Origin of the sequence: Candidatus Pelagibacter communis (genome assembly GCF_012932795.1) — a bacterium.
GTDB lineage: Bacteria > Pseudomonadota > Alphaproteobacteria > Pelagibacterales > Pelagibacteraceae > Pelagibacter > Pelagibacter ubique_S.
On record NZ_LANA01000001.1, the window covers coordinates 179734 to 237404 of the forward strand.

The 57671-nt window shown below is 25.9% G+C and carries 51 protein-coding genes, 2 tRNA genes and 2 rRNA genes (2 of these 55 only partly in view); 12 read left to right on the forward strand and 43 right to left on the reverse strand.

Annotated elements, in window-relative coordinates:
* The 3 genes in view from VP91_RS00985 to VP91_RS00995 are tightly spaced (at most 30 nt apart) and all read left to right on the forward strand, a layout consistent with a single transcriptional unit that may run on beyond the window.
* Window positions 1–769, forward strand: the 3' portion of a protein-coding gene (locus tag VP91_RS00985) for a glycosyltransferase (RefSeq protein WP_169035583.1). It extends 338 nt beyond the left edge of the window; only the last 769 of its 1107 coding nucleotides appear in the window; its start codon lies beyond the left edge, outside the window; its stop codon occupies window positions 767–769.
* A complete protein-coding gene (locus tag VP91_RS00990) occupies window positions 770–1774 on the forward strand; it encodes a hypothetical protein (RefSeq protein WP_169035584.1) in 1005 nt (334 codons plus the stop codon).
* 30 nt (window positions 1775–1804) lie between these two features.
* Window positions 1805–2824 carry a hypothetical protein gene (locus tag VP91_RS00995; RefSeq protein WP_169035585.1) on the forward strand — a complete coding sequence of 340 codons (1020 nt, stop codon included), beginning with the start codon at window positions 1805–1807 and terminating at the stop codon, window positions 2822–2824.
* A gap of 41 nt (window positions 2825–2865) precedes the next feature.
* Here VP91_RS00995 and VP91_RS01000 read toward each other — a convergent pair whose 3' ends face one another.
* The 9 genes from VP91_RS01000 to VP91_RS01040 form a co-directional block, all read right to left on the reverse strand.
* Window positions 2866–4032 (reverse strand): glycosyltransferase, encoded by a 1167-nt coding sequence (locus VP91_RS01000; protein WP_169035586.1) that lies wholly within the window; start codon window positions 4030–4032, stop codon window positions 2866–2868.
* Between the two features lie 13 nt (window positions 4033–4045).
* Entirely contained in the window at window positions 4046–4732 is a 687-nt protein-coding gene (locus tag VP91_RS01005; protein ID WP_169035587.1) for a NeuD/PglB/VioB family sugar acetyltransferase, read from the reverse strand.
* Window positions 4733–5872 (reverse strand): DegT/DnrJ/EryC1/StrS family aminotransferase, encoded by a 1140-nt coding sequence (locus tag VP91_RS01010; RefSeq protein WP_169035588.1) that lies wholly within the window; start codon window positions 5870–5872, stop codon window positions 4733–4735.
* Window positions 5873–5889: 17 nt separating this feature from the next.
* Window positions 5890–6846 carry an NAD-dependent epimerase/dehydratase family protein gene (locus VP91_RS01015; protein ID WP_169035589.1) on the reverse strand — a complete coding sequence of 319 codons (957 nt, stop codon included), beginning with the start codon at window positions 6844–6846 and terminating at the stop codon, window positions 5890–5892.
* Complete coding sequence (locus VP91_RS01020) at window positions 6843–7661, reverse strand: glycosyltransferase (RefSeq protein ID WP_211181491.1); 819 nt, start codon at window positions 7659–7661, stop codon at window positions 6843–6845. Before VP91_RS01020 ends, VP91_RS01015 begins: the two co-directional genes overlap by 4 nt.
* 2 nt (window positions 7662–7663) lie before the next feature.
* Window positions 7664–8611: a GDP-mannose 4,6-dehydratase gene (locus VP91_RS01025; RefSeq protein WP_169035590.1), complete on the reverse strand. Its 948-nt coding sequence runs from the start codon at window positions 8609–8611 to the stop codon at window positions 7664–7666.
* Window positions 8612–8628: 17 nt separating this feature from the next.
* The gene (locus VP91_RS01030; RefSeq protein ID WP_169035591.1) at window positions 8629–9768 is read right to left on the reverse strand and encodes an aminotransferase class I/II-fold pyridoxal phosphate-dependent enzyme; all 1140 of its coding nucleotides are present in this window, start codon (window positions 9766–9768) and stop codon (window positions 8629–8631) included.
* A 15-nt stretch (window positions 9769–9783) separates the two neighbouring features.
* Complete coding sequence (gene pseB / locus VP91_RS01035) at window positions 9784–10752, reverse strand: UDP-N-acetylglucosamine 4,6-dehydratase (inverting) (protein WP_169035592.1); 969 nt, start codon at window positions 10750–10752, stop codon at window positions 9784–9786.
* 204 nt (window positions 10753–10956) lie between these two features.
* Window positions 10957–11688 carry a TSUP family transporter gene (locus VP91_RS01040; protein ID WP_169035593.1) on the reverse strand — a complete coding sequence of 244 codons (732 nt, stop codon included), beginning with the start codon at window positions 11686–11688 and terminating at the stop codon, window positions 10957–10959.
* Between the two features lie 694 nt (window positions 11689–12382).
* On the opposite strand from VP91_RS01040, the gene VP91_RS01045 reads away from it, so the two are divergent.
* The 3 genes from VP91_RS01045 to VP91_RS01055 are packed head-to-tail and all read left to right on the forward strand — an operon-like array spanning window position 12383 to window position 15870.
* Window positions 12383–13369, forward strand: a complete 987-nt coding sequence (locus VP91_RS01045; RefSeq protein WP_169035594.1) for a hypothetical protein — start codon at window positions 12383–12385, stop codon at window positions 13367–13369.
* Window positions 13366–14691, forward strand: coding sequence for a pyruvate kinase (locus VP91_RS01050; RefSeq protein ID WP_169035595.1), 1326 nt, complete (start codon window positions 13366–13368; stop codon window positions 14689–14691). The genes VP91_RS01045 and VP91_RS01050 overlap by 4 nt, the downstream gene beginning before the upstream one ends.
* A gap of 3 nt (window positions 14692–14694) precedes the next feature.
* Window positions 14695–15870 (forward strand): CDP-glycerol glycerophosphotransferase family protein, encoded by a 1176-nt coding sequence (locus VP91_RS01055; RefSeq protein WP_169035596.1) that lies wholly within the window; start codon window positions 14695–14697, stop codon window positions 15868–15870.
* A 33-nt stretch (window positions 15871–15903) separates the two neighbouring features.
* Here VP91_RS01055 and VP91_RS01060 read toward each other — a convergent pair whose 3' ends face one another.
* Genes VP91_RS01060 through VP91_RS01120 form a run of 13 tightly spaced genes read right to left on the reverse strand, consistent with a single transcriptional unit; the run spans window position 15904 to window position 28839 of the window.
* A complete protein-coding gene (locus VP91_RS01060; RefSeq protein WP_169035597.1) occupies window positions 15904–16992 on the reverse strand; it encodes a glycosyltransferase family 4 protein in 1089 nt (362 codons plus the stop codon).
* Window positions 16993–17048: 56 nt separating this feature from the next.
* On the reverse strand, window positions 17049–17870 hold the full coding sequence (locus VP91_RS01065; protein ID WP_169035598.1) for a shikimate dehydrogenase family protein: 822 nt from the start codon (window positions 17868–17870) through the stop codon (window positions 17049–17051).
* Window positions 17867–19681, reverse strand: coding sequence for a carbamoyltransferase C-terminal domain-containing protein (locus VP91_RS06980; protein WP_169035599.1), 1815 nt, complete (start codon window positions 19679–19681; stop codon window positions 17867–17869). The genes VP91_RS01065 and VP91_RS06980 overlap by 4 nt, the downstream gene beginning before the upstream one ends.
* On the reverse strand, window positions 19681–20574 hold the full coding sequence (aroF, locus tag VP91_RS01075) for a 3-deoxy-7-phosphoheptulonate synthase (protein ID WP_169035600.1): 894 nt from the start codon (window positions 20572–20574) through the stop codon (window positions 19681–19683). Before aroF ends, VP91_RS06980 begins: the two co-directional genes overlap by 1 nt.
* Complete coding sequence (locus tag VP91_RS01080; protein WP_169035601.1) at window positions 20574–21641, reverse strand: Gfo/Idh/MocA family protein; 1068 nt, start codon at window positions 21639–21641, stop codon at window positions 20574–20576. Before VP91_RS01080 ends, aroF begins: the two co-directional genes overlap by 1 nt.
* 3 nt (window positions 21642–21644) lie before the next feature.
* Complete coding sequence (locus VP91_RS01085) at window positions 21645–22988, reverse strand: glycosyltransferase family 2 protein (RefSeq protein WP_169035602.1); 1344 nt, start codon at window positions 22986–22988, stop codon at window positions 21645–21647.
* Window positions 22975–23691: a cytidylyltransferase domain-containing protein gene (locus tag VP91_RS01090; protein ID WP_169035603.1), complete on the reverse strand. Its 717-nt coding sequence runs from the start codon at window positions 23689–23691 to the stop codon at window positions 22975–22977. The genes VP91_RS01085 and VP91_RS01090 overlap by 14 nt, the downstream gene beginning before the upstream one ends.
* A gap of 15 nt (window positions 23692–23706) precedes the next feature.
* A complete protein-coding gene (locus tag VP91_RS01095; protein ID WP_169035604.1) occupies window positions 23707–24648 on the reverse strand; it encodes an NAD(P)-dependent oxidoreductase in 942 nt (313 codons plus the stop codon).
* Window positions 24649–24660: 12 nt separating this feature from the next.
* Window positions 24661–25320 carry a 6-phosphogluconolactonase gene (locus VP91_RS01100; protein WP_169035605.1) on the reverse strand — a complete coding sequence of 220 codons (660 nt, stop codon included), beginning with the start codon at window positions 25318–25320 and terminating at the stop codon, window positions 24661–24663.
* A 19-nt stretch (window positions 25321–25339) separates the two neighbouring features.
* Window positions 25340–26086 carry a 3-deoxy-manno-octulosonate cytidylyltransferase gene (locus tag VP91_RS01105; protein ID WP_169035606.1) on the reverse strand — a complete coding sequence of 249 codons (747 nt, stop codon included), beginning with the start codon at window positions 26084–26086 and terminating at the stop codon, window positions 25340–25342.
* The gene (locus VP91_RS01110) at window positions 26083–26835 is read right to left on the reverse strand and encodes an HpcH/HpaI aldolase family protein (protein ID WP_169035607.1); all 753 of its coding nucleotides are present in this window, start codon (window positions 26833–26835) and stop codon (window positions 26083–26085) included. Before VP91_RS01110 ends, VP91_RS01105 begins: the two co-directional genes overlap by 4 nt.
* On the reverse strand, window positions 26825–27712 hold the full coding sequence (locus VP91_RS01115; protein ID WP_169035608.1) for an NAD-dependent epimerase/dehydratase family protein: 888 nt from the start codon (window positions 27710–27712) through the stop codon (window positions 26825–26827). Before VP91_RS01115 ends, VP91_RS01110 begins: the two co-directional genes overlap by 11 nt.
* A 14-nt stretch (window positions 27713–27726) precedes the next feature.
* Window positions 27727–28839, reverse strand: a complete 1113-nt coding sequence (locus VP91_RS01120; RefSeq protein WP_169035609.1) for a hypothetical protein — start codon at window positions 28837–28839, stop codon at window positions 27727–27729.
* A 150-nt stretch (window positions 28840–28989) separates the two neighbouring features.
* On the opposite strand from VP91_RS01120, the gene VP91_RS01125 reads away from it, so the two are divergent.
* Window positions 28990–30375 (forward strand): PQQ-dependent sugar dehydrogenase, encoded by a 1386-nt coding sequence (locus VP91_RS01125; RefSeq protein ID WP_169035610.1) that lies wholly within the window; start codon window positions 28990–28992, stop codon window positions 30373–30375.
* A gap of 4 nt (window positions 30376–30379) precedes the next feature.
* Here the strand turns inward: VP91_RS01125 and VP91_RS01130 are convergent, their stop codons facing one another.
* Genes VP91_RS01130 through VP91_RS01175 form a run of 10 tightly spaced genes read right to left on the reverse strand, consistent with a single transcriptional unit; the run spans window position 30380 to window position 41213 of the window.
* The gene (locus VP91_RS01130; protein WP_169035611.1) at window positions 30380–31549 is read right to left on the reverse strand and encodes a hypothetical protein; all 1170 of its coding nucleotides are present in this window, start codon (window positions 31547–31549) and stop codon (window positions 30380–30382) included.
* Window positions 31542–33371 (reverse strand): asparagine synthase (glutamine-hydrolyzing), encoded by a 1830-nt coding sequence (gene asnB / locus VP91_RS01135; RefSeq protein WP_169035612.1) that lies wholly within the window; start codon window positions 33369–33371, stop codon window positions 31542–31544. Before asnB ends, VP91_RS01130 begins: the two co-directional genes overlap by 8 nt.
* Window positions 33372–33386: 15 nt before the next feature.
* A complete protein-coding gene (locus VP91_RS01140) occupies window positions 33387–35066 on the reverse strand; it encodes an ATP-binding cassette domain-containing protein (RefSeq protein WP_169035613.1) in 1680 nt (559 codons plus the stop codon).
* Window positions 35067–35081: 15 nt separating this feature from the next.
* Window positions 35082–36686 carry a hypothetical protein gene (locus tag VP91_RS01145; RefSeq protein ID WP_169035614.1) on the reverse strand — a complete coding sequence of 535 codons (1605 nt, stop codon included), beginning with the start codon at window positions 36684–36686 and terminating at the stop codon, window positions 35082–35084.
* Window positions 36687–36702: 16 nt separating this feature from the next.
* Window positions 36703–37362, reverse strand: coding sequence for a class I SAM-dependent methyltransferase (locus VP91_RS01150; RefSeq protein ID WP_169035615.1), 660 nt, complete (start codon window positions 37360–37362; stop codon window positions 36703–36705).
* 10 nt (window positions 37363–37372) lie between these two features.
* Entirely contained in the window at window positions 37373–38059 is a 687-nt protein-coding gene (pseF, locus tag VP91_RS01155) for a pseudaminic acid cytidylyltransferase (protein ID WP_169035616.1), read from the reverse strand.
* A gap of 3 nt (window positions 38060–38062) precedes the next feature.
* Complete coding sequence (locus VP91_RS01160) at window positions 38063–38908, reverse strand: phytanoyl-CoA dioxygenase family protein (protein WP_169035617.1); 846 nt, start codon at window positions 38906–38908, stop codon at window positions 38063–38065.
* Window positions 38905–39486 carry a GNAT family N-acetyltransferase gene (locus tag VP91_RS01165; RefSeq protein WP_169035618.1) on the reverse strand — a complete coding sequence of 194 codons (582 nt, stop codon included), beginning with the start codon at window positions 39484–39486 and terminating at the stop codon, window positions 38905–38907. The genes VP91_RS01160 and VP91_RS01165 overlap by 4 nt, the downstream gene beginning before the upstream one ends.
* Window positions 39470–40390 (reverse strand): SDR family oxidoreductase, encoded by a 921-nt coding sequence (locus tag VP91_RS01170; protein WP_169035619.1) that lies wholly within the window; start codon window positions 40388–40390, stop codon window positions 39470–39472. The genes VP91_RS01165 and VP91_RS01170 overlap by 17 nt, the downstream gene beginning before the upstream one ends.
* Window positions 40380–41213, reverse strand: coding sequence for an SDR family oxidoreductase (locus VP91_RS01175; RefSeq protein WP_169035620.1), 834 nt, complete (start codon window positions 41211–41213; stop codon window positions 40380–40382). The genes VP91_RS01170 and VP91_RS01175 overlap by 11 nt, the downstream gene beginning before the upstream one ends.
* A gap of 29 nt (window positions 41214–41242) precedes the next feature.
* Between VP91_RS01175 and VP91_RS01180 the strand changes: the two genes are divergently transcribed.
* The gene (locus tag VP91_RS01180) at window positions 41243–42214 is read left to right on the forward strand and encodes a hypothetical protein (RefSeq protein WP_169035621.1); all 972 of its coding nucleotides are present in this window, start codon (window positions 41243–41245) and stop codon (window positions 42212–42214) included.
* Window positions 42204–43235 carry a pseudaminic acid synthase gene (pseI, locus tag VP91_RS01185; protein WP_169035622.1) on the forward strand — a complete coding sequence of 344 codons (1032 nt, stop codon included), beginning with the start codon at window positions 42204–42206 and terminating at the stop codon, window positions 43233–43235. The genes VP91_RS01180 and pseI overlap by 11 nt, the downstream gene beginning before the upstream one ends.
* 38 nt (window positions 43236–43273) lie before the next feature.
* Here pseI and VP91_RS01190 read toward each other — a convergent pair.
* From VP91_RS01190 to VP91_RS01205, 4 genes are all read right to left on the reverse strand, one after another.
* Window positions 43274–46027 (reverse strand): 23S ribosomal RNA (locus VP91_RS01190).
* Between the two features lie 149 nt (window positions 46028–46176).
* Window positions 46177–46252 (reverse strand) — tRNA-Ala (locus tag VP91_RS01195).
* Window positions 46253–46263: 11 nt separating this feature from the next.
* Window positions 46264–46340, reverse strand: a tRNA-Ile gene (locus VP91_RS01200).
* A gap of 98 nt (window positions 46341–46438) precedes the next feature.
* Window positions 46439–47913: ribosomal RNA gene (locus tag VP91_RS01205) — 16S ribosomal RNA — on the reverse strand.
* Together the 16S and 23S rRNA genes with 2 tRNA genes alongside form the textbook arrangement of a ribosomal RNA operon.
* A 329-nt stretch (window positions 47914–48242) precedes the next feature.
* Between VP91_RS01205 and VP91_RS01210 the strand changes: the two genes are divergently transcribed.
* Entirely contained in the window at window positions 48243–49547 is a 1305-nt protein-coding gene (locus tag VP91_RS01210; protein WP_169035623.1) for a M23 family metallopeptidase, read from the forward strand.
* Here VP91_RS01210 and VP91_RS01215 read toward each other — a convergent pair.
* Genes VP91_RS01215 through VP91_RS01235 form a run of 5 tightly spaced genes read right to left on the reverse strand, consistent with a single transcriptional unit; the run spans window position 49544 to window position 54235 of the window.
* Complete coding sequence (locus VP91_RS01215) at window positions 49544–49987, reverse strand: DUF4167 domain-containing protein (protein ID WP_169035624.1); 444 nt, start codon at window positions 49985–49987, stop codon at window positions 49544–49546. The two genes, VP91_RS01210 and VP91_RS01215, sit on opposite strands and share 4 nt — an antisense overlap.
* A 16-nt stretch (window positions 49988–50003) precedes the next feature.
* A complete protein-coding gene (gene prmC / locus VP91_RS01220) occupies window positions 50004–50846 on the reverse strand; it encodes a peptide chain release factor N(5)-glutamine methyltransferase (protein ID WP_169035625.1) in 843 nt (280 codons plus the stop codon).
* Window positions 50847–51920, reverse strand: a complete 1074-nt coding sequence (prfA, locus tag VP91_RS01225) for a peptide chain release factor 1 (protein ID WP_169035626.1) — start codon at window positions 51918–51920, stop codon at window positions 50847–50849.
* Window positions 51920–53020 carry a flavodoxin-dependent (E)-4-hydroxy-3-methylbut-2-enyl-diphosphate synthase gene (ispG, locus tag VP91_RS01230; protein WP_169035627.1) on the reverse strand — a complete coding sequence of 367 codons (1101 nt, stop codon included), beginning with the start codon at window positions 53018–53020 and terminating at the stop codon, window positions 51920–51922. The genes prfA and ispG overlap by 1 nt, the downstream gene beginning before the upstream one ends.
* A gap of 3 nt (window positions 53021–53023) precedes the next feature.
* Window positions 53024–54235 (reverse strand): aspartate kinase, encoded by a 1212-nt coding sequence (locus VP91_RS01235; protein ID WP_169035628.1) that lies wholly within the window; start codon window positions 54233–54235, stop codon window positions 53024–53026.
* A gap of 66 nt (window positions 54236–54301) precedes the next feature.
* On the opposite strand from VP91_RS01235, the gene ubiG reads away from it, so the two are divergent.
* Entirely contained in the window at window positions 54302–55024 is a 723-nt protein-coding gene (gene ubiG, locus VP91_RS01240) for a bifunctional 2-polyprenyl-6-hydroxyphenol methylase/3-demethylubiquinol 3-O-methyltransferase UbiG (protein ID WP_169035629.1), read from the forward strand.
* Here the strand turns inward: ubiG and VP91_RS01245 are convergent.
* Together VP91_RS01245 and argJ are read right to left on the reverse strand one after the other, a co-directional pair.
* The gene (locus VP91_RS01245; protein ID WP_169035630.1) at window positions 55021–55449 is read right to left on the reverse strand and encodes a DUF1178 family protein; all 429 of its coding nucleotides are present in this window, start codon (window positions 55447–55449) and stop codon (window positions 55021–55023) included. The two genes, ubiG and VP91_RS01245, sit on opposite strands and share 4 nt — an antisense overlap.
* Window positions 55450–55483: 34 nt before the next feature.
* Window positions 55484–56788, reverse strand: a complete 1305-nt coding sequence (gene argJ / locus VP91_RS01250; RefSeq protein WP_169035631.1) for a bifunctional glutamate N-acetyltransferase/amino-acid acetyltransferase ArgJ — start codon at window positions 56786–56788, stop codon at window positions 55484–55486.
* 66 nt (window positions 56789–56854) lie between these two features.
* Between argJ and secA the strand changes: the two genes are divergently transcribed.
* Window positions 56855–57671 carry the start of a preprotein translocase subunit SecA gene (secA, locus tag VP91_RS01255; RefSeq protein WP_169035632.1) on the forward strand. It continues 1754 nt past the right edge of the window, so 817 of the gene's 2571 nt are visible here — the first part of the coding sequence; it begins with the start codon at window positions 56855–56857; its stop codon lies off the right edge, out of view.

The window sequence follows — 57671 nt, forward strand, 5'->3', positions numbered from 1 at the left end:
AATAATAAGATCAAATGCATCACCTTCTGGATGGACAAATAGTTTTTTTAAAAACTTTTTATTTAAAACATTTTTTAGATTTCCTAAATCTATAATTGTAAATAGTTTAGATTTTAAAAAAGAGATAGATAAAAAATTTAAGATAAAGTCTACTTTAATTTATAATCCTTTAAATAAAAACGAAATACTTAAAAAAAGTAAAGAAAAACTAAACTTTAAAATATTTAAAAAAAAAAAATCACTAAAATTAATAAATATCTCAAGGTTTACAGACCAAAAAGATCATATAACATTATTAAAAGCTTTTAATAATATTCATAAAAAAATTAATATTGAACTGTTAATTATGGGCTATGGTGCAAACAAGGACATGATCAATAAATATATCTTTAAAAATAAACTGAATGATAAAATTAAAATTTTAGGTTTTCAGGATAACCCCTACAAATTTTTAAAAAAAAGTGATATTTTTATATTAACTTCAAAGTTTGAAGGTTTACCGAATGTACTACTCGAGTCACTCGTTTTAAAAAAATTTATAATATCGACTGATTGTCGTACAGGTCCAAGAGAAATATTAAAAAATGGTAGATTTGGTTTTTTGTTCAAACCTCTAAATTATAAAAAATTATCAAAATTTATTTTAGAATATTCAATAAATAAAAAAAAATATAAAAATAAAGTATTACTAGGCTATAAAAGTTTAGATAGATTTGATTTAGATAAGAATAATAAAAAATATTTAATTGAAATTTTAAAAATATTATAAATGAAAATTTTACATTTAATTAAAGAAATTTTGTTTGATAATGTTGCAAAGCCAATCTTGAAAGAAAAAAAAATTTTATACAAAAGGCCACATTATGACTTTATTTCATATGGAAAAAAAAATCCTAAATTAATCTTTTACGTTATACGAAGATCTCCTGGAGCTGGATTATTTTCAAATTTAATATATGTCCTTAATCATTTAAAAATTGCTGAAAAGCACAACTTTATTCCAATAATCGATATGGAAAACTTCCCTACAATTTATAATGAGAAAAGGGCTATCAATGGTACAAAAAATTCATGGTTATACTATTTTAAACCAGTTTCCAAATATTCTCTTGCAGAAGTTTATAAAAGTAAAAATATAATTTTATCAAAAAATAGATTTTATGATGTATTTACTCATAAAATATATAATGAAAAATCTTTACTAAAACTATCCAAAAAAATAATTATAAAAAAAAATATTAAAGAAAAAGCTAATAATTTTTTAAATAAAATTTTTATTAACAAGCATAAAATTTTAGGCGTTCATTATAGAGGAACAAGCTATAAAGATGCAGCAAATCATCCATTTCCGCCAACATACAGTCAGTTAGTCAAAAAAATTGACAATTTAATTAAAATAAAAAGGTTTGATAAAATTTTTTTTGCAACTGAGGATGAGGGAATGTTTAACCAAATTAAACAAAAATATAAAAGTAAATTAATTTTTTATCATTCATTTAGATCTGTAAAAGATGATGCCTTTAAAAAATATACTCGTCCAAATCATCGTTTTAAACTAGGTGAGGAAATACTAATTGAAAGTTTAATATTATCTAAATGTAATACATTTTTATTTGTTGAAACAAATGTTAGTGCTTTTGTCAGATTCTTAAAGATTAAAAATCAAACTTTAATCCCATTTAATAATGGAATAAATTCATCTAATGCATTTATTGCAAAATGGCTATGGTATATAAAAAAAATGCTTCCAACAAAACTTGGGGGGTTTAGTTGATAGCCAAAATTTACTATATCTTTTAAAAATATGCTAAAAAATTTTCTAAAAAAAATTTTAACCAATTTAGGTCCTCAAACATATTTGAAAAAATATAAAAAAATAAAGATGCCTATTTTGAATAATATCAAACTGGATTCATTAGGTAATAAAAATAAACATAAGAAATTTTACATTATAAGAAGGTCTCCTGGTGCTGGTTTTTTTTCGAATCTTACCTATGTGCTTGGTCATTTAGAAATAGCAGAAAAGTATAGATTTACTCCTGTCGTAGATATGAAAAACTTTCCCACTATTTATAATGAGAAAAAATCTATAAATAATTCTACTAATTCTTGGGAGTATTATTTTAAAAAAGTTTCAAAGTATGATTTGAAAGAAGTTTACAAAAGTAAAAATTTAATTTTTACTAGCAATTTCTTTGAGAGTCATATGGCAACTGACATGGCTTCAAAAAAAAATTTTTATAAATTGCTTAAAAAATATATCCATATCAAGTTGAATATAAAAAGAGAAATAGATATTTTAAAAAAAAAAATTATGACGAATGATAAAGTTTTGGGTGTTCATTTTAGAGGAACCACTTATAAAACTGCAAGAGGACATGCTTTTCCTATACCTCTTGATTTAATGATTAAAAACTTAGATTTTTTAATTAAGAAATTTAAATATGATAAAATATTTATTGTTACAGAAGAGGAAAAATATTTAGATTATTTAAAAAAATATTACAAGAAAAAATTAATTTTTTTAAATGTTTTCAGAACAAATAAACTTGATGCATTTAAACACTACCCAAGATCTAAACATAGATATAAACTTGGTAAAGAAATATTAATTGAAACTATACTTTTATCTTATTGTTCAGGGTTAACATTTGTAAAATCAAATGTTAGTTCTGCTGCTATACTTTTTTCACGGAAAAAAATTAAACTTCATCCTTTATTTATTGGTTATAATTCTAGAAATAAATACATATCAAAATGGTATTGGTATTTCAAAAAAATATTACCTGAATGGATGGGTGGTTTTAGATTAAAATTTAAATAAATTTGTCAATAAGATGGAATTTATTTTATTATTTAATAAAATTAATGTGATATTTTAATTATGAAGTTTTGGTAATTTTCAGCATATTTTTTTCTTTTTAATTTACTATCATTATAAGCTTTTAAAATATGCATTTTTTCTGCCTTCTGTTTTATTTTTAATGAACTTACTTTGATGAGTTTAGAAGCTAAATCCTTATGATTATGCTTTTTAAAATAAACTCCTCTAAATGGTTTTTGTTCCTTATGAACTTTAATATCTGAAAGTATTATTTTTCTTCCATAACAATTAGCTTGATCAACAGTGTTACTCCATCCCTCACTCAATGAAGGATTTATTACACCAACACTATATTTCATTAAACATAATACATCTTCAAAAGGAACAACACCCAAAATTCTAAAATAGTTTTCTAATTTTTTTTCTTTTATATAATTTTTAAGATATTCAAAATGATTTGGAAATCTATAATCTGTAATGTTTCCACTTGATATTATATCAAAATTTAATTTTTTTTTTATCTGGTTAAGTGCTTTTAAAACAACAATATGATTTTTGTGTTTCCAGAAATGATTTGGTAAAAAAAAATATTTTTTTTTTAACGAATATTTTTTTTTTAAGTAATGGTAGTTTTTTAACTTTTCAGGTTTAATAATTTCATTAACATGCTTAAAAATTAATCCTTTTTCATAAGCTTGATTATTAATTTTTTTTAGATCATTTTTGACTGAAGTACTACTTATAATAATTTTTGTTGAGTGTTTTGCAGCCATTTTAATATCATAGGATCTAGCTAATATTTGCTTTGAGTTAAACAATTCTGGTAAATGGATTTCTTGAAAATCTGGAAACCACTTTAAGCTAATGATATTACTATTTTTTCCTAGATAGCTTGTATGTGATATAATATTTATATTATTTTTTTTTAAAAAATTATCTAAAAAAATATTTCTTCCAAAAATGCTAATTAATAAATTATTTATAATTTTTTTTCCTCTACTTTTTCGATCTACTAAATGAGTTTTTATTATTTTTACACCTTTAAAAAATAACTTTTCATTTTTTGTAAAATGATAATCTGTAATTATAATTGGTTTTATTTTCGAGTTTTTTATATTATTTATTGAATTTAAAAAATTTTTATAATAATTGCTAACTCCTAACCACCCACTTAATCTATAATTGATAATGAAACCTACATTTATCATAACTAAAGCTAGCTTAAATATTCTTGAATATGTCTATTCTATAACCTGGGTTATTTTTTTTTAAAAATTTTGCTGGATTTCCTACAACTATTTCATTTTGTTTTACATCTTTAGTAACCACAGCACCAGCTCCAACAATTGCATTCTTACCAATATTGATATCTGGTAAAATTGTTGCATTAGCACCTATAGTTGCATAATCACCAACAGTTACCCTGCCCGCAACATATGCTGATCCCATAATATGAACACCTTCTCCAATATTTGACTCATGGTCTACACAACTATTTGAATTTAAAATGCAATATTTACCAATTTTAACTTTTTTATGTACTATGCATGCTGGCATAGCTAACAATCCTTCTCCAATTTTAGAAGAATTGTCAATTATTGCGGATTTGCTTATTAGGCTGATGGGCTTTAATCCATAGGTTTCTAATTTTTGTGAAATTTTTACCCTTGCTAAACCATGTTCTCGAGCAATACCTACTGCAAAAAAATTAGATTTTTTTATCATATTTTTTAAATCTTTTTTTTTATTAGAAAAAATAGCTTTTGTTTCAAACTCTACATTTTTCATAAATGGATCAAAGATAAATTTTACTTTATATTTTTTTTTATCAATCATTTCAGTAATAATAAAACTTGTAGATTTTCCACCATAAATAATTATTGATTTCTGTAAAACTTTTTTTATCATTTATTTTTTGGGTATATTTTTTTCAATTTCTTTTTTGAACTTTATTATATCTTTATATTTTAAGTTGACATTTGAGGGCAAAACTAAAGTTTTTTCAAATAATTCTTTACTAATTTTTTCCTTATCTTTAACATAAATTGATTTAAACCCCTTAAGATCCGACATGGGCCAAAATCCTGACCTTATTTCAATACCTTTTTTTTCCAATAAATGAGCAAGTTTAATTACTTCTTTTTTATTAAGATTTTTAAAAAATAAACTATTCAGCCAAAAAACTGGAGATGAATTTTTTATTATTTTTTGAGTTAGTGAATAATCCTTATTTTTAAAAATTTTTTTATAAAAATTTCCAACCTGTTTTTTCCTTATCAGCATATCTTTAGAAAACCTCTCGATCTGTGCTCTACCAACAGCACCTAAAAGATGGGGCAACAAATAATTATATCCTTCACCTAAATGAAAATACTTCTTCCAGTAAGGATGTTTTTTTTTTCTATAAGGTGCATTTCTAGATGCCAAGAGAGAAATTTTTTGATAAATCTTATTATTATTTGTTGAAATCATTCCACCTTCACCTACTCCAATCATCTTTTCTGACCTTATTGAAAAAACACTTATTTCACCAAAACTGCCAATTTTTTTTTTATTAAGAGTTGCGCCAAGTGCTTCACTAGCATCTTCTATAACTTTAACACCTTTCGTTTTACAAAGTTTTATAATTTTAACTGTATCCTTTGCTGGGTGTCCATAAACATGAACTAGTTGCAATATTTTTGGCTTGTACTTATCAATAGCTTTTTTAACTAAATTATAATCTAGTCCTAATGTTTCTTTTTCAACTTCTACTATAATTGGAATGGCATTACATTGGGCGACTGAGGATATATTTGATACGCACGTGTAGTTTGGAATTATTACTTTGTCATTTGGTTTACAATTTAAACTTTTTAGAGCCAAATGAAGGGCTGCAGTTCCATTCTGCACAGCGAGAGAGTGTTTTCTATTTATTAATCTTGAAAATTTTTTTTCAAATATTTGTGTATGTGTTCCATTACTTGAAAGCCATCCAGTTTTTATAACATCTAAAACATATTTTTTTTCTAAATTTGAAAGAGACGGTAAATTAAGTGAGTATTTCATTTTTAAATTTTTAATTTTTATTTAATATTATAAATCTTATTTTTTTTATACCATTCAAATGTTTTAGAAAAATATGTATTAAAATTTGAAAACTTTTTATATTTCAAGAATTTCTTAATTTTGTTATTGTTACCATGCGTTTTTAAAACATCGGCTTTATGTATCTTTGTCATTTTAATGTCAATCTTATTATTATTTCTAAATTTATTCACTATATCTAAAATATTCTGAGGCTTATTTGAACATATATTAAAAATGTGATTACCGTTAATTTTTTTATTAATTAATTTTTCCATAATATTAATAACATCACCAATATAGGTGAAGTCTCTTAAATGATTTCCATAATTATTTAAATAAAAAATTTTTTTTAAAAAAAAGGATTTAAATAACTTAAACATGAACATATCAGGCCTTCCCCATTCTCCATAAATAGTAAAAAATCTTAAACCAATAAAATTAATTCCACTTATCTTATGATACATTTCTGCTGTTTCTTCATTTAATTTTTTACTTACAGCATAAATACTTTTAGGATTTAAATCTTCTTTTTCCTTTAAAGGAAAATTTATACTATCTCCATAAACAGAGCTTGAAGAAGCATATATAATATTTTTTACTTTATTTTTTTTAGCTTCATCTATTAAATTTAAAAAACCAAATATATTAGAGTCTATGTATTTACTTGGATTTTCAAAGGAATACCTAACACCTGCTTGAGCTGCTAAATGTATTATTTTATCAAATTTTTTTTTTTTAAAAAAATTATTCAATTTTTTTTTATTCACAATATCAACTTTTTTAAAAGTAAAATTTAAATTTTTATTTAAAATATTTAATCTTTTTTTTTTCAGTGATATTGAATAATAAGAGTCAAAATTATCAATTCCAAAAACCTTATGTTTTTTTTTCAATAAATGTTGTGCTATACTAAAACCAATAAATCCAACAACACCTGTAATTAAAACTTTCATATCTTTGATATATTTTTTAGATATTTATAAATAAAAATTATTAGTACTAAAAATCTATTTTGCCCATTATCTAATCTAATTCCAATTTCTTCCATAAAATGGTCCTTAAACTTAATAGTACTTGAGTAGCCACCTCTTCTAAAAGTTCCAAATATTTCATTTTTTTCGGTGCCGATCCCTTTTAGTTTTTCTTTTACTATCATTCTAAAAAAATAATCATAGTCAGCTGAATATTTGTATTTTAAATTATACAATCCAACTTTTTTTGCTGAATCTGTTTTTATAAAAAAACCTGTCGAGTGACTTGAATAAAATCCCCAGCTCCAATAAATCTTATAAGGTTTAAAACCATATAAAACTCCCCAGTGTTTTTTCACTGCACCAAAGAAAAAATCTTTTTCTGGATATTTTTTTATATACTTGGTTAATATTTCAAATGTCTGGTCTGAATAATTATCATCTGAATTCAAAAAACCTAAATACTCTCCCCTAGCTAACATCATACCCTTATTAAAAGCATCATAGATACCCATATCTTTTTCCGAACACCAATAATCTATTTTATTTTCATACTTTTTTATTATGTCAATTGTCTTATCAGTTGAGCCTCCATCTACAATTATATGTTCGTAGTTATGGTATTTTTGCTTATGAAGACTTAATATGCTTTCTTCTAAAAATTTTTCATTATTAAATACGGCAGTAATAATAGTTAATAAAGGTTTACCTTCTTTACTTTCTTTAAATATGTTTTTTTTTCTTAATCCACCTTCTTCTTTATTATTATTAGTTATTTTGTAAGTATTTTGATTCACTTTTAAATTTCTTTATTTATTAATTTTTTGATAACATTAAAATAATCATTTTTAGCTTTCCATTTAATATTTTTTTTAATTTTTTCTGGATTGGCGTAGTTTTCCTGGATTTCAAAGTTTCTAAAAAAATTTTTGTTAACAATAGTATATTCTTTCCAATTCAGATTATAGTTTTTAAAAAATAACTGAATTATTTTTTTGAGTTGGACAGTTTTTTTGGTAGCTACTATATAATCGGTGATTTGATTTGAATTCATTATTTTATAGCATGCCTCCATATAATCAGGTGCCCAACCCCAATCTCTTTTAATATCAATATTCCCTACTTTTAACCTGTTTTTCTTATTTTTTTTTATTTCATTTAAACTATTAATAATTTTTTTAAAAATAAATTCTTTGGGTCTTAAAGAAGATTCGTGGTTGAAAAAGTGTGCTGTGCACACTGGTATTTTGTACATTCGCCTATACGATTTGACTATTTCGTAACCTATTAATTTTGATAAACCATAAGGACTGACGGGTTTTTTTTTACTTTCTTCATTTATTCTCTTTTTTTTATTTATATTTCCAAAAATTTCAGCACTACCTGCGTATAAAAATTTAGTTTTATTTTTTTTTTGCTTAACTATAAAATCTAATATTGACTTTAAAGGTTCTATTTGACTTTTATATGTCTCTAAACTTTTTGTAAAAGATTTGGTTACACTCGATTGTCCACTTAAAAAATATATTTCATTAAAGTTTTGACTAAGTATTTTGTTAATTTTTTTATTATCTAATTTTGTTAATAATTGTAATTTTATTTTCTTTAATAAATCTAATTTTTTTAGATTAACAAATTTTTTTCTTCTATAAATCCCAGTTACACTGTATTTTTTTTCTACTAAGTATTTAGCTAAATATGAACCATCTTGACCTGTGATACCAAAAATTAATGCTTTTTTTTTCATTTAATTAATTTAATTTTTCAAATATTAAATATTTTTTTACAAATTTTCTGGACATGATTTAGATCTTTATTTGTTAGATCATAATAAATGGGCAATGAAATAACTCTATCAAAAAAAAATAAAGAATTTTTAAAATTATTTTTTTTTATTCCATATTTTTTTATATAATATGGTTGCAAATTGACAGGTATATAATGTACTTGAAGTTTAATACCGTGCCTATAAAATTCTTTAATTACTTTATCTTTAGTTTTTTTGATTTTATTAAAATTAACCAATAATGGATATAAATGATATGAGCTAGTTTTATTATTATTTTTTTTTGGAATTATAAATTTCTCTTTGTCTTTAAAAAAATTATCATAAATTCTTGATACCTCTTTTCTTTTTTTAACAAATTTATCTATTTTTTTTAATTGACTAATTCCTAAAGCGCAATTTAAGTCTGGTAATCTAAAATTATAGCCTAAACTAGAAACGGTATATTTCCAAAAAATGTCTTTTTTTCTTGATATTCCATGTGATCTTAATAGTTTAATTTCATTATCATGCTTTTTGTTGTTTAAAAGTATTGCTCCACCTTCACCTGTAGTTATTGCTTTAACAGGATGAAAACTCAGTGAGACAAAATCTGCAAATTTTGATGCATATCCTTCATTTTTTTTAATGGCCGAACCCATTGAATGACAACAATCATTTATAAGTTTAATATTATATTTATTTCTTAATATAACGAATTTTTCCCATTCTGCTGGTTGCCCTCCATAATCAGTTACAATTGCTGCTTTAATCTTTTTTTTTTTATCTTTTTTTAATGCTTCCTCAAGCTTTATTGGGTCCATACAATAGTTTCTCAAACTAATATCAACAAAAAGTGGGCTGGCTCCACAATGTTCAATTGAATTCACAGAAGAAATAAATGTAATTGGTGGAACGGCAACTAAATCCCCTTTTTTCCATTTTAATATTTTGCCAATTAAAAAAAGTGCAGCAGATCCATTGGATACAACTGAAGCATATTTGCTCTTAAATTTTTTACTTAATTCTTTTTCAAATTTTTTTACTAAAGGTCCTTGTGTTAAATAATCACTTTTTAGAACCTTAGTTACTTCTTTAATATCAGTATTATCTATGTACTGTCTCCCATAATTTATCATAAATAAAAAAAAATTTTAATTTTCACTTTGAAAACTTGAAATCAATAATTGTAGCTTTTTTATAGATAAAAAGTTTTTATTATTCCTACTATTGTAGGAAAATATTTTTCTTTTAAGTTGTGTTTTTTTATACGAGGGCAAAATTACATAATGATCTCTTTTATCAATAGTGTTCAAAGAATCGCTTTCACAAACTAATTCTTCATGTAGTTTTTCACCTGCTCTTATACCTATATATTTTATCTTCAGATTTTTATTTATAGCCTTAATTAAATCTAATATTTTGTAAGAAGGCATTTTAGGTATAAATATTTCTCCTCCTTCCATTTGATCTATACACTTAAGTACAAATTTCACAGACTCATCTAAGGTTATATTAAATCTTGTCATATCTTTATCTGTAACTGTAACATAATCCTGTATTCGATTTTGTTTTAAAAATAGTGGTATTACCGAGCCTCGGCTACCCATTACGTTTCCATATCTTACAACTGAAAATTTGCATCTTTTTTTGCCCTTAAAAATATTAGCTGAAGTAAACAGTTTATCTGATACTAGTTTAGTCGCACCGTAAAGGTTTATTGGGGCAGCTGCCTTATCCGTGCTTAATGCTATTACTTTAGAAATATTTTTTTCTAAACATACTTCAATTACATTTTGTGCACCCATTATATTAGTTTTTACAGTTTCAAATGGATTATATTCTGTGGCTGGTACTTGCTTTAATGCTGCTGTATGCACAACAATATCTACCTCCTCATTTATTGCTGCTCTTAGTCTATCTTTATCTCTCACATCACCAATAAAAAATCTAAATAATTTTAAGTTTTCTTGAATAAGTTTTAAATTTTTCAATTCGAACTGTTTAAATTCATCTCTACTAAAAATAATAATTTTTTTTGCAATTTTTTTTTTAAGTAAAATTTCAATAAAGTTTTTTGAAAATGACCCTGTTCCACCAGTTATAAAATAAGTTTTTTTCATTTTTTTTCAATACTCTTATCACAGATTTATTTTGTATTTACAAAATATAATCACATTTTGAAAGGTTACTTTTATTGTGAGAAACAATTATCATTGTTTTGTCCTTGTTTGTTTCATATAACGTACCTATAATTAATTTTTCATTTGTTTCATCATGTTTATTAGTAATCTCATCAAATATCATAATATCAGCAATTATAAAGGTTAAAATAAAAGTAGAAATATTGAAGACAGTATAGCTAAGAAATTAATTAACAATTTATATTTATTCTCACTTAAAAAATTTATAAATAAATTTCCTAATATAATACCAATAAACAAAACGGTGATTAAATTAACATAATCTGAAAAAAAAATTGAACCTTTAAAAATAAAATTTATTAAACCGTATTGAATCAAAGCTAAAAGCAAATAAAAAATGGTAATGCTGTATCTGGCATGAATTTTTTGTTTGTCAGTTGATAAAATCAGGGACATTAAGGTTCCACCTGAATTTGTTAGTCCATGTATAACTCCTACTATTGAAAGAATAGATATTCTAAAAAAATTAATTTTATAAGAGATTTTATCTTTTAACATAACTAATAAAATTGAGCATATTATTATAATAGAAACTAAAAATTTAAAGTTTATATATTCTTGAAAAAACTTAAGAATAAATAAACCAACAATTATAGATGGCACGCAAGCTATAAAAAACTTAAATAACTCTTTCAAAGATACTGGCTCAATTTTTTTAATTGTTAATTTCATTATTATCATATTTATGAAGCTAGTTAATATCGATAAAGGTAATAATAAAAAAAAAATATCTACAATATTGTACCCAATTAATAACAAAAAAGGTGTTCCGAGAACTAATATCCCTACTCCCGCTGATGATTGAAGCGCTATTATTAAACACAAATAACTTAAAACAAAATAATTATCTAACATTTTTTTATTATTAAATGAGTTTAATATAAGATGTTCTTATTTCACTTAAAATATAATTTAAATTTTAATTTATATTACTAGAAGTTGAGTATTTTTTATATAATTTAATGTGTTGTTTGAAGGACAAATAATTAAATATAATTTTAAACGTCTTTTCTAAAGTAATTTTCTAAAAAACCAAGTCATGGGAGAACTGAGATTCTTAAAATGTATTTAGTTTTAAAATTGATAGATAATAAAAGTATTAATGGCAATAAAGTAATAAGATGAATCATTATAAAATCTAGCTTATCTTTTTTTAATATTTTAAAAAATAAAAAGAGACCCAACAAAAAAATTGTAATAAATGAAAATCTACTTTTAATTTTACCCTCATAAGGCAGAAATTTTCCAAAAAAATTAAAGATGAAACTTTGATAATTTTTCTAATATTATATTAGAGAATTAACTGAATTAATCACAACCTTGCAAGTGGCTACTGAAGATAAAAAGGGAGACCGATAATATATTTTTTTTCTCAAAATATTTTTAAGTTTTATTTTTGATAAATTAGTAATATAAAAATATATTTTATACTAAGAAAAATTAAATAAAATATGAAGAAAAATAAAATAAATTTAGCTTATAAAAATTTAGATAGATTTGACTACGAATTCAATTGCAAGAAATATTTAACGATTGTAAAAAAACATATATGAATTTGAATTTTTCTGACCCACAAATAAGATATTTAATAGATTATGCAAATCTTAAACACGGACTAATTAAATATCAAAACGATTTTTTAAACGAATACCAATTTAAAGAATTTGAAAAAAAACCACACTATGGTTTTCCATTAATTTTACCTGTTGGAATAAAATATTTTAACTATAAAAAAAAATATATTTTTAAACTTGATAAAAAAAAAACTTTAAAAAATATTTTTAAAAGTAACAATAAAAATTACGTTGGAGCAAAAATTTTTTTTCAATTTAGTAATGAGTTTGCATATAATGTTAAAATTAAAAAAAAATATATGGGCTATCTTGATAAAATTAATCAAATTAATCAAAAATTAATAAATAAAATTAAATTTTTTAAAAAAAACTCATACGTAAGTGCTTTCCAAACAAGAAATATTCCACATTTCGGTCATGAAGTGATTATAAAAAAATTAATGGAAAAAAAAGGTATAGTGATAATCAATCCACTTGTTGGAATGAAAAAAAAAGGAGACTTTAAAAATGAGATACTTCTTAAAATTTACAAAAACCTTCTCTCTATTAAAGAGTACAAAAACAAAGTTTTTTTTAAACCATTGATTGCTAATATGCATTATGCTGGCCCTAGAGAAGCAATACATCACATTAATTTAAGAGAAATGGTTGGATTTAATAGATTTACTGTTGGTAGAGATCATGCTGGTGCACAAAATAATTACCAGCCTTTGGATGCATATAAAGCTGCTGCCAAAAACAAAAAAAAATTTAAAATTGATGTTTTCTTACATAAAGGATCTTATTTTTGCAAAGATTGCAAAAGAGTCATGCTGAGGTCTGATTGTAATCATAAAAATTATTCAGAAATTTCTGGAAGTCAATTTAGATCAAAATTATTAACAAAAAAATATTTTAAGTATGCTAGAAGATCAATCCAAATGTATATATTTAAATTTAAAAATAAACTATTTTACAAATGAAAATTTTACCAACTATTGGTCCTGAAACTGTTAAAAAACAAAATTTAAAATTTTTGTTGAATAGAACAGATATGGTAAGAATTAACAGTTCTCACAATTCAATAGAGTGGCATAAAGCAACAATTAAAAAAATAAAAAGCATCAATCCACAAAGTGTAATTTTGGTCGACTTTCCAGGTATAAAACCTAGGACAAATAATGCAATCTCAAAAAATATAAAAAAAAATGAAATTATTACTTTTCGATATGGAAATAAAATTACAAATAATGATATTCTATTAACTAAACCTCTACCAATAAACATTAAAGCAAAATATTTTTCTTTAGATGATGGAAAGTTTTATTTTAAATTAATTTCAAAAAATAATAATTCAATAAAAGGAAAATCATTACAAAATTGTATTATAAAATCTAAAAAAGGTCTAAATATTCCAGGCTCAATTTATAACGATAAACTTCAAGAAAAAATTTATATGAAATATTTTAAACTTTTCTCAAATTCAAAAATTGATGCAGTTGGGCTTAGCTTTGTTCAAAATAAAAAAACTATTCAAAAAATTAAAAAAAAATTTCCAGAACTTATTTTAATATCCAAAGTTGAGAATAGTGAAGGTTTAAAAAATGTTGAAGAAATTTCGAAGTTTTCTGATGCTATAATGATAGACAGGGGAGATTTATCAGCTGAAATAGGCAATAATAACTTATACAATGGTATTAATAGAATTTCAAAATACTGCAAGAAATTTGGGAAGCCATTAATCATGGCAACTGATAATTTGGAATCACTATACAATCAAAACACTCCATCAAAAAATGATATTGTTTCCTTGGGACATTCAATGGATGTAAATTCGGATATGATCATGCTTAGTGAAGAAACTGCAATATCTTCTAGATGGAAAAAAATTTTTACTTGGCTAGAAAAATTTATTAATTCAACAAAAAAAAATGAAAATATTTCTTTTTCAAAAGAAATTTTTTGGAATATTACAGAACTCACAAAAAATTATACATTAATTGTATTTACTAGATATGGATTAATGTTTGATAAAATATTTCAAAACAATATTAATAATAAAGTAATTGTATTTACAGATAGAGTTAAAACATTCAATTTATCAAAATATTATAAAAACACAGAATGCATATTTACAAAAAAATTCAATAACAAGAATATCAGTAAATTTTATTTTGATAACATTAAAAAATATAAAAATAAAATTTTTGAGAAAAATAATTATGCATTTCTAATTACTATTTCTTTTCCTAAAAAAGGTACAACTGCTAATTCAATTTCATTATTAAAAAAAGAAGATATTTAGTTTGTGATAAATGGATTATTAAAATTAATTTTATTTTTTTTTATCAATATATTTCCTAAAAATGATAAAATTTTAGTTTTTGGAGATAGAGCAGGATTAAGATTTGCAGATAACTCGCGACATCTATTTCTTTATATAAATAAATATCATAAAGAATTTAGGCCCATTTGGATTACTAAAAATAAGGAAGTTTACTCATACTTAAAAAAAAACAACTTTGAAGTATATTATTCTAATTCTTTAAGAGGAATATATTTTTGTTTAATAGCAAATTGGCATTTATTTAATTTTGTGGAAGATGATATAAGCAAAAATATCACAACTTATTCTAAATGTATTTTATTATGGCATGGTGTTTTACCCAAAAAAGTTAATAAAATTGAGCATAAGTTAAATCATATTAATAATTTTATTTTTAAGAAAATTAAGAAATTTTTTTTGTATCCAAACAAAAAACTTTCTCAGAATTTACTCAATCGTTTTCCAAAATATAAATATGAGTTACTAATTTCTAATTTACCAAGAAATATTATTTTAAAGAATGAAAAAGATTTATATCATACTCAAAATGAATTAGATTTAATTCACCAAATAAATAAATCAAAAAAGAAAATTTATGGATATTTTCCTACCTGGAGGCAAGATGGTTTGGAAATGTTTAGAGATGTTACAGATTTAAGTCAGCTTGATAATTTAAATTTAATTCTAGAAAAAAATCACGCTTCAATTTTACTTAAAAAACATATGAATTCAGAAAAGAAAGATGGGGACAGGAGATATAATCCCAGTATTGAAAATCTAATGCAAAAATTGAAATCTTTAAATAATTTTATTTTTGTGGATTATGAAACTGATTTAAATTCAATACTTTTTAAATGTGATTATTTAATTACAGACTATTCAGGGGTTGTTTTTGATTTTTTGTTACTTGATAGACCTATAATTTTTTATATACCTGACTATGAATCTTTCAGAAAAAATAATGGTTTTGAATTAAATATAATTGAAAAAAAAATTGGTTCAACCGCAATAAATCTACATGAATTGAAAAATTTAATTGTTAAAAATGAGTCAATAGATAATTCAGAAATGATAAAAAATAGAAATAATTTATTAAATGAAATTTTTAGTAAAAATAATAATGGTATTAAGAATATCCTCGATATCTTAAATAAATAAATTTAAAAAAATGAAAGTTTTTTTATTTTCATTTTAAATTAAACTTTTATAAACTTTTAACGTGTCTTGTGTACATTTTTCCCATGTGAAATTTTTAGCATGTTTTAGTCCTTTTTTAGAAAGTTCTTCTCTTGTACTATCCGCAGATGTTATTTTGTTAAGGGATTTTCTAAGTTCTTCTACTGAATAAGGAGAAAATGTTAATGCAGCATCACCATAAACCTCTGGTAAACTACTTGTGTTACTTGAAAGCACAGGACAACCTTGTTGCATTGCCTCTAGTAACGTCAAACCAAAACCTTCATAAAACGAAGTACAAACATATGCTGTTGCAGATCTATATAAGCTTATCAAAATTTCATCTTTACCCTCAATTTGATGAATTTTATTTAGATCTAAATTATGATCTTTAAATAATTCGAGTTCTTCTTTGTTAAATTTTCCACCACCAAAACAAATTAAGTCAAAATTACTATTTATAAAATTTTCTGAACTGTATGCTTTTATTAACAAGGAAAAATTTTTATATCTATTTCTTGTGCCTACGAAAAGCAGAAAAGGTTTGGAATGCTGATGTTTTATAGAAAATTTTTTGCTCGAGTCAAAGCCAGATAAATAAATAACAGATGTTTTTTTTTCATCAACCCCATAGTAATTAATTAAATCTTTTTGTGTATTTTTTGAGATACAAATAAAGTGGTCTACTTTTTCAATTATATTTTTCTTTGGTCTATAATAATTTTTAAAGGCAAAGTCTTTAGAATAAATCTCATGAATTAAATCATATACAGTTAAAACTACAGGTTTTTTTTGACTGACCAAGTCGTGATCATAATAAGTAGTGTGAATTAAGTCAGGTCTCAATCTTGAAAAAATTATTTTAGAAATTTTTTTATTAAAATATGTATAAAATTTTCCGCCAAATCTTCTTGAATAAATTTTTTTTCCATAAATGTTTTCTTTAAAATTTGACTGATCTAAATAATTATTTATGTAAAAAGGACTAACAATATATGCTTTTTTTTTATTTGTATTTAGATTTTCAAATAATTGTGAAAAATATCTTGAAGGGCCTCCAAATTTTTGTTGAAGAAAAATTTTATAATCAAAATAAATTTTCATTTAATTGTTTTTATAAATTCATGTGAATAAAATAAGTCGATTTTTTGACCAAAAGCTTATTTTACCATAATTTTCATTAATTCTTTAATCTTTTTAGTTTTAGAACTCTTAATTGTGTAATTGAATGCAATAGCTGCTTGTCTTAAATTCATATCAAGTCCATTTAAAGTTTTAAAATTTTTTTTTTCACACATTCTTAAAAATTCAGTTTTTTTTGGATTATAAATTATATCAAAAATATTACATTTTGGTTTTAATTTTAATATTTTTGTTTCAGATAAGGGTGACAATCTTTTTTTGTCATCAAAACCGATAGAAGTTGCATTTATAATAATATCATATTTATTTAACTTCACACTTTCATAATTAAAAAAAGTATAATTAAATTTATATTTTTTTGTATTTTTAACTAATATATTTAAATTTTTTTTATTGCTTACATCGGAACTTAAGTAAGCTGCTATTGCTTTGCCAGCACCACCAAAACCGATCAATAAAATTTTTTTATCTTCTATTGATCCAAATTTTTTTTTCAAGCTATCTAATGCCGCTTCTCCGTCAGTGTTGGTTCCATAAAGAACACCTTTTTTTTTAAATAAACAATTAACTGCTTTTATTTTTTTTGCTTGGTACGTCAAATTATTTTTAAGCAATTTCGCAATATCTTCTTTATATGGAGTTGTGATTGCTCCACCTAGAAAAAATTTGTCATTTTTAAGTTCATGAAATTTCTTTTTAAGTATTTTATTATTAGACACATCCAGTGGAAACATTTCACAATTTATTTTTTTTTTTTTAAAAACCCTATTCCATAAAATAGGGGATCTTGCCCCCTTAGATGGTGACCTTCCAATAATTAATACATAGTTTTTTTTCATGAACTTTTTTTTTCGACCCAAAAATTTTCTATTGCAAGAAAATCAACTGCATTTCTTTCAAGAGCTTTTAAAGCATCAATTGGTGTGCAAACAATTGGTTCCTCATGTAAATTAAAACTTGTATTTATAAGAACAGGAATTTCTGTCAACTTTTTATATTCCTTTAACAAAATATAGAGAGATTCATTAATTTTTTTTTTAACACATTGGGGTCTTGCCGTATTGTCTACATGAACTACGGCAGGAATCTTTTGAATTTTTTCATTTTTAACTTTAAGGGTCATTGTCATGAACTCAAAACATTTAAATTTATTGTAATTTTCAAAATAATCTTCAGCATCTTCCTCAAGGATTATTGGTGCGAACGGCATAAACTCAGTTCTAGAGAGTCTTTTATTCAAAGTTGTATTAATTTCTTTATTTTTTGGATTTGCAAAAATACTTCTATTTCCTAAAGCTCTTGGCCCCCATTCCATTCGTCCATTAAATCTTCCAACTATATTTCCTGCAGCTAACTCTTCCGCAATCTTCTTTTCAATAAAATCAATCTTTTTAAATTTGAATCCAGAATTATTTAATATTACTCTAATATGTTGTTCATCATAACTTGGGCCATAATAAATATTTTCGAAATTTTCAACAATTGGTTTGTTTAATTTTTTTTCAAAAATGTAAAGTCCAGCACCTATCGATAAGCCACCATCGTCCATTCCTGGCATGACATATATTTCTTTTTTTGTAATTTCATAAATTTTTTGATTTAATTTTACATTCGCAAAAACTCCACCTGACAGACATATTTTTGATGCTTTGACAATTTTTAATGTGTTTTGAATGAGTTCTTTAAGAGTATTTTCTAAAACTATTTGAGCATACTTTGCTACGTTAGTTTTATCTTCTTTTAGAAATTTATTAGAAATAAATTTTTTTAAAACTAACTGCGAGAACCTTCCTTCAATTGCTGCGTTATTGAATAAAACTTTGAAGAATAGTTTATAATCAAAAATTAAAAATTTAAAAAATAGTAAAAATTTTGATTTTTTAATTTTTTCATTAATTAAATTATTATTCAAAGATAGTCCATCTAAAGATAATTCAATTGGAAATTTATCTTTTTCATAATCTTTTTTACCAAAAGCTGCTAGGCCAGTAATTTTGCCCTCGTGTCTCATTCTTTTAAATCCTAAGAATTCAGTGATTGTTGAGTAAAAAAAACCAATCGAGTCAATGGGATCAGACTTTGCAATTAATTTTAAGTCACTCAAACCATTTTCATCTTTTTTTCCTTCAAAGGATTTATGACAAGAATCATCACCTTTTCCGTCACATGTAACAATTAAAGCTTCTTCAAAATTTGAAGCATAAAACGCACCTACTGCATGGCAAAAATGATGGTCTAAAAAAAATATCTTATCTTCGTTTATGCCTAATTTGAAAATTTTTTTTTTTACAAAATTAATAGTAATTTTTTTTCTTATTTTTAGAAAAGAAAAAATGTTATCAAAAGGATTGATTATCTTCGAATATATTTTGGTAAATAAGTTTGTTTGTTCATCAAATTTTTTATAAATATTTTCTATAGAACCACCAGAAGTTTCCTCTTGTTTTGAGCTTCCAACTACAGCAACTGCAGCTATATTTTCAGAATTAAGATTAAATTTTTTAAAGATATAATTAATGCTCTCTTTTGGCCATCTATTGTCAAATTTGACTCTTGTTAATCTTTCCTCTGATATAGCAAATACACATTTTCCATTTTCAATTAAAGAAACATTGCTATCATGACCGTAATGGATACCTATTGTGTACACTAATCAATTTTTCTATTTATAGATTTGGCTACAGCTTTCATTTCTTTGTGCAGTTTTTTGAATGAGCTGAAATCAATTGGTTGTAGCGGGTCAACTGCTGCCTTAGTTGGATTTGGATGAACTTCTAACATTATCCCATCAGCACCTGCGGCTATCGAAGCAAGTGTCATTGAAGGAACCCATGGTCTCCAAAAAGTAGCGTGGGATGGATCAACAACAATTGGTAAATGAGTTATTTCTTTTGCTGCGGGTACTACTTGTAAATCAATTAAAAATCTTGATGTGTTTCTGTGTGTATGGGGGACAGAAACACCCCTCTCGCACAATAAAATTTTTTTATTTCCTTCTACCATTAAATATTCTGCAGCACCTAACCAATCCCTTAAAGAGGACCCATAATGCCTCTTTAGCATAATAGGTTTCTTTGTTCTTGCACAGGCTGTTAATAAAGGAAAATTTTGCATGTTTCTTGATCCGATTTGTAAAATGTCGGAAGTTTCACATATTATTGGTAGAAACCTTTCTTCCATCACTTCTGTAATCACAGGAATTTTATATTTTTTTCTTGCCTCTTTTAACCATTTCAGACCCTCTTCACGGGTTTCATTATATTTTTTACTTCTATAAGGAAATGTTAGAGGTTTAAAAGCTCCACCTCTAAGGAATTGCGCTCCAATTTTTTTTACATTTTTTGCAGTACTTAAAATTAAAGATCTCGACTCTACCATATTTGGACCTGCAAATATTGGAATTAATTTTCCACCAAATTCGATTCCAGCAATTTTAAACTTTGAGTGATGATTTTTATTTTTTTTTGCAACTAAAGGAAATTTAGTCTTTATATCCTCAATTGTTACATCTTTTCCAGGAAATTTATTTTCTAAATTTGACATCAATTATTTAATCCAAGTTTTTTTGATAATAACCTTTTATTTAATAAAACTAATTTTTTATTTTCACAACTATTATATATAGAATGGATCAATCTACTGGTATTTTCGGCCTGATCAGCACTTACTAGAGCATTAAAATTATTGCTAATCAATCTCTTGAGAGTTTTGTTGAGAACGATGCTGTGACTATTGCCATAACCAGAATCAACTGTTTCGGAGTATTTTTTTTTAATTTGAGTGTCATTCTTCTTTTTTGATAAAAAATTCCAAACTAGAATTTTATTCAATGCTATTCCTCCTATTTGAACATATCCTTTCTCTCCAAAAACTTTTATTGAAGCCTCATAATCAGTTGGCCTTGCCGCTGTAGTAGCTTGAATGGTGCCCAGAACACCATCAATATTTTCGAAGGCAACTATTATTGTATCCTCTGCCTGAAGTTTATTTAATCTCTTAGTTGATTTAGCAAAAACTGAATGAATTGGTCCAAATAACCAATTTAAAACGTCCACATGATGGATCGCTTGTTGATTTAAAACTCCACCGTCATTTTTCCATGTTCCATGCCACCCATCATTGTAATAATCTTGATATCTGCACCAAAAAATATTTACTGAAATATTTACAATTTTTCCAAATCGTTTTTGTTTCAATGCTTTTTTAAGTGCTTGAATAGCTAAATTTTCTCTGTTTTGAAAAACAACTCCATACATTAACTTATTTTTTTTTGCTATTTTATTTAATTTATTAATATTTTCTGGCAACATAGTCATTGGTTTTTCAGTCAAAACATTAATATTATTTTCAAGTGCATGTTTTGAATGCATATAATGATAGCCAGAGGGACTTAAAACCAATGTTAATTTAGGTTTTTCTAAAAGCTGCATTTTTTTAAAATCTTTGTAATATTTGCATTTAAAAAATTTAGAGAAATTTAAAGCTTTTTTTTTATCAAGATCACATACACCAACTATTAATAAATTCTTAATTTTATATTTTTTTATTATTTTTTTGTAATGCTCTGCAACTCTTCCACATCCTATTATTGTTGTTTTTACCTTTTTCATACCTTATTTTTGATCAAGAAATTTTTTGAAACTTTTAATATTTTGAATTTCAAAAAAACTATTGTGATCATCTATCTCATAAAAATAAATTTTTCCATTTAGAATATCATTTTCTCTAATTTTAGTTGGTCTTGTGACACAAGCATATCCTGTATTTGCAATTAAAGTTTTTTGATTTTTAATTTTTGAGGGTATTAAATTATTTACAAGATTGACTGTTTTGAGTTTATTTTTTTGCCAAATACTTCCTTTTTCTGTTTTGCATGCAATTACTGTATCATAATTTCCTAAGATTAATTTACTTATCATTTTGTCAAATAAACCTTTTTTTCTTAAAGGATAATTCTCACTTGCGATTACTATAATATCAAAAAATTTACGGTTTCCCTCTAATTTGTTTAAAGTAAACTTAAGCACCGAATTTAAATCTACATAACTTTCTGAAAGATTTTTTGGTCTCAAGAAAGGAACATAAGCTCTAAGATTTTCTGAAATTTTTTTTGTTTTAGTATCGTTTGTTGATACTACAATTTCCTTAATTTTTTTTGATTGTTTTAATTCATTAATAGTAAATGAAATTAAATTTTGATTTTTATAAATTTTTGTTTTATCACGTTGAGGTATAATCGCTAAAATTTTATTTTTTGTATTTTCTTTAATTTGAGAAGATTTAAATTCACCTCCAAAAGACTCGAGAATACTTACTATTTGTTTACATCTAACTGGGTCTAAATCTTGATGAATTCCATGATAATGGAATACACTTGCATCAGGATTGTAAAAAATATTATAACCAGCTTTGATAACAACATTTCCCCAAATTCGGTCTTCTATATTTGTAATATTTTCATCAAACGGAAATTTTTTCCAAATATTTTTTGTAAACGCGCTATTTGCATTATGAAAAAATGAGTCTTTTTTCTGAATTTTTTTATCTAGCCCAAATGTATTTAATAAATCTCTTTTATCAAAGTCACTTGAAAATGAGTATGGTTCTTGTCTACCATAAGATCCTGCTATTTGTATATTTTTTAAAGGTTTAATTAAATTTTTCAACCAACTGTTGTTGACTGGAATACAGTGTGCAGACAAACATACAATTATATCTCCTTTTGATTTTTTAATTCCAAGATTAATTGCTTTTCCAGGTAAAAATTTTTTTATTTTTACAATTCTAACATTATATTCTAAAGCTCTTTTTACTGTCTTATCAGTTGAGTTATTATCAACAATTATTACTTCAAAATTTTTATAATTTTGTTTAAAAATTTTATCTAAACAAACAGAGATCCAGTTCTCCTCATTTTTTGTTCTAATAATTATTGAAACTAATTTATTTTTTTTCATTAAATATTTTCATAGCCAAATTAGCTAATCTTAAATCTTTTAAATTGTGGATATCTATACCGCTAAAAGTGTCATCATTTAGAATTACCTCAACTTTATCTCCAATTCTTCTACCTTTTCTCCATAATTCAGCTCTAGAAGCACAAAAAAGACCCGTATCTTCTCTTATTATGTAATCTCTTACTTGTCTAGAAGAATAGGTTTTCATTCTATTTTTCAATCTTTTCCAACCTGACTTTTTCGTTCTTTCCCAAAAATTTTTATGAGTTTTATTTCCTACAAATACACTGTCTATTTTTCTATTTTTTTTAAGAATTAAAATACCTTTTTTCATCCACTCTTTTTGTCTAAAAATATCAGTACATGTTAAAAAAATACAAATTTTAAATTTTTTTTTTGTTAAGTTTTCATAAGTTAATAAAGCATGCTTTAATGTTTCTTCTGTAGTTGTAAAATCGCCACTAATATTTTTTGGTCTTAAAAATGGTACTAAAGCTCCAGCTTTTTTTGCTATATTGGCTATATTTCTGTCATCAGTAGAAACTAAAATAGTTCCTACAAGTTTTGATTTTAAAGCATACTCGATAGGATATTGAATCAATTTTTTATTATGAACTTTTTGTAAATTTTTTCTTTTTAAACCTTTAGATCCTCCTCTCGCTGGAATTATGCAAATAATTTCAGACTTTTTTATTTTGACCATAAAATTTATAGGTTTTTAATTTGCAAGATTTTTAAATTTTTTTTTACTTATTAATCTTATTGCTTCTTCAGTTGCCTCAGTTTCCATTCTAATGCGACAATCTTTTGACATAGAAGCATTATGAGGAGTTAATAAACAATTTCTTAATGTTCTTAATCTTCCTTTATATGGTTCTCTAGCAAAAACATCCATTGCTGCAGAAAATAGTTTCTTTCTTTTTAATGCTGAATAAAGTGCATTTTCATTAACAATTCCTCCTCTTGAAGTATTTATCAATATGCTATTTTTTTTGAAAAGTTTAAATTCCCTATAAGAAATTAAATTTGAGGTCTTATTCGTAAGTGGAATATGTAATGAAATTATATCAGCTTCTTTATAGATTTTTTGTTTTGATGCTTTAAAAATATTTTTCTTAAATTTTTTATATTTATAATTTATGTCATTAATCAAAATCTTCTTGACACCTAAATTTTTCAATAAATTTGCAACTCTACTACCTGTTCTACCTACACCTATAATTCCTATTACGCTATTTTCAATTCTAAAACCTGTATTCCTTTTCCACTTAGAATTTAAAATATTAACATACGATGTATGTATTAATCTTAATGCTGAAAAAATTAAACCAATGGTGAATTCTACAACAGCCATTGTTGGGCCATCGGGGGTATGAGTTACTGAAATATTATATTTTCTTGCGGCTTTTAAATCTACATTATCTAACCCAATACCAACTCGAGAAATAAGCTTTAATTTTTTAGACTCCTTCAAAACTTTTTCTGAATAACGTTCAAGACCGGCAACAACAATTTCTTTATCTTTTAATAATTTAATTAGTTTTGACTCAGAACTAATATTTTTATTATAAATAGTGAAATTTAAATTATGTTTTTTCAATATTTTTATAGATTTTTGGCTATCTTCACAAAACGGCGTAGCTGTAACAAGTATATTCAATTTAATAAACTTTTAATTTGTTAATTTTTTTTTATATGCAATATATGCTTTTTTATCAAATATCCAAAAATTTTTAGAAAAATATGAAATTATCATTTCTTTTTTACTTTGATTGATAATTGACTCTGCGGCAAGCCTACCTTTTTTTGTACCTTCAAACATTATGATTAAAAATTTTGTTTTTTTAATATATTTTAAGCTTAATGATATTCTTTTCCTAGGTTTATTGCTAGAGGAACTAAATATTATTTTTTTGTTTGATTTAATAGACTCTTTATTATTTGAAAATATTGATGCTATGTGCCCATCACTTCCTGATGAAAGTATGCCAATATCAAAATATTTGGGTAATGAATTTTTGTATTTTTTAATTTGAGCTTTATATTTTTTTATATCATTAAAAAAACTCAAAAAGTTATAATTAATCGAGATTTTATCAAAAAATAAGTTTTTTTTAATTAAATTATAATTGCTACTTTTTTTATTTGTAGGCACCAATCTTTCATCAGATAAAAAGAAATTAATGTTCTTATTTTTTAAAAAATCATTATTTTTTTGCCAATACTTGTAAAGACCTTTTGCTGTTTCACCACCAGTTATAAGAAAATTAATTTTTTTTTTTTTTATCTTTTTAGATAAAAGTAAATTAATTTTTTTATAAAATATTGTCATTTAATAAGATAAAATAATTCTATTTTTTCAATTTTTTTATTAAATACTTTCTTACTTTTAAAATATCTTCTTTTCTATCAACGGGTATTGAAACTTCTTTTGTTTCTACTAATTTTACATTATACCCATTTTCTAATATTCTTAACATATCAATTGACTCTAGCTTTTCTAAAAAAGTTGGTTTTAAATTAATATATCTTTTTAAAAAATCTCTTCTAAAAGGGATTATACATATTTGTTTTAAATAAAATCCTCCGTTTTGAATTCCTGAAGGAATTAAAGTTCTTGTAAAATATAAAGCATCATTAAATTTATTTTTGACTACTTTGATACAATCTTTATTGATAGCTTCTTTTTTATCTATTTTGCCAACCAAATTAACAACATTTACTTTTTTGTTGTTTTTGAAAGGTTTTAAAGATTGTTCTATCATTTTCGAATTAACCAAAGGTTCATCTCCTTGAACCATTAAAACAACATCATATTTTATTTTTTTTTCTCTTTCTATTTTATGTAAAGCTTCAGCACATCGATCACTTGCTCTTTGATGTAATTTTGAGGTCATTATTGCTTTACCGTTATTTAAAGTAACATGATCAAAAATTTCTTTGTCACAAGTAGCAACAAATATATCTTTAAGTAACTTACACTTTGATACGTTTTTATAAACTTCTAAAATCATAGAATGTTTAAATATTTTTTTTAATGGTTTTCTTGGAAACCTTGAGCTATTTAATCTTGCAGGAATTAGAGTTAAAATTTTCACTTCAATTTAATTTTTTTCAAAAAACTAGAGTCCATTGCATAAGCTATAAAAGTAAAGCCTTTTTTCAAATTTTCTTTTAAATCATCTTTTTTTGGTTCAGTCATGTGAATTCCACATGCGATTTTATTTTTTTTACAAATATTTATTACATTTAATATAGTTTTTTGAAATTTTTTATTTTGAAATTGTCCTGGTATACCTAATGATAAACTTAAATCATATGGTCCTATAAAAATTGCATCAAGCCCTTTTACTTTTACTATTCTGTTTATATTTTTAAGGCCTTTTACAGTTTCTATCATTGCAACAATTAAAGGTTTAAACTTCAATGTTTCACTCATATCTTGTAATCCAAAATCATTAGAAATAGAAAATCCATACCCTCTATCTCCCTCAGGAGGAAAATTTGATTTATCAATTACTTCTTTTATTTTTTTTGGATCTTCAACTTTTGATAAAATAAAACCCTCAACTCCTAAATCTAAAAATCTTCCCACGCTTTTAAAATTTTCATCAGAAATTCGCACAATAAAAGCAGATTTTGAGTCTCCAATTACAAAACTTAGTTTTGGAATATCATTAATAGAACCTGATCCATGCTCTAAATCCAACGCTATCCAATCAAAATTATTATTTGTTAGAATTTTTGCAATATCTGCATGAGGAATTTGCATCCAAGTTCCAAATGATGGTTTGTTGGTTTTTAATTTCTTTCTAATTTGATTAATTTTAATGAAATTATTTTTCATTCTTATTTTTTATATTTAATACTAGTTTTTCAATACTTTTAGTAAAATTAATTTTTTTTTCATACTTTAATTCTTTTCCAACATCAATTTTATAAGGATCGGGGTTAGTCACATAGTGCCCTAATTGTTGTTTTTTTTCATTAAAATAAATTTTCTTTTTATCAATTATTAATATTTTGGATAATTTTTTCAATAAATCCAATACTTTTATTGAATCTCTTCCTTTTAAAATTAAAGTTTTATTATGAAATTTTTTATTTAAAATTTTTACGCTCAAAAAAGATGCATCTTCAACACTGATATAATTTCTTCTGGTCAATCTACTGCCTTCGTATAGTAATTTGTTATTTTTTATTGCGTAATTTATTATTTTAAATATTCCATTTGTTTTGTCTGCTCTAGGACCATATAAAGATCCATATCTCAAAATTGTATAATTCAAATTATATTTTTTTTTGTATTCTCTAATATAATCTTCAGCAGCTCTTTTACTACAGCTGTAAAAACCTCCATCGTTGCTTAATGAATAAATTGAACTAGCTTGAATAAATTGTTTTACCTTATTAAGCCTACATGCTTCCAATATATTTAATAATCCTAAAATATTAAATTCAGCTGTCATTGAAGGTTTGTTTAAAGCAAGATCTAATTGAGAAATGCCTGAAAAATTAAAAACAAAATCTTGATTTTTGAGTGTTTTTTTTAGTAATTTGAAATTCATGATATTTCCAATAATCATTTTCTGCTTTTTATTTAAAAATTTAGATTTATTTATATCAAATACGGTAACTCTATAATCTTTATTTTTACTAAGTTCATCACATACATGTGAGCCCAAAAAACCACTACCTCCAATTATACAAATATTTTTTTTCATATAGAATTTTTAAATTATTTAAAGTTTTTATAAATAAATTGTTTAATTAAAAAAATTAATACTTTTAAACTTTTATTTTTACAATTAAAAATAAAGTTTTTTATTCCATGTTTTTGAATATAAAAAAAATTTTTTATTGAATTATCTATAATAAAATCATCATCATTTATTTTATCTAAATATTTTTTTTTATCCATTTTAGATCCTTCATAATATAGATCTTTTAGTGATTTATGATTTTTAATACCTAGCCATTGAGTTATGTCTTTTATTGTTTTTGGATTTTTATATATAAAGTCTTCTGACTTAACTATTTTTAATTTTTTTTTATTAATTTTTTCTAGTTGAAAAATTTTTTTTTCTTGACTTAAAACCGACTTATAAAAATTAGCGTATAAAATATTTTCAATTTTTTTATTTATTTTTTTTTGAACTAATCGTTTATCTGTGATGTTTTCTTCATTTACTATTTGTCTTATAGCTCTTGACAAAACTATATTTTCTGAGTTCCTTAAAAGATATATTACTTTTATATTAAATTTCTCTTTCATCAAAAAATCGATCGATTCATAATTATTTGGTGCCATAAAAAGAATATTTTTTTTTAATTTCTTATTTTGAGAATAAATAAAAGACTCTAAAAATATATCGTATAAAAATTCTGGAGAAAAATTAGTAATTTTTGAATTAAAGATTTTATTAAAAATGTACTTATCATATTTATAAAATTCAAAATCAAATTTTTTTGATGATGAAGAAAGACTAGAAACATCTGAACCAATTTTTTTTTGCCACGCGTATTGTTCATTAACATAATATCCAGTATGATCTATCAAGAGTTTTCTTAGTAAAATTGGTGAGAAAAAAATTTTTTTTTTATTATTTTTAAAAATTAATTTTTTAAGTTTATTTTTTTTTATGATTGTATAATTAATCTCATTTTGTTGTTTTAAATATTTTTCTTTGAATAATGAAAAATTCGCAAAAGGTTTTATAAAAATTTGTAGGATTTTGTCATGTCTATGAATTACATTTACATCTGGATGGTTATCTATTTGCATACATAAGAGTGATTTAAATGATGCACTAGTCCCACCTATGATTATTTTATTCAAAACTTTATTCATGCAATTTTTTTTAAATTTATGAGTGATTTAATTTTGTATTTATATAATTCATAGAACCTATATATTAATTTATTCAAATAGTTCTCAATAAAGAGTTGAAAGTATTTGATTTGTTGATATTTCAATAATATTAAATTTAGTTAGCATAAAATGAAAAAAAAATATGTTTTAATTTTAGTATTTTCTTTAATTATATTCTTTTTGGGAAAGAATGTAATAATTTTACAATTAAATAATAAAAATGAATATATTTCAAACTTCAAATCAAAAATTCATCCAAATATCAAATCTTTTTTAAAAAAAACAGTATTTAGAAATTATGCTTTAAAAAATGAGTTAAAATCAAAAAATAACGAAATAATTTACTTAAATAATGAATTAAAAATATTACATGAATTAAATTCTGGAAAAATTTTTTTTAATAAAACTTTAACTTCTAAAAATGAAAAAAACTTTAATTTAAAAAAATATTTTATACCACATCCAAAATTAATTTATAATAGTCCTACAATAAAATGGAATTATATTGATGATTATGAAGATAAAATTGTTGTTGCTATATCATCTGGAAAATTATTTTTCTTCGATAAAAAAAATTTATTTACAGAAAACCTGAATTTTAAGATACTAAAAAGTAATTTACATGATTTTGTAAAAATTTCTCATGAAAAATCTTTTGCCGACACTATTAAAGATATACTTATAGAGGATAAAAAAATTTATGTTTCTTTTGTAAGAGAAGTTACAAATAATTGTTATGGTAATGCTATATTAGAAGCCAGCATGAATTTAAATGAAATTAATTTTGATTATTTATTTAAAAATGATGAATGTATAATTGACACTAGAACCAATCTACATGAGTTAAATCCAAATGTTAATTATGGTCAACTAAATCAAAGTGGTGGAAGAATTGCAAAGGTGAATAATGAAATTTTTTTTACTATTGGCAATTATCGTTCATGGCCAATTGCACAAAATAAAGACTCAATATTTGGTAAAATCATAAAAATTAATCTAGAAAACAAAAAATTTAAAACTTTATCAATGGGTCATAGAAATCCACAAGGTTTATTTTATTTATTAGAAAAAAATTTACTTTTTACATCGGAACATGGTCCTAAAGGTGGTGATGAAATTAACTTAATAAAATTAAATGGAACAGAAAAAATTCAAAACTTTGGTTATCCAATATCTTCTTACGGAGATCATTATGATGGAAAATATAGGGATGAAGCCCCACTATTTAAATCTCATTCCAAATATGGTTTTATTGAACCAATTTTTTACTTTAAAGAAGGTAATATTGGACCTAGTGAAATTTTAATTAATAAAAATAATTCTTTAATTTTATCATCGTTGAAAGCTCAAAAACTTTATTTTTTTAAAATTGATGATGAAGTAAATAAATTAAACATTTTCAACGAAATAGATATTGGTGAAAGAATAAGAGACATAATTGAAATTAACAAAGATAGTTATTTATTATCCCTTGAGAATACTCCTTCAATAGGATTTCTTGAAAATTTAAATTAAATCTTTAAACATTTTTTATAAAATTTATTATTTTTTGTGTTGGAGTTTTATTTATAAGAAATAATTTTTTAAAATTTTTCAAATTTTTAGTTGTAGAATTATTCTTTTTTTTTCCCAAAATATTTTCACAGTTTCTTTTAAACTGATTAAAATTATTGCTTGAAATCACAATTCCTAATTTTTTATTATTTGAAATTTTTGAATTATATATTGTATCAATTTCCCTCGGCATTTCTAAACTTGGTATTTTTCCAACATTAGCAAAAATATTAGCTGCTGATTGGAAGTTTGAAATTAATAAATCTGAATAATAAACTGCTTTATTTAAGCTATCATTAGTAATATTTCTAAAATTTTTAGGATATGCATTTATAATATCAAAAAACAATTGATCAGTTTTAAATGGATGTATCTTAAAAATGACTTTTATATTATTTTTAGTCATAAGAAAATTCATCACATTTTTTAATTGTTTTTGAAGTATTTTTAAATCTTTTGAATTAACCATACTAAAATAAGAGCTATAAGCAATTAATATTGTTTTGTTTGTTTTATTTTTTTTTTTTGTAACTTTAAAATTTTTTTGCCACTTACTTTCAAACATAGGAATCCCAAAACAATATATTTTTTTTTTATCAATAAATTTTGACCAATAATCTTTTTCTATCTTTGAATTTATAAACAAATAATCACCAGGTAATTTTTTTGATTTATGTCTGGTTTTACTAGTAACATAAATTGAAGGTGTACTTGGAAAATGTATTATTTTGGAATTTTCACTGGCCTTAAAAGCATTCAGCCAATAACTAAAGTTTCCAAATTCTGTCAATATAATATGAATTTTATTTTTAATTCTTAATTTTTTTTTTAAAAATTCGATATCATGAATTTTTAAATTTAAGTTATTATTAATAAATTTTTTTGGGATTATTTTTCTAAAAATTTTAAAATGTATTTTATTTGTTAAATTATATACATAAAACGAAGCTTCTTTTTTTTTTATTATTGAATAGAAAAATTTATTATTTTTACAACTTAAAAATGCATTTTTTGTTAAGTAAAATACATGTAGTTGAAATTGATCTTTATTAATCTGATTTAGAATCGGCGCTATCCACTCCAATTCGGCCACACCCCTTCTTATAATAAGTAAAATAATTTTTTTTTTAACCATAATATTTATCTAAAATACTAAAGTTTAAAATTGAAAATAAAAAATGGGACTGAGAATTTGATAGTTTTTTATCACTATCTAGCAGATTTATTATTTTTTGTTTATCAAGAAATGAATTAATCTTTTTACTTTGAAATAATTTTTGTCTAAAAGATTTTGAACCTACATCAAAAATATTTTTTAAATCAGAATAAAATCCAACTTTATTTCGTGACCAGGAAATTTTATTGTCTATAAAACTTGTCGATATGTCTCTAAGCAAATATTTTCCAAAACCATTCTTTAAAAAATGTTCATTCTTAGATTGAAATGAAATTTTATAAATATCTTTTGTTAATATAGGGGATCTATTTTCAATACCATGATACATTGAAATATTATCTGCAGGGTTTAATTGTGCGGGTAAAGATGAATAAAATATTTCATCGTATAAAAAATTTTTCAAATCATTTTTTATAAATTTTTTATTGAGAAACTTTTTGTAATTTTTTTTCTTTAAAAATTCTTCATTTTCAAGAAATGGTGTTAAATTACTATTTATTTTATTTGAATTTTTTAAAAAAAATTTAAAATCATTTAAATATTTCGATCTAATTAAAGGTCTTACTTTTGCATTCCATTCGGCATAATAATGTTTAAATAATTTTTTTTTATTTAAAATACTTTTTAAATAGTACAAATTGTGAATATAGTACCCTGCAAATAATTCATCTCCTCCCGCTCCACCAAGAACTACTTTAAATCTTTTTGATTTTATCTTTTTTATAATTTGACTGTACAGCATCCAAGTTGCTGTTGGCATTATTGATGAAGTATTCTTAATAAATCTATCAAGATATTTAAGGCTATTTTCTTTTTTAAATTTTACATAATTGTGTTTAACATTTAATTTTCTTATCGCCCTGTTAATATTAATACTTTCATCATAATTAGTATCTTGGTTTTTAATCGAAAAACATTCAAATTTTTTATTAATAAATTTTTTTGAATAAGCTGCTATAATATTTGAATCTATTCCTCCACTTAAAAGGCAGGCAACAGGAAAATCTGATCTTATTGTTTTAGAAAAATCTTTACTAAGAATTTTTTCTAATTTAGATTTGGTTTTTTTATAATTTATTTTTTTTATTTCAATTTTTTTATTAAAATATTTAAAAAAACTAATCTTTTTATTTTTTTCAATTATTATACTTGTTCCAGGTTCTAATGAAAAAATATCTTTAAAAAATGTTTTATTTTCATTATAAAAAGTTTTGTAACCATAGCTTAATCCATCTTGTATCTTTTTATAATTAATACTTAATTTTTTACTTGATAATGCTCCAATATAATTAATGCTAGATCCAAAATAAAATTTTTTCTTCTCTTTTTTGTAAAATAATGGTTTTTCTCCAAATCTATCTCTCGATAAAATAGATAATTTAGTTTTTTTATTGTAATAATAAAAAGCCCACATTCCTTCCAATTTATTTAGGCAATCTTTGCCATACAAATTTAAATATTTTAAAAGTACTTCTGTGTCTGATTTTGTTTTAAAATTGATTTTTTTTTTTAGTTTTTCTTTTAATTCTAAATAATTATAGATCATGCCATTGAAAACTAGTATGCCATTATCATCTTCAATTGGTTGGTTTGATCTTTTATTGGAATCAATAATAGCAAGTCTAGAATGAAGTAAGAGATGAGCTCTAGAATTTTCTTTTAATAACTCTGAATTAAAATCATCAGGACCTCTAAAGCCCATCAATTTTTCACATTTTTTTATTCTTTGATTTTTTGGAATAAAATTTATATCCCCAATATATCCTGCAATACCACACATAATCTTAATAAAAATTTATTTTACGACCTCTATTTTTTTGTTTTTAATCTCTATAATCTTTTCACAAATTCTCAAACTTTCTTTTTTGTGAGATATGAAAATTAGGGTTTTATTATCTAAGTTATGATCTAATGCATCTAAAAAAGACTCTTCAGTTTTTTTATCCAAATAACTAGTGGCTTCATCCAGAACTATTATTGGTGCCTTTTTATAGAAAGCTCTTGCAAGTCCAATTCTTTGTCTTTCACCAAAAGATATTCTAGACCCATTATCGCCCAATGTTTTAATCTTTTTACTGTTTATTTTTTTTAATACATCGCTTAATTGAGCTGATTCTATCGCTAATCCAAGATCATTTGTATCGAATTCTCTATAAGAGTCATACAGAGTTATATTGTTATGTAGCGTGTCATCGAGTATTGCTACATTCTGAGGGACGTAAGAGAATAGTTTTAGCAAAGTACTTTGCTCAAATTCATTTATCCTTTTATCATCAATTAAAACATATCCTTTTTGAGGCTCAAGAAAACCCATAATTAAATTAATTAATGTTGTTTTTCCTTCTCCTGATTTACCAACTAAGCCAATTTTATCTCCTTTCTTAATAGTAAAATTTAAGTTTTCAAAGATGTTATCTTTTGAATAGTTAAAAGTAAGATCCTGTAATTTTAAAGAGTTATTTAAATGCAAATGATCATCTCTAATTGTTACATCGCTTTCTAATTTGAAATAATCTTCAATTTTTTTAACAACAATTTTAGAAAATTTTATTCTTTGATAATTTATAGCCAAATTATTAACTGAAGGCAGTAATCTAAACATGCATGTAACATATAATGCTAATTGAATAATTATTTGATTTCCTAGCGATGGGAATAATAAAATAATAAAAGTAACCACAAATATTGCAAAAGATATTTCCAAAAAAGCTCTTGGTAGTTCTGAGTACATATTAGTTCTGATAGTAACCTTTTTTAAGTTAGTAAGTGAAATTTCTGCTTTATTTGTAAAATGATCATATAAATTTAGAATTTTAATTTCTCTGATAAAATCAATTGCCTCTTTAATATTTCTATAAAAAATTCCTGTAATATTTGTTCTCTTAACGCCCAAATCTTTTAATTTTTTAGAACTAAAAAATTTAATAATGATTGCCATTAAAGAAATAAACGTAAATATATAGAATGTGACTTTAAAATTATAGAAAGATAATAAAATTATAATAAACAAAAATATAATAATTTGAGATATAGAGTTCAACACAGGCCCAACATAGCTACCTGAAAAAACTCCTGCTTCTACATTTATATCTTTTGCAATTTTTGATGAATGATTTTCGTTAATAAATATTAAATTTTGTTTTAGATATGTTTTTAAAATTTTTATTTGAACCTTATTGGTTATTTTTGTCGAAAAATCAACTGTTACGTATTTATTAATTAAATAAAAAATATTTTTTAATAATATCGATGATATAAAAAATATAAGTAAGCTCTTAAGGTTTATTTCAAATGGAACAAATTTTTCAATATTATTTAATAGATTGCTTTCTTTTCCATTAATTAAAAAATCTAATATAGGTAAGATCATTCCTATTGAAAATACTTCAAAAAAATTCATAAAAACTGAAATCAAAATTAGTAAATGAAAATAAATTTTTTCTTTACTATCTAAAAATTTATATATTTTAAACATTTTCTAATTTTAACTTTAGTTCCAATTATTTTTTTTAGAGCTAAAAATTGAAAGCCTATTTTCATAGGAATTTACAAAATTATTAAATCTATAATTAATTTTTTTAACAAATTTTTCATCAATATTTTTAGCCCAGTACTCATAGAGTCTAATTGTGTGTATATTGTGATAACCACCAATCTTGTTCATAAATACTTTATAATTATCAAAAAGCCAATTTTCGTCCCAAAAAAAATGTTTCATAAAATAACATTCTAAAACTTCTTTTTTATTTATTTCAAATTTTTTTTTTTTTAAGTTAGATAAAATCTTTATATATTCTCTTTGATTTTTTGGATTTAAATTAAAATTGTAATTAATATGAGGATTGTGCCTACTGGCATTGATAACAGGTATGCCAAGGTAAGCATATTCAATGCCCACTGATCCATAAACTGTCAAAACATAATTAATCCCACCTGATATTATTTGATGATGAGAGGTGTCATTAGGTATTTTTTTAATTTTTGGGTACTTTCTTATTAATTGATTTACAAATTTTTCTGTATATTTTTGGTACTTTTCATATTTATTTCCTAAATTTGGATGATTTTTTATATAAAAATCATAATCATTGGATTTCTCATTTGAAATTTTTCCTAAAAAATCTATCCACAAATAAAAATCAGGGAAAAAATTTTTTCCATTAACATGAATTGAGTCAAGAAAATCATGAGTGCAAATTAGAATTTTTATTTTTGAGTTTTTCTGCATTAAATTTCTTTTAATTTTTTTTCTAGAAAAAGAGCTCTTTTCTCTATTAAATAAACCAACATCCACTCCCGAGATACCACTTATCCTCAAATCTAAATTTTTTTTAGATATAGTTAGAGCTTGTTTTTTATTTTTAATTCTTAAAAAATTTTTTTTAAAAAATTTAAAATTTCCATACATTGTTTGAATTTTTTTATCTATTTTCATTACTGCCCTAGTATTTATTACATATCCAGGAATATTATTATGAACACTGATACGAAGAGGTAATCCAAACGAATAACATGAATGGACACCTATAGTCTGGGTCACTTTATTAATTTTAAAAAATTTTTCCCAATAAAAAAAAAGTTCTAAAAATTCTTTAAAGAAATTTTTAAAATCATTTTTCTGTATATCAAATGTTGGAACTAATCTCGATTTTAAATATGTGTCATACATCAGATCTCCAATCCAAATTTTATTAATTTGAAAATTCACAATATCTTGATTAAAAACCTCTTGTTTAAAAAAATTATCTCTTATATTAATTGCCTTAATTGTCATTTCTTTGGTAATTGCAGGTCTAATAAATTCTTCAACACCAAATGATTTATATATGCCTTTAAAACTTAAAGAGAGAAGTGATGATATTTTCCATTTTATTTTTTGAATAAAATTAACTTTTAATGGAGAAACTATTAAACAATAATTAAAATAAGCTACTATTTTTGATGAATTTTTTTTTTTAAAAAAATTTGCTAATAGTGCTTGACATAAATGTGATCCATGAAAATTATTATATTCAACTAAAATAATTTTTTTATTACTCTCTTTATAATTAAATAATTGCTTATTTTTTTTTATTAAAGATAAATTATTTATCATTTAAATTTTAATTGATTCATTTTTTTCCAATTGCAAACAAACCCTTAGATTTTCCTTTAAGAAAATCTGAGATGAATTTTGTATCACCTTTAAAAGGTAAAAGATAATAAGCTTTAAAAAATCTAAATTTTCCCTGGTACCATTTTTTTGATTTACATCTCAAATTTGGCATAGTCATTACTTCTTTAAATCCTTTTATCTCTAATAATTGCTGAAGTGATTCTGGTGTATATGGTTTGACATGTGTTACGTCATCAAAAAAACTATTTTTACAATATTTCCAATTAGGAGTAGATAAAAATAGTAATGAGTCTTTTTTTAACACTCTCATGCTTTCTTGCAAAAATATATCTGGATTCTTTAAGTGTTCTAATACAGCAAGGCTTATAATTAAATCAAATTGATTATCATCAAAATTGAATTTGTCTTTCTCAAAATCAAGATCTTCTATATCAAGAGAATGATATAAAATTCCATTTTTATCAAATATTTTTTCCAAAAATTTATCTCCAGCTCCAAGATCTAAAATTTTGAAGCCTTTTTTAAGGTCAACATTATAAAATTGTTTTAGAATATAAGAAATTGTATCAAATTCTCTTTTTGCAAAAGAATCTCTTTTTACATCGTTATTTTCCTTATTTAATTTGAAATGAAAATATTCTTTTTTAAGTGACATTTGTAAATCTTTATAATCTTTTATTTATTAACTTGTATTGTAATTTAGCCATTATAAGATCTTTTGGTTCATTAATATCAGTTGTTCTTATTCTATCAATCTTTAAAAAAGTTGTCTTCTTGCTAAAGTTTTTTTTATTGGTCAAAATGGAAGAAGTTTTAAAAAAATAAAAGGTTCCAGTATCATGATATAAATTTGGTAAATCTTGGGATCTTGTTTTTGAGTATTTTTTAAATAAAAAACTAATCCATTTTTTTCCTTTTTGTTTAAAAGATCTGTAGGGATTATAATTATAATCTGTGACTGGAATAATACATTCTGCATTTGTTTTTTTGATTTTTCTTAATGCTCTAATTAAATCATCTTTTTTAGTTAAAACTGACGTTGGATAAAGACAACAATGATATTTTTCTTTCTCAGAAAAAATTTTCTTGATTGTATCAATTACTACGTCTGTAGAATTTACATAATCATTTGATAATTTTTTTGATCTTATAAAAGGAACTTCTGCACCATATTTTTTTGCTATTTTAGCAATTTTGTTATCATCAGTACTAACAACAATCCTTGAAAAAAGTTTACTTTTTTTTGCTAAAAGAATTGAGTAATAAATTATAGGTTTGCCATAAAAATTTATTATATTTTTATTTCTTATTCTTTTACTATTTCCTCTGGCTGGTATAATGCAAATTGTCATTTATTAATATTGTATAGTCTTAAAATAATTCTTATTTAGTTGAAAAGATTTTCTTAAAGTTTTTAAAGTTCTAGTCCTTGTTTTTAGATTAAATTTAGGAGATATAGATGTAAACCCAAATAGCTCTTTTTGTTGATCATTTAATAAACCAAATATTTTTGGACCACATTTTGCCCAGTCTGTTGAAGGTTTGATCCACCATCTTTTATAATGACATAAAATTCCCCATCTTTTTTTTGAATTTGTATTTTTTCCAATTTGATGCCAGGTTTGACCTAAAAAAAAAATAATAGAGCCTTTTTTTGCTTCTCCATGAACAAATTTTTTTTTTATTTCTTTTTTATATTTTTTATTATTCTGAATTTTTGTTGTGGATAAATGACTCTTTGGCCAAATTTTTGTAGCTCCATTTTCTTTTGTAAAATCATTCAAACAATAGCAAATTACTACATCTGAAGTATTTTCAGGAAATTTGCAGGGTAAATGTGAGTCTATATGTACTAAGGTTTTGTAATTAGATCTAACGTTTATGCTGCCACTTGCTTGGCAATTATCTAAGATGAAAGTTTCCTTAAAGATATTTTTTAAGACATTCAAGATTAATTTTTTATCTAACAGCTTTAGATAAGTTTTTGGATCTCTTAATGGTAAATCTCTTATAATTAGTTGACCATTTTTAGAATTTTCATCAACAAATTTCTTATTTTTTGACAAACTATTATTTAATTTTTCAAGTTTATGTATTAATGATTCACATTCTTTTTCTTTGATAAAATTGTTAACTATACAAAATCCATCTCTATGAAGTTTTTTTACAATATTTTTTACTAAAGTTTCAATTTTTTTCATTTTTTAAAAAAGTATTTTTGATAAATTTGCTCCTGAGTAAATTCCCAGTCTTTTTTATCTAAAGAAAGATATATAGCATCACTAACTTGTTTTGCTAAGATAATATTTTTTGAATAATCATTAAACTTAATTTCTTTAAAACCAAATTTTTTATGTAACTTAACGACCTCTAAATTGTGACCTAAAACGTAACAATATAATTTTTTTAATTTAAAAATATCAAAAAAGTGGTTTATTGATAAAAATTCGACAGATGCTCCAAGACCAACAATATTTTTTTTTTCTGAAATATAAAATGACCATTCACCCAAAAGTAATTTTTTGTTGAATTCCTTAAAACCTATTCCTCCAACTAATTCTCTGTTGTATTTTATTGCGTAAAAAAAGTTAGATTTAGATGTATTAAATTTTTTATACCATTTTAAATGATCCTTTTCTGAAATAATTTTAGTATTTACCATATTATTTCTTATTTTTTTTTCATTTCGTATTAATCTAATTTCCAAAATTTCTTTGTTGCTAAGATAATTAATATTATTTAATTCTATTTTATCTATTACTTTATTTAATTTCATCATTTTCAATTATTTTTTTTATTATTTGAGAATTATTAAAAATTGGATTCCATTTTAATGTCTTTTTTGTAAAGTTATTTGAGATTTTTAAATTAATAGGATTATGGTTTTGATTGCCCGCATTTTTTATCATTTTAATAATTAGTTTTTTTTTTAACTTTTGTTTAAAAATTTTTGCAATTTCAATCAAACTTATTGATTTGCTATTATTAAAGATATCTAAAATTCTAAATTTTCTACTTGTTTGAAACATACTTTTTTCAAATGCTGATAAAAGGTCGTTTATATAAATAAAATTAAATTTTAAGTTTGGATTTATTAAATGAATTATTCCATTTTTTACAGCACAAGATTTGATCTTAAATATTAAATTATTTTTATTATTCGATATAACCCTGGGAAATCTAAATATATCTACCGCAATTTTATGATCTTTAAAATAATTATAAAGAATTTTTTCAGAAAATAACTTTGAAATTCCATATAAATTTTTAGGAGTTAACTCAGTTTTTGTAATATAATTGTTTTTATCATTGTCTCCATAAACATGTTCTGTTGAAGTAAAAATAATTTTTTTTACATTAATTTTCTTTACCTTTTTTAAAAAGTTCATAAGAGTTTCAGAATTTATTTGAATATATTTTTTTAAATATCTTAGGTCCAAGCTTAAAGGGCCACCAGTTATTCCAACTAAAAAAATTATAACGTCAATTTTTATTGGAATCTTTTGAAATCTATTTTGTTTCAAAAAATCAAATTTTATGAATTTGACATTTTTTATCTTATCTTTTTTTTTAAATTTTTTATCTAATACAAAAAAATTGATTTTTTTCTCTTTAAGATGCTGAATTAAATGATTTCCTAACTCTCCACCACCTCCAGCAATTAGTACATTTTTAATTTTCATTATTAAAATTTATTATTTTTTGTTTTAAACTAATTTTTTTTAAGTTTTTAAATTGTTTAAAAATTTTTTTTGAGGAAAAATTATTCATTTTTCTCTTTTTTTTAATCTTTTTTTTTGTCAAAATTTTGTAAAATTCGCCTAACAATGTTTGTTTTATATTGGTTAAATTATAAATACCTTTAGCTTTTTTATAAGTTTTACTTATTAAATACGAAATATCCTCTGTATGAATTAAATTTAGATTCAGTCCTTTATTATAAATTTTTATTTTTTTTCCTTTTCTATAATTTAATAATATTTTTTTTACCAGTCGCTTATTTTGCATTTTCCTTCCAAAAACATAACCAATTCTATAGCACAAAAAATCTATATTATTTTTATGACAATAAACTTGTAAAAGTTTTTCTTGCATAAATTTAGATAATGAATAAAAATTTTCAGGATATAATTCGCTATTCTCATTAAATAATTTTTTTTTTCCAGAGCCATAAACAGAACAAGATGAGGCTAAAATAATTTTTTTAATGGGTATCTTAATATCTTCCAATAAGTGAGCTAATCCAAAAATATTTGTTTTTTTACACTTTTCCCAACTTGTGATTTTTTCATTTAATGGAACAAAACTTGAAAAATAAAATAAATAATCAATCTTTTTAAGATTCAGATTATTAAAGATTTTCTTATTTCTTTTATTTAAATCAAAATGAATAAATTTTTTTTTTTCATTTTTTCTAGAAAATAAAAATATCTTATTTTTTAAATTTAACTCTTTTAATAAATTTTGAGCTGTAAAGCTTGTATGACCAAAAAAAAATATGTTCATACTAATTTTTTTATACTAAATTGTCTTAAATGAACACTTACATATTTATTCCTGACACAAATAATAAAGCTGGATTAGGTCATTTTTTTAGATGTCTGAAATATTCTGATTTTATTATAAAACCACACAAAATAATTTTTTTAATTAAAAAAAATTTTGATAAAAAATTTTTAAAAAAAAATAATTATAATAAAATTGAAATAAAATATATTTTTTATGAAAATCTGAAACAAACTTTAATTGCTTCCAAAGATAAAAATAAAAATATAATAACCTTTTTAGATAGTTATAACTTAAAACTTCAAAATTTAAATTTCAAAATTATATCAAAAAAACATATTAATATTTTAGATTTCAAAATGAATTTTAAATCTGACTATACGATAGATCATACATTTAAAAGAAAAATTGGGTATCATAAAAATAAAAATTCAAGATTCCTTTTAGGAATAAAATATTTTCCTATTCTCAATAAATTATCATTTTTAAAAAGAGAAATTATTTTAATAAATTTTGGATCGGTAAAAGATAAACTACTTATAAATCAATCATTGACCTTTTTAAGAAAACTAAATCTCAATGAAGTTTATAAGATTGTAATAATAAGCAACAATTCTTCCGAAAAAGATTTTGCAAATATCAAAATTAAAAATAGAATTTTTTTCTATAAATTTGTTTCTAATATCAGTAAGTTTTATAGAAGAACCTTTTTTTCATTTGGTGCATGTGGAATTTCTTTATACGAAAAATGTTTCTACAATATCCCAAGTATTTCAAAAAGTTTGGCTAAAAATCAATATTTTAACTTCAAAAATTTTAATGCAAATGGTTGTATTTTAGAATTTGATAGAGTAACTAAATTAAATATAAAACGAATTGAAGAAAAACAAAAGTTTTTTAATAATGTATTTAAAACTGAAGCATGTATTAAAAAAAAATTTAATTATAAAAAAAACAAAAAAAACCTAAATACCCTTTTTAAAAAAATAAATGAAAATTAATATTCAAAAATACTTTAAATATAAAAATAATTTGAAGCCTTTAATTATAGCTGAAATATCGGCAAACCATTGTGGTAGTAAATCTCTATTTTTAAAAACAATTAAATCAGCTGCTAAAAATGGTGCAGACTTAATAAAAATTCAAACTTATGAGCCAGAGGATATAACAATTGACAAGTCTTTTGATTTACCAAATTGGAATAAAAAAAAAATATGGAAACTTTATTCAAAAGCCCAGACACCTTATAAATGGCATCACGATGCCTTTAAACTTGCTAATAAATTAAATATTGAGTTGTTTAGTACACCTTTTAGTAAAAGAGCAGTAGATTTTTTACTAAAAAAGAAAGTCAAATTATTTAAAATTTCATCTTTTGAGATAAATGACTTTAATTTAGTAAAAAAAATTGCCAGTACAAAAAAACCAATTATATTATCTACGGGAATGGCTTCTCTCAATGAGATTAGAGAATGCGTAAATATAATTAGAAAATTTCATAACAAAATTATTCTACTCCATTGCGTATCAGGATATCCAACTCCAGATCATGAGGCTAATTTAATGAGAATTTCATCTTTAAAAAAATACTTCAAAAATATCAATATAGGTTTATCTGATCATTCTGACGACATTTTATCATCAATAAGTTCGATTCCCTTAGGTGCAAAGGTAATTGAAAAACATTTTATCTTATCTAAAAAATTAAAATCTTTTGATAGAAATTTTTCGATTACTCCACAACAGTTAAAAATATTATCGACTTACACAAAAAAAATTTTTTTAAACTTAGGAGATGGAAAGTTTAAAATTCAAAAAAAAGAGCAAATTTCAATAAAATTTAGAAGGTCTATTTTTTCTATTAAAAATATAAAAAAAGGAGAAAAACTAAGTCAAGATAATATATCTACTTTTAGACCAGCTATTGGACTAAGTGCTAAATATTATTTTCAAATTTTAGGAAAAAAGGCAAAAAAAGATATAGAAGCGAACACGCCTATTTATTCCTCCTTAATTAAATAATAATTTAATACAATCTAATAAAAATTTTTTTCAGTGCATAAATCAAGCCAATTGAGCTATTAGTACTGGTCAGCTACACGCATTACTGCGCTTCCACATCCAGCCTATCAACGTGGTGGTCTACCACGGCTCTATAGGAAGAACTAGTTTTGAGGTGAGTTTCCCGCTTAGATGCTTTCAGCAGTTATCTCTTCCATACTTAGCTACCCTGCACTGCAGCTGGCGCTACAACAGGTCCACCAGTGGTATGTTCAACCCGGTCCTCTCGTACTAGGGTCAACTCCTCTCAATTCTTCTACACGCATAGCAGATAGGGACCGAACTGTCTCACGACGTTCTGAACCCAGCTCACGTACCACTTTAATTGGCGAACAGCCAAACCCTTGGGACCTGCTCCAGCCCCAGGATGTGATGAGCCGACATCGAGGTGCCAAACACTGCCGTCGATATGAGCTCTTGGGCAGTATCAGCCTGTTATCCCCGGCGTACCTTTTATCCGTTGAGCGATGCCCCTTCCACTCAGAAGCACCGGATCACTATGACCGACTTTCGTCTCTGCTCGACTTGTCAGTCTCACAGTCAGGCAGGCTTATGCCATTGCACTCTACGAACGATTTCTGACCGTTCTGAGCCTACCTTCGCACGCCTCCGTTACTATTTGGGAGGCGACCGCCCCAGTCAAACTACCCACCATACAATGTCTCGCTGCCGGATGACGGCTAGCGGTTAGATGTCAAGAAAAACAAAAGAGGTATTTCACTGGTGACTCCACAAAAACTGACGCTTTTGCTTCAAAGTCTCCCTCCTATGCTAAATATGTTTTTCCTAACACCAATGTAAAGTTGCAGTAAAGGTGCACGGGGTCTTTCCGTCTAACTACGCGAACTCCGCATCTTCACGGAGAATTCAATTTCACTGAGTTGATGTTGGAGACAGCGGAGAAATCGTTACGCCATTCATGCAGGTCGGAACTTACCCGACAAGGAATTTCGCTACCTTAGGACCGTTATAGTTACGGCCGCCGTTTACTGGGGCTTCAGAAGTTAGCTTGCACCAACCGCATTAACCTTCCAGCACCGGGCAGGCGTCAGACCCTATACATCCACTTACGTGTTAGCAGAGCCCTGTGTTTTTGATAAACAGTCGCTTCTCCCTGGCTTGTGCCACCTTTTCGTAGTTGCCTACAAAAAGGTCTTCCTTATCCCGAAGTTACGGAAGCATTTTGCCGAGTTCCTTCAACATCATTCTCTCAAGCGCCTAAATATACTCTATTAATCTACCTGTGTCGGTTTCGGGTACGGTCTTAATGATGGAGCTATTTCTTGGGACTTCTTCGCAGCAAGTTCAATCCATTAAGAACTCACAACTTACGAAATCCGTCACTACCATCAGGTCAAGGAATATTAACCTTGTTTCCATCGACTACGGCTTTCGCCCTCGCCTTAGGTGCCGACTAACTCTACGCGGATTAACCTTGCATAGAAACCCTTAGATTTTCGGCGACGAAGTTTTTCACTTCGTTTATCGTTACTTATGTCAGCATTCGCACTTCTGATACCTCCAGGATCCCTCACGGGTATCCCTTCAAAGGCTTACAGAACGTTCCGCTACCCCTTACAAAGTTCGAAAACTTTGCAAAGCCACAGATTCGGTACATGATTTGAGCCCCGTTACATCTTCGGCGCAGAAACTCTATTAGACCGGTGAGCTGTTACGCTATCTTTAAAGGATGGCTGCTTCTAAGCCAACCTCCCGGCTGTTATGGAATTTCCACATCCTTTCACACTTAATCATGATTTTGGGACCTTATCTGGTGGTCTGGGCTCTTTCCCTCTCGACCATGGACCTTAGCACCCACAGTCTGTCTGCCGAAGAACAATGTCTAGCATTCGGAGTTTTATTAGGTTTGGTAAGAATCTCTTCCCCCTAGCCCATTTAGTGCTCTACCTCTAAACATCTATTTATTCGACGCACTACCTAAATAGTTTTCGCGGAAAACCAGCTATCTACGAATTTGGTTGGCCTTTCACCCCTTACCACAAGTCATCCAAAGACTTTTCAACGTCAACTGGTTCGGTCCTCCGGTTGGTGTTACCCAACTTTCAACCTGCTCATGGTAAGCTCATTCGTTTTCGGGTCTAATTCATTAAACTAATCGCCCTATTAAGACTTGCTTTCGCTGCGCCTACACCTAGATGGCTTAAGCTTGCTTAATAAATTAAGTCACTGACCCATTATACAAAAGGTACGCCCTCACCCTAAAAAGGGCTCGGACTGATTGTAGGCATGCAGTTTCAGGTTCTATTTCACTCCCCTAATAGGGGTTCTTTTCACCTTTCCCTCACGGTACTAGTTCACTATCGGTCACTGAAGAGTATTTAGGCTTAGAGGGTGGTCCCCCTATATTCGAGCAGGATTTCTCGTGTCCCGCTTTACTCAAGAATTTTGTTAAACATTACTCATACGGGACTATCACCCTCTATGGTTAGCATTTCCAAACTATTCAAATTTTTTTAACAAAATTGCTGGCCTACTCCGCGTTCGCTCGCCACTACTAACGGAATCTCAATTGATTTCTTTTCCTCTGGTTACTTAGATGTTTCAGTTCTCCAGGTTGTCTCTTTAAACCTATGTATTCAGTTTAAAGTACCACATAAAGTGGTGGGTTTCCCCATTCGGAAATTTTCGGATCAAAGCTTACATACAGCTCCCCGAAACTTATCGCAGTATATCACGTCCTTCATCGGCTTTCAGTGCCAAGGCATCCACTACACGCCCTTAAACGCTTGATTTATGCACAGAAAAAAATTCTTTTTAAAGAAATTTAATCTATGATGTGATCAAATTTTTATTTTGAACATTAAATAATAACTTTTAATGTTCGGATATAGATATTGATATAAATTATTTTTATTCACAGTTTTAATAACTAAATGTTTCCTGGTGGAGGATACAGGGATCGAACCTGCTACCTCCTGAATGCAAATCAGGCGCTCTCCCAGATGAGCTAATCCCCCATTTAGGTTTTTGGTGGGCCGAGAAAGACTCGAACTTTCGACCCCACCCTTATCAAGGGTGTGCTCTAACCAACTGAGCTACCGGCCCTACAAGAAGGAAACATTACTTTAAGAAGAGAAATGAGGACGGTCAACATTACCGATGTATATTATTTAGAATGAAATTTTACTTTCATTCATCCTTAGAAAGGAGGTAATCCAGCCGCAGGTTCCCCTACGGCTACCTTGTTACGACTTCACCCCAGTCGCTGACTATACCGTGGTCAAGGGTTTAAAACCTTGCCTTAAGGTAGAACCAACTCCCATGGTGTGACGGGCGGTGTGTACAAGACCCGGGAACGCATTCACCGTGGCACGCTGATCCACGATTACTAGTAATTCCAGCTTCATGCACTCGAGTTGCAGAGTGCAATCCGAACTGAGGCATCTTTTCGGGATTTGCTTAACGTTGCCGTTTTGCTTCCTGTTGTAGATGCCATTGTAGCACGTGTGTAGCCCAACACGTAAGGGCCATGAGGACTTGACGTCATCCCCACCTTCCTCCAGCTTATCACTGGCAGTTCTTTCAGAGTGCCCAACTTAATGATGGCAACTAAAAGTGAGGGTTGCGCTCGTTGCGGGACTTAACCCAACATCTCACGACACGAGCTGACGACAGCCATGCAGCACCTGTGTTTCGTCCGGCCGAACCGAAAACTCTAATCTCTTAGAGTCGCGACGAACATGTCAAGTGTTGGTAAGGTTCTGCGCGTATCTTCGAATTAAACCACATGCTCCACTACTTGTGCGGGTCCCCGTCAATTCATTTGAGTTTTAACCTTGCGGTCGTACTCCCCAGGCGGTGTGTTTATCGGTTTCCCTGCGACACTGAAAATAAATTTCCAACGTCTAACACACATCGTTTACGGCATGGACTACGAGGGTATCTAATCCTCTTCGCTACCCATGCTTTCGTTCCTCAGTGTCAGTAATGATCCAGAAAGCTGCCTTCGCAATTGGTATTCTTTCTAATATCTACGAATTTCACCTCTACACTAGAAATTCTGCTTTCCTCTATCATACTCTAGCTGAAAAGTTTTGATGGCAGTTCCAGAGTTAAGCTCTGGGATTTCACCACCAACTTTTTCAACCACCTACGAACTCTTTAAGCCCAGTAATTCCGAACTACGCTAGGTCCCTTCGTATTACCGCGGCTGCTGGCACGAAGTTAGCCGGACCTTCTTATTCGGGTACAGTCATTTTCTTCCCCGACGAAAGAGCTTTACAACCCAAGGGCCTTCTTCACTCACGCGGCATCGCTGCATCAGAGTTTCCTCCATTGTGCAAGATTCCCCACTGCTGCCTCCCGTAGGAGTTTGGGCCGTGTCTCAGTCCCAATGTGGCTGATCATCCTCTCAAATCAGCTATTGATCATAGTCTTGGTAGGCCATTACCCTACCAACAAACTAATCAAGTGCGGGCTCATCCATTGGTGCATAAAGCTTTCTCCGTAAAGACTTATCCGGTATTAGCACAAGTTTCCTCGTGTTATTCCAGGCCAAAGGGTAGATACCCACATGTTACTCACCCGTCTGCCACTAAGTATTGCTACTTCGTTCGACTTGCATGTGTTAGGCGTGCCGCCAGCGTACGTTCTGAGCCATGATCAAACTCTCAAGTTAAAAAACGGCGCACACTAGCTTCATATATAAATTGTAAGAATACAATCCATACGATTTTGAAGTGTGTACGACAAATTTTGGTAACCTTAACCGTCCACACTTCTCTTCTTAAATTTTTACTTTTTAAATAGCTAATTGGGTTAAAAAAGCCCAATCTTCCTCACTAATTTATTGTTTAAACAATAATTTTATTGAGAAAGTGTGGTGCTTATAAGCTAAAATAAAACTAAATCAAGCATTTAGCATTTTTTTAAATGCTAAATATGTAAGCAAATTCAAGGTTTTTTTTGATTTTTACCCAATTATAAATTAATAATTGCAGATTCTAGATGATACTCAATTTTAAACAGCTTAAAAAATTACTTAAAAAAAATATTGAAATATTTTTACTTTTTTCTTTAATGCTTATTACAATCTTAAGCACTACATTTTATAATAATTATAAAAACTCAGTAAATGAAAATTACAAAAACATAATAAATAATATCTATTTTCAAAAAAGTTTAAATCATATTTTTAATAATTTTCTACCAAAATATCAAAATATTGAACATAAAATTTCTAAAGGTGAATCATTTAATAAAATGCTAAATAGCTATCTAATTCCTAAAAGTGAGATTGAGAAAATAAAAAAAAAAATTAATAATGATTTTAATTTGAATATTCTAAAAGAAGGCCAAATCGTAAAATTTACCATTGACGTCTCTAATAATAAAAAAATAACAAATTTTTTGTTTCCTATTTCTAGAACTAAAAAAATCTTATTAACCAAAAATTTTGAAACAGATTTATTTGAGAAAAAAATTATTATTACCAACTTAACCAGAAAGGTAATTTTTAAAGAAGAGCAAATTTTACAAAGTTTTTATAAGGCTGCTATTGATGTAAATATTAAACCAAATGTAATTATTGAATTTGCAAGAATTTATGGATTTCAAGTTGATTTCCAAAGAGACATAAAAATAAATGACAAATTTCAAATAATTTACGAAGTATTCGAAGATGATAACGGTAAAATTTTTGAAACAGGAAATATTATTTATGCAAATCTTAAACTAAGTGGGATAAATAATCCCTTATATTATTTTGATGATAAAAAAAGTGGAGGGCATTACGATACAAATGGCAAGAGTATAAAAAAAGCATTAATGAAAACTCCTATTAATGGAGCACGGTTATCATCCTCTTTTGGAATGAGAAAACATCCTATTGATGGTTTTAATAAAATGCATAGAGGAACTGATTTTGCAGCACCATCTGGAACACCCATAATGGCCTCAGGTGATGGAATAATAAAAAGAGCTAAATGGTGTGGCGGTGGTGGTAATTGTATTCAGATAAAACACAATTCTACTTATCAAACAATATATGCTCATATGAAAAACTTTGCTCCTGGGATTAGAGTGGGTTTAAGAGTAAAACAAGGTCAAGTAATTGGATATGTAGGATCTACAGGCATTTCAACTGGTCCTCATTTACATTATGAAGTAATTGAAAATGGGAAAAAAATTAATTCGCAATCACTAAAATTACCCTCGGGAAAAATATTACTTGGAAAAGAAAGACAAATATTTGAAATAGAAAAAATTAAGATAGATGTTTTAAAATCAGAAATGATTATTGGTTTAAGTTAACTTGTAGCAATTTTTTTTTCAGAAGATTTTATAACTTTTTTAACTTCTTGCTCTGTGGGAATTTTTTTTTCTTCTTGTTTTTCTTCTTGTTTTTCTACTTGTTTTTCTTCTGATTTTATTGGCTCAACTGATGGTGTGTTTATTCTAGCGATTCTATTATTTTCTTGCTCATTTTGAACCCTTGTAAAATGATCTGCATGCTGGAAATAGTTTTCAGACATAACTCTGTCTTCTTTAGCTAAAGCTTCCCTGGCCATTTCGTTGTATTTTTCAACAAGCTTTGCGGCATTATGATTGTTTCTGCCATGGTTATTTCTTCTAAAATTATCATTATTATTAAATTTTGACCCTTCGTTGCTGCTTCTAAAGGGTGGTCTTCTGTTGTTGTTGCTTCTGAATGAAGGTCTTCTGTTATTGTTATTATTTCTAAAAGTTACCATATTTTTATCTTCTAATTTAAATTTTAGTGCTGATTATGCAACGATCGTTATTTCCATAGTCTTTTAAAGCTTTGTTTATGTAAAAACCTTCTTCTTTTAATATTTTTTTGACTTTATTCCTTTGATTAAATCCTATCTCTAAAATAAATTTTCCATTTCTTTTTATCAGAGTACTTGCTTTATTAATAACTTTTCTGATTTTTGAAAACCCATCAAATCCACCACTTAAAGCTAACTTTGGCTCAAAATTAATAATGTCTTTTTCCAAATATTTTAAATTAAACAATTCAATATAAGGAGGATTTGAAACAATAATATCATATTTGCCAATTCTGAAATTGTCAACACTAGAATGAAAAAACTTTACTCTGCTTGTTAAATTGAGTTGATTTGCGTTGTATTTGCTTACATTTATACTTTTTTTTGAGACATCTATTCCAGTTCCATAAAATTTAGATCTTTCTTTTAATATGGATAAAAGGATACATCCAGAGCCAGTTCCAATATCTAAAATCTGTAATTGAGAGTCCTTTGAATAAATTTTTAAGACTTGCTCAACTATTAATTCAGTGTCTGGCCTTGGAATTAGCACATCTTTATTAACAAAAAACTCATCTTTCCAAAAGTCTTTTTTATTTATTAGATAGGCAATTGGTTCACCTTTTTTTCTTCTTTCAATTAAAATTTTAAATTTCTCTAATTGTTTTGAGTTTAAATATTCTTTTGGATTTAAAATTATATATTTTTTATCTCTCTTAATTGAAGTAGATAAGAGTATTTCACTATCAAGTTTTGGATTAGAAATTTTACTTTTTTTTAAGATCTTTATTCCTTCGTTTAGAGAGTTCTCTATATTCATTTAATTAAGATTACTTAATTTCTCTTCTTGTGCTTGTAACGTTAGATTTTCCACCATTTCATCAAATACTTCACCTTCCAAAAAAGCCTCGAGTTTGTGTAAAGTTAAATTAATACGGTGATCGGTTACTCTTCCTTGTGGAAAATTATAAGTTCTAATTCTTTCTGACCTATCTCCTGTTCCAATCTTGCTTTTTCTATCCTCTGATCTCTCACCCTCTATTCTTGATCTTTCCAGTTCATAAAGTCTTGATCTTAAAATTAACATTCCTTTGGCTTTATTTTTATGTTGAGATTTTTGGTCTTGTTGAGATACTGATATCCCAGTTGGAATATGTGTAATTCTAACAGCACTGTCTGTTGTATTTACAGACTGTCCTCCAGGTCCTCCAGCTCTAAAAACATCAATTCTTAGATCTGAATCATTTATTTTTATATCTACTTCTTCAGCTTCAGGTAAAACAGCTACTGTTGCAGCAGAAGTATGAATTCTACCTTGCGTTTCTGTATCTGGAACTCTTTGAACACGATGAACTCCACTTTCATATTTTAGAGTTGAGTAAATATTTTTTCCTCTAATTGTTGCAATAACCTCTTTAAGTCCACCTGCCTCACTCTGAGATATGCTTATTAATTCTAACTCCCATTTTTTTTTATGACTAACCTTTTCATACATTTTAAAAAGGTCTGAAGCAAACAAACTAGCCTCTAAACCACCAGTTCCAGCTCTGATTTCTATAATTGCATTTTTTTTATCTGCATCATCTTTAGGTAATAAAAATAATTTTAATTTTTTTTCTATTTTTTCATTTTCTGACTTAAGATCTTTCAACTCAGTTTCAGCCATTGTTTTAAACTCATCATCACTGCCAGCATCACCTAAAATTTTTTCTAAATCTTTTTTTTCTGCTTCGTATGAAAAATATTTTTTGGCACCTTCTATTACGTCACTTAAATCTGAATACTCTTTTGATTTTTCAGCAAAAAGTTTTTTGTCTACATCACCTGCTGATAGCTCCTTTTCTAATAAGGAGTGTTTAGATATCAATTCTTCAATAGTTTTTAATGGAATCATTATATTTTTTTATCAATTTCAGCAGCTTTTTTTTCAACTTCGCTTACAACTTTTGATATTATGTCTTTTGATAAAACTTTTTCACTTTGAATGCCAGATAAATAAAGCATGTTATTTCCTTTTCCACCTCCTGTTAATCCTATGTCCGTCATCGCTGCTTCTCCAGGTCCATTAACTACACATCCAATAATTGATAAAGTTAGGGGGGTTTTAATATGTGAAAGTTTTTCCTCTAACACTTTGACAGTATCAATTACTTGAAAACCTTGTCTTGCACATGATGGACAAGATATAATTCGTACACCTCTATTCCTTAGATTGAGTGACTTTAATATTTCGTTGCCTATTTTAATTTCTTTAACTGGATCATCTGATAGTGAAATTCTTATTGTGTCACCTATTCCATCCATTAAAAGTGAACCCAGGCCAATTGACGATTTAATGCTACCTGAAATGAAACTACCAGCTTCAGTAATTCCTAGGTGCAAAGGATAATCAGTTACCTTTGAAAGTTGACGGTATGCAGCAATAGACAAGAAAACATCTGAAGACTTTACACTAATTTTAAAATTAAAAAAATTTTGGTCTTCAAGAATTTTTATATTTCTTTGTGCGCTTTCTACTAATGCTTCTGGACATGGCTCCTTATATTTTTCTAAAATATCTCTTTCAAGTGAGCCTGCGTTGACTCCTATTCTTATGGAACAATCATTATTTTTAGCTGCACTTAATACATCGTGTATTTTTAATTTATCTCCTATATTGCCTGGATTAATTCTTAAACATTTTGCACCATTTTCTGCAGCTTCAATAGCTCTTTTATAATGAAAATGAATATCAGCAATTATTGGTACAGAAACATTCTTGGTAATTTCCTTAAGAGCTAAAGAGGACTCTTTGTCTGGACAGGAGACTCTGACAAGGTCAGCTCCTTCTTCATGTATGTCGTTAATTTGTTTAATGGTTGCTTGAATATCAGTGGTTAATGTATTGGTCATGGATTGAACAGAAATAGGATTATCTCCACCTATTTTTACATCACCCACATTTATAATTTTTGTTTTTTTTCTTTGAATGTCTCTGAATGGTCTTAAGCTCATTATTTAATCTAATTTAAATTCTTTATGAAGGACAGATATTGCTTTTTTTACATACTTACTAGAAATCAAAACTGAGATTTTTATTTCAGAAGTTGAGATAACCATAATATTGATTTTTTTTGATGCTAGTGCTTGAAACATTCTATAAGTGATTCCAGGTGTTGTAATCATACCAACCCCAATTATTGAAACTTTAGAGACATTGCTATCTTTAGTTAACTTTCTAAAAGATATTTTTTTATTTTGTTTTATAATTTTTTCAGTTTTTTTTAAATCTTCAGATTTAATAGTAAAAGTTAAGTCTGTTTCTTTACTATTTAATGAAATGTTTTGAACAACCATATCTACATTTATTTGATTAAGTGATAATGGTTTAAAAATAGAAGCTGCGACGCCAGGTTTATCTCTGACACCAATCATTGTAACTTTGGCGTCATTTTTTGTGGATGTAATTCCTGTTATAATTTGATCACTAAAGGCTTTTTTACTATTTGTTATTAAAGTACCTTTTTTTTTCGAAAATGAAGATTTAACAGAAAAACTTATATTGTTTAATTTAGCATCCTGAACAGATGTCGGTTGCATAACTTTTGCACCTAGAGATGCCATCTCAAGCATTTCATCATAAGAAATTTTTTCAATTTTTTTTGCTTTTAAATTACTTCTTGGATCTGTTGTATAAACACCATCTACGTCTGTATAAATATTACAAGCATAGGCATTAAAAAATTTCGCCAGCATTATTGCTGAAGCATCTGTTCCACCTCTACCTAGCGTAGTAATTCTATTTTCTGGATTGATTCCTTGAAATCCTGTAATAATTGGTATTCCACCTGATTTCATAAAACTAAGTACTTTACTTTTATTAATTCTATTAATTCTTGATGAGCCATATAAGCCCTCAGTAAAAATTGGCAACTGCCAAGATATCCATGATCTAGACTTAAATCCAAGATGATTTAATCTGCCAGCAATTAATGCGCAAGTTGCTTGTTCACCTGTGGATAACAAAACATCATATTCAGCTGCATCAAAATTTTTACTCAATTCTTCTGTGTGCTTAATTAGCTGATTCGTTGTTCCACTCATTGCTGAAGAAACTACAATTACTGCTAACTTTTTCTTTTTATAATTGCTTATAATTTTAGCAACATTCTTAATTCTATCTATATTTCCAACAGAAGTTCCACCAAATTTTAATACAACAATTTTCATTGATAATTTTATTTAATTAATATTGCTAAAATACATCTTAATTGTTATGTCCACAAGTCATCTATTATGAATTCAATAAATAAAAAAGAAATAGAAAAATTTTCTAAAATTGCTGAAGAATGGTGGAATCCTAACGGCAAATTTAAACCTCTGCACAATTTTAATCCAATAAGAATTGGATATATAAAAGAAAATATAATTAAAAATTTTAAGATTAAACCCTCAGATAAGCCCTTAAAAAAAATTAATCTACTAGATATAGGTTGTGGTGGAGGTTTATTATCTGAGCCAATGTGTAGACTGGGTGCCAACGTAGTTGGAATAGATGCTTCAGCAAAAAATATTAAAGTTGCAAAATTTCATGCAAAAAAAAATAAACTTAAAATTAATTACAAAGTTGCATCGCCAGAAAAGTTAAAAACTAAGATAAAATTTGATGTAATTTTAAATATGGAAATAGTCGAACATGTTGAGAATATAGATTTTTTTATCAAAGAAAGCTCAAAGTTATTAAAAAAAAATGGTATAATGTTTGTAGCAACACTAAATAAAACTTTAAAGTCATATGCATTTGCAATTGTCGGAGCAGAATATATTTTAAAATGGCTTCCTATAGGAACTCATAACTGGGAAAAGTTTGTTAAACCAAATGATTTAATAAAAATTTCAGAAAGAAACAATTTATCTTTAAAAAAGTTAGATGGATTGAAATTTAACATACTTAACAACAGCTGGAAAATTAGTAATGATACATCTGTTAACTATATAGTTAAATTAAAAAAGAATTAATTTTCATTATCTTCTATCCAAGGCATTATCTCTGTTTCTATACCTTCCTCTTTTAAATCTTTAAGATCCTCTTTTGTTGTAGTTCCATAGATTCCTTTAGACATTTTCTTATTGTTGTAATGAATAGACCTCACCTCATAAGCAAAATTTTCTCCAACGTAATCAAAATTTTTTTTAATAAATTCTTGATATTTTAATATTGTTTGCTTAGCTCGCTTATATTTTTGGATTTTTTTATCCATCATAGAATTTTTCTTCGATGTGGATATACTCGGTGACATTAAAGTTTTGTGAATACTTGATGAATTGCAGTTGTGACAGTTAAGAAATTTTTTTTTTTTTAATCTTTCATATTCATTAGATGAAGAAAACCAGCTATCAAAAGTGATATTACAATCTTTGCAGATAAGCCTATATTTGATCATAAGATTTAATTAAAATATTTAGTTCAATATTAAGTTAACTTCTATAATCAGCATTGATCTCTATATATTTTTTGGTTAGATCCATAGTGTATGCTGTAAAATTTTTCTTACCTAAATTTAGATTAACAACTATATCAATCTTTTTTTCTTCTTTCATATATACCTCTGCATCACTCTCAATATATGTTTTGGATAGCTGACCTTTTTCAATAACTTTTATAGATCCTAGTTTAATAGATAATTTACTAATGTCGATTTCTACATCTGTTTTACCTATGGCCATTATAATTCTTCCCCAATTAGGATCATTACCAAAAATAGCAGTTTTGACCAGCGGTGAGTTTGCAATTGAAAAAGCAATTTTTTTTGCATCATTTTCTGTCTTAGACTGTGTAACATTGATTGTAATAAATTTACTCGCCCCTTCACCATCAGCAACTATTCTTTTTGATAAATTTAGCAACACTGAATGTAATGCTTCATCAAAAGCTTTTATTTTTTTATCGTTGATATTATTTATGATGGGATTTTTTACTTTTGCTGTTGAAAAAATTGTAACCATATCATTTGTACTTGTGTCTCCATCACAGCTAATAGCATTAAACGTTGTTTCAATATTTTTTTTTAATAATCTATTTAAAATATCATTTGAAAGATCTGCATCTGTAAAAATGTAACCCAATGTGGTTGCCATATTTGGAAAAATCATTCCTGACCCCTTTGCTATTCCATAAATTTTTATTTCTTTATTTCCAATTTCACACTTTTCCATTGCAAGTTTTGGTTTTAAATCAGTTGTCATTATGCCTAATGCAGCTTTTATCCATACATACTTATTTTGAGTATATCTAATTTTTTCAATCAATTCTGGAATACTATTTTTAATTTTTTCTAATGGGTATTTTTCACCTATTGTTCCAGTACATCCAAAAATAATTTCTTTTGATAATATTTTTTTTGGATTATCTTCATCTTCTAATTGTTTTTTAGATAGCAACACCGATGCTTGTTCTGCTATATCCTCTAAACTTTTATAGCCATCTGGGCCCGTGAAAGCATTAGCATTTCTAGTATTAATTATAAGAGATCTTATCTTTTTACTTTTTATATTTAGATTCCATTTTATATTTTCTGAAACTATTTTTGATTGTGTATATACCGAAGCATAGTTTGCCCCATCTCTGAAATAAAACATGACCAGGTCATCTCTTGGTTTGTTATATAAATTTGCACATATAGTGGATATTGAAACGCCATCAATATGGTCCAAATCTTGAAAGTCATTCATTTTATACTTTAAAGCTTGTGACTTTATAAAGTTTTTAATATTTATTGGCATATATTTAAAATATTTATTTAATACTTATATTAAACGTTATAACTAATTGTATATCAAAAAAATCAGATGCTAAATCCTTTAAATTTTATCTCAAAGTTCATTAAATCAAGTAATCAGAAAGAACTTGATCGAATTGCTAAAATTGTCGAAAAAGTTAATTCTTATGAATCTGTAATCAAGGAAATGGCTGATGAAGAGTTTCCCCAAAAAACAATAAAATTTAAGAAAGAAATCAGTAAAGGTAAAAACATTAATGACTTTTTACCTGAAGCGTTTGCACTTGTTAGAGAAGCATCAAAAAGAACTCGTAATGAAAGACATTATGATGTTCAAATATTAGGTGGCGTTGTTCTTCATGAGGGAAAAATTGCAGAAATGAGAACGGGAGAAGGTAAGACTCTTACCATAAGTCTTGCTGCTTATCTAAATGCTTTGCTTGGTAAAGGTGTTCATATTGTAACTGTAAATGATTATCTAGCTAAAAGAGATTCATACGAAATGGGAGAGATTTACAAATTCTTAGGATTAACCTCTGGTTATATAAACAATGATCAAGATGATTATGAAAGAAAAAGGAATTATAATTTTGATATAACATACGCTACCAACAGCGAGTTAGGATTTGATTATCTGAGAGATAATATGAAACTATCGAAAGAACAAATGGTCCAAAGAGGGCATACTTACACTATAGTAGATGAAATAGACTCTTGTTTAATTGATGAGGCCAGAACTCCATTGGTTATATCTGGAGCAGCTGAAGACAAAACAGAACAATATCTTGCAATAGATAGGTTGATCAAAAAATTAAAGCCAAATCATTATGAAATTGATGAAAAAGATAAAAATATTTTACTTACAAATGATGGAATAAATACTGTAG

Bases quoted from the DNA above. Each gene is read 5' to 3' on its own strand.
- VP91_RS00990 (WP_169035584.1), top strand. From the start codon at position 770: ATGAAAATTTTACATTTAATTAAAGAAATTTTGTTTGATAATGTTGCA.
- VP91_RS00995 (WP_169035585.1), top strand. From the start codon at position 1,805: ATGCTAAAAAATTTTCTAAAAAAAATTTTAACCAATTTAGGTCCTCAA.
- VP91_RS01000 (WP_169035586.1), bottom strand. From the start codon at position 4,032: ATGATAAATGTAGGTTTCATTATCAATTATAGATTAAGTGGGTGGTTA.
- VP91_RS01005 (WP_169035587.1), bottom strand. From the start codon at position 4,732: ATGATAAAAAAAGTTTTACAGAAATCAATAATTATTTATGGTGGAAAA.
- VP91_RS01010 (WP_169035588.1), bottom strand. From the start codon at position 5,872: ATGAAATACTCACTTAATTTACCGTCTCTTTCAAATTTAGAAAAAAAA.
- VP91_RS01015 (WP_169035589.1), bottom strand. From the start codon at position 6,846: ATGAAAGTTTTAATTACAGGTGTTGTTGGATTTATTGGTTTTAGTATA.
- VP91_RS01025 (WP_169035590.1), bottom strand. From the start codon at position 8,611: ATGAAAAAAAAAGCATTAATTTTTGGTATCACAGGTCAAGATGGTTCA.
- VP91_RS01030 (WP_169035591.1), bottom strand. From the start codon at position 9,768: ATGATAAATTATGGGAGACAGTACATAGATAATACTGATATTAAAGAA.
- pseB (WP_169035592.1), bottom strand. From the start codon at position 10,752: ATGAAAAAAACTTATTTTATAACTGGTGGAACAGGGTCATTTTCAAAA.
- VP91_RS01040 (WP_169035593.1), bottom strand. From the start codon at position 11,688: ATGTTAGATAATTATTTTGTTTTAAGTTATTTGTGTTTAATAATAGCG.
- VP91_RS01045 (WP_169035594.1), top strand. From the start codon at position 12,383: ATGAATTTGAATTTTTCTGACCCACAAATAAGATATTTAATAGATTAT.
- VP91_RS01050 (WP_169035595.1), top strand. From the start codon at position 13,366: ATGAAAATTTTACCAACTATTGGTCCTGAAACTGTTAAAAAACAAAAT.
- VP91_RS01060 (WP_169035597.1), bottom strand. From the start codon at position 16,992: ATGAAAATTTATTTTGATTATAAAATTTTTCTTCAACAAAAATTTGGA.
- VP91_RS01065 (WP_169035598.1), bottom strand. From the start codon at position 17,870: ATGAAAAAAAACTATGTATTAATTATTGGAAGGTCACCATCTAAGGGG.
- aroF (WP_169035600.1), bottom strand. From the start codon at position 20,574: ATGTCAAATTTAGAAAATAAATTTCCTGGAAAAGATGTAACAATTGAG.
- VP91_RS01080 (WP_169035601.1), bottom strand. From the start codon at position 21,641: ATGAAAAAGGTAAAAACAACAATAATAGGATGTGGAAGAGTTGCAGAG.
- VP91_RS01085 (WP_169035602.1), bottom strand. From the start codon at position 22,988: ATGAAAAAAAATAAATTAGTTTCAATAATTATTAGAACAAAAAATGAG.
- VP91_RS01090 (WP_169035603.1), bottom strand. From the start codon at position 23,691: ATGGTCAAAATAAAAAAGTCTGAAATTATTTGCATAATTCCAGCGAGA.
- VP91_RS01100 (WP_169035605.1), bottom strand. From the start codon at position 25,320: ATGACAATATTTTATAAAAAAATTAATTTACTTTTATCTAAAAAGATA.
- VP91_RS01110 (WP_169035607.1), bottom strand. From the start codon at position 26,835: ATGAAAAATAATTTCATTAAAATTAATCAAATTAGAAAGAAATTAAAA.
- VP91_RS01115 (WP_169035608.1), bottom strand. From the start codon at position 27,712: ATGAAAAAAAATATTTGTATAATTGGAGGTAGTGGTTTTTTGGGCTCA.
- VP91_RS01120 (WP_169035609.1), bottom strand. From the start codon at position 28,839: ATGAATAAAGTTTTGAATAAAATAATCATAGGTGGGACTAGTGCATCA.
- VP91_RS01125 (WP_169035610.1), top strand. From the start codon at position 28,990: ATGAAAAAAAAATATGTTTTAATTTTAGTATTTTCTTTAATTATATTC.
- VP91_RS01130 (WP_169035611.1), bottom strand. From the start codon at position 31,549: ATGGTTAAAAAAAAAATTATTTTACTTATTATAAGAAGGGGTGTGGCC.
- asnB (WP_169035612.1), bottom strand. From the start codon at position 33,371: ATGTGTGGTATTGCAGGATATATTGGGGATATAAATTTTATTCCAAAA.
- VP91_RS01140 (WP_169035613.1), bottom strand. From the start codon at position 35,066: ATGTTTAAAATATATAAATTTTTAGATAGTAAAGAAAAAATTTATTTT.
- VP91_RS01145 (WP_169035614.1), bottom strand. From the start codon at position 36,686: ATGATAAATAATTTATCTTTAATAAAAAAAAATAAGCAATTATTTAAT.
- VP91_RS01150 (WP_169035615.1), bottom strand. From the start codon at position 37,362: ATGTCACTTAAAAAAGAATATTTTCATTTCAAATTAAATAAGGAAAAT.
- pseF (WP_169035616.1), bottom strand. From the start codon at position 38,059: ATGACAATTTGCATTATACCAGCCAGAGGAAATAGTAAAAGAATAAGA.
- VP91_RS01160 (WP_169035617.1), bottom strand. From the start codon at position 38,908: ATGAAAAAAATTGAAACTTTAGTAAAAAATATTGTAAAAAAACTTCAT.
- VP91_RS01165 (WP_169035618.1), bottom strand. From the start codon at position 39,486: ATGATGAAATTAAATAAAGTAATAGATAAAATAGAATTAAATAATATT.
- VP91_RS01170 (WP_169035619.1), bottom strand. From the start codon at position 40,390: ATGAAAATTAAAAATGTACTAATTGCTGGAGGTGGTGGAGAGTTAGGA.
- VP91_RS01175 (WP_169035620.1), bottom strand. From the start codon at position 41,213: ATGAACATATTTTTTTTTGGTCATACAAGCTTTACAGCTCAAAATTTA.
- VP91_RS01180 (WP_169035621.1), top strand. From the start codon at position 41,243: ATGAACACTTACATATTTATTCCTGACACAAATAATAAAGCTGGATTA.
- pseI (WP_169035622.1), top strand. From the start codon at position 42,204: ATGAAAATTAATATTCAAAAATACTTTAAATATAAAAATAATTTGAAG.
- VP91_RS01210 (WP_169035623.1), top strand. From the start codon at position 48,243: ATGATACTCAATTTTAAACAGCTTAAAAAATTACTTAAAAAAAATATT.
- VP91_RS01215 (WP_169035624.1), bottom strand. From the start codon at position 49,987: ATGGTAACTTTTAGAAATAATAACAATAACAGAAGACCTTCATTCAGA.
- prmC (WP_169035625.1), bottom strand. From the start codon at position 50,846: ATGAATATAGAGAACTCTCTAAACGAAGGAATAAAGATCTTAAAAAAA.
- prfA (WP_169035626.1), bottom strand. From the start codon at position 51,920: ATGATTCCATTAAAAACTATTGAAGAATTGATATCTAAACACTCCTTA.
- ispG (WP_169035627.1), bottom strand. From the start codon at position 53,020: ATGAGCTTAAGACCATTCAGAGACATTCAAAGAAAAAAAACAAAAATT.
- VP91_RS01235 (WP_169035628.1), bottom strand. From the start codon at position 54,235: ATGAAAATTGTTGTATTAAAATTTGGTGGAACTTCTGTTGGAAATATA.
- ubiG (WP_169035629.1), top strand. From the start codon at position 54,302: ATGAATTCAATAAATAAAAAAGAAATAGAAAAATTTTCTAAAATTGCT.
- VP91_RS01245 (WP_169035630.1), bottom strand. From the start codon at position 55,449: ATGATCAAATATAGGCTTATCTGCAAAGATTGTAATATCACTTTTGAT.
- argJ (WP_169035631.1), bottom strand. From the start codon at position 56,788: ATGCCAATAAATATTAAAAACTTTATAAAGTCACAAGCTTTAAAGTAT.